This window comes from Pseudomonas sp. 57B-090624 (assembly GCF_003234055.1).
Taxonomy (GTDB): Bacteria; Pseudomonadota; Gammaproteobacteria; order Pseudomonadales; family Pseudomonadaceae; genus Metapseudomonas; species Metapseudomonas tohonis.
Window position 1 is genome coordinate 1 of record NZ_QKRU01000055.1, and the last position, 49,448, is coordinate 49,448.

Sequence of the window (49,448 nt, forward strand, 5' to 3'; positions counted from 1 at the left end):
GGGGCGGGCTGCAGGCTGGGTGCCGGGGCCGGGCTGGGTGCGATGGGCTCGGCACCCCGGGGAGCCAGCTCGAAGGGCGGCGCTTCGACGATCTCGGAGAGCAGGGGGATGCTGTCCGGGTCGACGGACTCGGTGAGCAGGGGCGGCTCGCTGCTGGTGTGTTCGTCGAGCAGGGCACGGATCGATTCGAGGTCGTCCAGCAGGTGTGCGGGCTTTTGCGGCGGTCTGGAGTTGTCCATGGGGCGTGCTTAGAGTTCGACTCGCTTTGGATCATAGCCGCGCTGGCGGTAGGTACGGAAATTCTCGCGGCAGGCGGCCAGCAGGGCCGGTTCCTGGTTGACGATCTCGATGATGCGGCTGAAGCGTTCGAGATGCGGCGAGAGGCTGGCGTCGAGGTTGATCAGCAGGCCTTGGGCGGCCTCGGGCTGCTCGTCGCCGCCGATCACCACCGGCGCCTGCGGGTCGTCTTCGTGCAGGCCGTGGGGGATGAAGGTCTCGGCCTTGAAGCGCCACAGCAGTTCGTCCAGCTCGGCGCCCTGGGCCTTGTCGGCGCAGCGCACGAACACCGGCAGGCCATGGCGCCAGGCCTTGCTCGCCAGCTGGCAGGCGGCGCGCAGGCGGTCCGCCGGACTGCTGGAGGAAAGGACGTAGAACTCGACGCGGGTCATGGCTGGGTGTTCCTGAGGTGGGGCGGGTGCCCGGCGGCCTGAGCCGCCGGGCGGTGCGGCAGTTTACACGCGGTCCAGCAGGTACTGGGTGAGCAGGGGCACCGGACGACCGGTGGCGCCCTTGTCCTTGCCGCCGCTGACCCAGGCGGTGCCGGCGATGTCGAGGTGGGCCCAGTGGAATTTCTTGGCGAAGCGCGACAGGAAGCAGCCGGCGGTGATGGTGCCGGCCTTGGGGCCGCCGATGTTGGCGATGTCGGCGAAGGGGCTGTCGAGCTGCTCCTGGTATTCGTCGAACAGCGGCAGTTGCCAGGCGCGGTCGTCGGCGTATTCGCCCGCCTTGAGGAGCTGCTTCACCAGGGCCTCGTTGTTGCCCATGAGGCCGGAGACGTTGCTGCCCAGGGCGACGATGCAGGCGCCGGTGAGGGTGGCGACGTCGATCACCGCCTGGGGCTTGAAGCGCTCGGCGTAGGTGAGGGTATCGCACAGCACCAGGCGGCCTTCGGCGTCGGTGTTGAGGATCTCGACGGTCTGGCCGCTCATGGTGGTGACGATGTCGCCGGGGCGGGTGGCGCCGCCGCTAGGCATGTTCTCGGCGCAGGCCAGCAGGCCGACGACGTTGATCGGCAGCTGCAGCTCGACCAGGGCGCGGAAGGTGCCGAGCACGCTAGCGGCACCGCACATGTCGTACTTCATCTCGTCCATGCCGGCGGCGGGCTTGATGCTGATGCCGCCGGTGTCGAAGGTGATGCCCTTGCCGACCAGGGCGAAGGGTTTGTCGTCCTTCTTGCCGCCCTGGTAGTGGAGCACGATCATCCGCGGTGGCTGGTCGCTGCCCTGGGCGACCGCGAGGAAGGCACCGGCGCCGAGCTCCTTGAGCTTCTTCTCGTCCAGTACTTCGACCTTGAGGTTCTTGTGGGCCTTGGCCAGGGCCTTGGCTTCCTCGGCGAGGAAACTGGGGTGGCAGAGGTTCGGCGGCAGGTTGCCGAGGTCCTTGGTGAAGGCCATGCCGGTGGCGATGGCCCGGGCATGGGCGCTGCCACGCTCGACATCGGCGAGCTCGGCCTTCTCGGCCAGCAGGGTGATCTTCTTCAGGGCCGGGGCATCGGCCTTGGTGCTCTTGAAGCGATCGAAACGGTAGGTGCCGTCGGCCAGGGTCTCCACCAGCAGGCGCGCCTTGCCGTAGGCGTCGCGGCCCTTCACGGCGAGTTCGCCCAGGGCCAGTACCGCATCGCTGCCGCCGAGGCCCTTGAGCACGCCGTTGACGGCGGCGACCACCTTGCGGAACTGGCGGTCGCCGAGTTCGCGCTCCTTGCCCACGCCCACCAGCAGCACGCGTTCGGCCTTGAGGTTGGGCAGGCTGTGCAGCAGCAGGGTCTGGCCGACCTTGCCGGCGATATCGCCACGCTTGAGCAGGGCGGCGATGGCGCCACCGGTGGCGCCATCCAGTGCGCTGGCGGCGGTGCCCAGTTTGCGGCCTTCGCTGACGGCGACGACCAGGGTGGCGGTTTTCAGGGTTTCCGGGCGAGCGCTTTTGACGAGGAATTCCATGACGTATGTCCCCAAGACAAAGAGTCGGGATTGCAGGATATAATGCCGGCCATTTTTCAGTGGTCCGCCGGTTCGGCGGGCTGGCCACAAAGCGGCTAGTTTGAGCGTAGCCGCCTGAGCCTGACAACCCTGGAGTGTCTGGTTTGATTGTCTTCCGTTATCTGTCCCGTGAAGTCCTGGTCACCCTCAGCGCCGTGAGTGCGGTGCTGCTGGTGATCATCATGAGTGGTCGCTTCATCAAGTACCTGGCCCAGGCCGCGCAAGGCGTCCTCGACCCGGGCGTGCTGTTCCTGATCATGGGCTTTCGCCTGCCGGGCTTCCTCGAGCTGATCCTGCCGCTGGGCCTGTTCCTCGGTTTCCTCCTGGCCTATGGCCGGCTCTACCTGGACAGCGAGATGACCGTGCTCGCCGCCACCGGCATGAGCCAGCAGCGCCTGATGGCCTACAGCCTGGCGCCGGCGACCCTGGTGGCGCTGCTGGTTGCCTGGCTGAGCCTGGGCCTGGCCCCGCAGGGCGTGGCGCAGGTGGCACGCATCCTCAATGAGCAGGACGCGCTGACCGAGTTCGACACGCTGGTGCCCGGCCGCTTTCAGACCATGAAGAACGGCACGCGGGTGACCTACACCGAGAGCCTCTCGGCTGATCGCGGCGAGCTGGGTGGAGTGTTCATCTCCGAGAAGCGCCTGTCGCAGGACAACAAGGAACGTGGCATCGGGGTGCTGGTGGCGGAGAAGGGCCGCCAGGTCATCCACGAGGATGGCAGCCGCTACCTGATCCTGGAGAACGGCTACCGCTACGACGGCAACCCGGGCAAGGCCGACTATCGCGCGATCAAGTACGAGACCTACGGCATCCTCCTGCCCAAGCCGGAGATCAGCAGCGAGATCGGCGAGCGCGAGGCGATCCCGACGTCCGAGCTGATCGGCAGCGACAACCCGCGTTACCAGGCGGAGCTGCAGTGGCGGATTTCCATCCCGCTGCTGGTGTTCGTGGTGACCCTGCTGGCGGTGCCGCTGTCGCGGGTCAATCCGCGCCAGGGCCGCTTCCTCAAGCTGCTGCCGGCGATCCTCCTTTATATGGCCTACCTGTCCCTGCTGATCGCTGCGCGCGGCCAGCTGGACAAGGGCAAGATCCCCATGGCGCTCGGCCTCTGGTGGGTGCACGGGATGTTCCTGGTGGTCGGCCTGTCATTGCTTTACTGGGAGCCGTTGCGGCTGAAGTGGGCAGCTCGTCGTGATGCCCGTGAGGTGGCCCATGGTTAGGTTGGATCGTTATATCGGCACCAGCGTGTTCTTCGGCATCCTCGCGGTGCTGGGGGTGATAGTCGGGCTGGCGCTGCTGTTCGCCTTCATCGATGAACTGGGCGACGTCGACGGCTCCTACGGCGTCATGGAAGCGGCCGTCTATGTACTCATGACCACGCCGCGGCGCATCTACGAGATGCTGCCGATGGCCGCGCTGATCGGCAGCCTGATCGGCCTCGGCGGCCTGGCCAGCAGCAGCGAGCTGACCATCATGCGGGCGGCGGGTGTGTCCATCGGGCGCATCGTCTGGGCGGTGATGAAGCCGCTGCTGGTGTTGATGCTGGTGGGCGTGCTGATCGGTGAATACGTCGCGCCCTGGAGCGAGAACCTGGCCCAGGGCAACCGTGCGCTTGCGCAGGGCGGTGGCGAGGCGCAGAGCGCGAAGCGCGGCCAGTGGCATCGCCAGGGCAACCAGTACGTGCACATCAACGCCGTGCAGCCCAATGGCGTGCTCTATGGCGTGACCCGCTACGACTTCGATGGCGAGCGACGCATGCAGTCGGCGAGCTTCGCCCGCCGTGCCATGTACCAGACCGATCACTGGCAGCTGGAAGACGTTTCCACGACCTACTTCCGTGGCGACCACACCGAAGTGATCGAGTCGCCGAACGAGCGCTGGGACATCGAGCTGAGCCCGCAACTGCTGGGCACCGTGGCGATGGAGCCCGAAGCGCTGTCGATCACCGGGCTGTGGCGCTACACCCACTACCTGGCGGACCAGGGGCTGAACAATGGCCGCTACTGGCTGGCGTTCTGGACCAAGGTGCTGCAGCCACTGGTCACCGGTGCGCTGGTGCTGATGGCGATTTCCTTCATCTTCGGTCCGCTGCGATCGGTGACGCTGGGGCAGCGCGTGTTCACCGGCGTGGTGATCGGCTTCGTGGTGCGCATCAGCCAGGACCTGCTCGGGCCATCCAGCCTGGTGTTCGGGTTCTCGCCGCTGCTGGCGGTGCTGATCCCGGCGGGAATCTGCGCGCTGGCTGGCGTGCTGCTGCTGAGGCGCGCGGGGTAGTTCTCCCGGGCAAAAAAAAGCCGGCTGCGAGCCGGCTTTTTCTTGGGTGCGATTCGGCGGCGCTACTTCTTGTGGATGTTCTTCGGCAGCTGCACCACCTGGCTGTCGGAGTACATGTCGTGCCAGCTGCGTTTCTGCTTGTCGAATATCATCCACAGGAAGCCGAGGCCGAAGCAGAGCCAGGAGCCGATGGCGACCACGAAGCGCAGCAGGGCCTGCCACAGGCTGATGGCCGAGCCGTCGCGGTTCTGGATGCGCACGCCCCAGACCTGCATGCCGAGGGTCTGGCCGCCGCGCATCCAGAACTTGCTGAAGAAGGCGAACAGGCTGAGGAACAGCAGGCTGGAGAGTATGGGGTCGCCGATCAGCGCACCTTGCTCGGCCATCTGCCGCAGGCGTTCGCCACCGAAGATCGCGCGCAGTATCACCTGCTGGTAGAAGAGGGTGACCACCATCATCAGGGCCACGCAGAGGAGGAAGTCATAGAAGATCGCGGCGAAGCGACGGATCGGCCCGGCGACGGGGAAGTCGCCTTCGGGGCGCAGTTTCGGGTTCGGCATGGAAAGCCCTTGCAAGCGTGGGGTTGCGACATTCTAAAGGCTGGGCCCTATGGAATCACGGGCATAAAAAAACCCCCGATGTTTCCATCGGGGGTTCTTTCAAGCAGGAGGCTTAGCCCAGGACTTGAACCTGGTCGGCCTGCATGCCTTTTTGACCTTGCACAGCGACGAAGCTGACTTTCTGGCCTTCTTTCAGGCTCTTGAAGCCGTTACCTTCGATTGCGCGGAAGTGCACGAACAGATCCGGACCGCTTTCGGGGGTGATGAAACCAAAACCCTTCTCGTCGTTGAACCACTTAACGGTGCCGTTTTGACGATTCGACATGTCTTATTTCCTTGAAACTAGAGTTGATGACAGCCTCTTGCTTTTCTTAAAGCATAGAGGGCTGGAACTGGTTGCAGAGAGTAAGAGAAGTCGAGCGGGATGTAGCGGATCTGTAGGATCTACTGCACCAGGTCACGATTCAACAGCGACCCATGCAAACACAGTGCGCACACTCTACGCTAACTTTCTTTGAATTGCCAACCCCCCGAAAGCTCAATGCTAGGCGGGGTTTGGGAAGATTTCCAATGCTGATGCACTGCATCTGGAAAAAGGACGCAATAGGAGGATGAAAAGCCGTTGCGGAGGGCTGCAAGTCCGTCGAGGACGAAGGCTTGCTGGAGTCGTGGTGCCCCGGGAGAGACTCGAACTCTCACTCTGTCGCCAGAAACGGATTTTGAATCCGCCGCGTCTACCGATTCCGCCACCGGGGCACGATGGCGGCGCAGTATAGGGAGGCGACCGAGGCGGGTCAATCCGCCTGCGTGGTCAGATTTCCGCATTTCCGTTAATATTCGCGCCCCTGCGAGACGACCCCACCATGCGCGTTGCCGACTTCCACTTCGAGCTCCCCGAGCACCTCATCGCCCGCCATCCCCTGAGCGAGCGCCGCGCCAGCCGCCTGCTGGTGCTGGACGGCCCCACCGGCGAACTGGCCCACAAGGGTTTCGCCGACCTGCTGGGCTACCTGCGCCCCGGAGACCTGATGGTGTTCAACAACACCCGGGTCATCCCGGCGCGCCTGTTCGGCCAGAAAGCCTCTGGCGGCAAGCTGGAAATCCTCGTGGAGCGCGTGCTGGACAGCCACCGCGTGCTCGCCCATGTGCGTTCGAGCAAGTCGCCCAAGCCGGGTTCGACCATCCTCATCGACGGTGGCGCCGAGGCGACCATGCTTGCGCGGCACGATGCGCTGTTCGAGCTGGGCTTCGCCGAAGAGGTGCTGCCCTTGCTTGATCGCCTCGGGCACATGCCATTGCCTCCTTATATAGACAGGCCGGACGAGGATGCCGATCGCGAGCGCTACCAGACTGTCTATGCACGCCATGCCGGTGCCGTCGCGGCGCCCACGGCCGGGCTGCATTTCGACGAGGCGCTGCTGGAATCCATCGCGGCCAAGGGCGTCGAGACGGCCTTCGTCACCCTGCACGTCGGGGCCGGCACCTTCCAGCCGGTTCGTGTCGAGCGTATCGAGGAGCACCACATGCACCGCGAGTGGCTCCAGGTCGACCAGGAGGTCGTGGATGCGGTCGCCGCCTGCCGTGCGCGAGGGGGGCGGGTGATCGCCGTAGGAACTACCAGCGTGCGTTCGCTGGAAAGCGCCGCGCGGGACGGTACGCTCAAGCCCTTCAGTGGCGATACCGACATCTTCATCTACCCGGGCAAGCCGTTCCATGTGGTGGATGCCCTGGTGACCAATTTCCATCTTCCCGAATCCACCCTGCTGATGCTGGTGTCGGCCTTCGCCGGCTACCCGGAGACCATGGCTGCCTATGCGGCGGCGGTCGAGCAGGGCTATCGCTTCTTCAGTTACGGTGATGCCATGTTCATCACCCGCAACCCCGCACCGCGCGGGCCCGAGGACCAAGCATGACACGCACCTGCCGCATGACCTTCGAACTGCTGGCCACCGAAGGCAAGGCCCGTCGTGGCCGCCTGACCTTCCCCCGTGGCGTGGTCGAGACGCCGGCCTTCATGCCGGTCGGCACCTATGGGACGGTGAAGGGCATGCTGCCGCGCGACATCGAGGCCATCGGCGCGCAGATCATCCTCGGCAACACCTTCCACCTCTGGCTGCGCCCGGGCATGGAAGTGATCAAGCGTCACGGCGACCTGCACGACTTCATGCAATGGCAGGGGCCGATCCTCACCGACTCGGGGGGCTTCCAGGTGTTCAGCCTGGGCGCGATGCGCAAGATCAAGGAGGAGGGCGTGACCTTCGCCTCCCCAGTCGACGGCGCCAAGGTATTCATGGGGCCCGAGGAGTCGATGCAGGTCCAGCGCGACCTCGGCTCGGACATCGTGATGATCTTCGACGAGTGCACGCCCTATCCGGCGGATTTCGACGTGGCCAGGCGCTCCATGGAGCTGTCGCTGCGTTGGGCCGGCCGTTCCAAGGCCGCCCACGGCGAAAGCACCGCTGCGCTGTTCGGCATCGTCCAGGGCGGCATGCATGAAGAGCTGCGCATGCGTTCGCTCGAAGGGCTGGACCGGATCGGCTTCGATGGTCTGGCCATCGGTGGGCTGTCGGTGGGGGAGCCCAAGGAAGAGATGATCCGCGTGCTCGACTACCTGCCGGCGCAGATGCCGGCCGACAAGCCGCGCTACCTGATGGGTGTCGGCAAGCCGGAGGATCTTGTGGAGGGCGTACGGCGCGGCGTCGATATGTTCGACTGCGTGATGCCCACCCGCAACGCGCGCAACGGCCACCTTTTCGTCGAGACCGGGGTGCTGAAGATCCGCAACTCGGTGCACAAGCACGATGATTCGCCGCTGGATCCGAGCTGCGACTGTTACACCTGCAAACATTTCTCCAGGGCCTATCTGCACCATCTGGACAAATGCGGCGAAATGCTCGGCAGCATGTTGAATACAATCCACAACTTGCGGCATTACCAGCGCCTTATGGCTGGTTTGCGCGAGGCAATCCAACAGGGTAAATTGGCCGCCTTTGTCGATGCCTTCTATGCCCGGCGCGGACTACCGACACCGCCCCTGGACTGATAACGCCGCATATATAGAGCTGAACATTCTTCGTATTTTCGCAACAGGAGTGCTACATGAGCTTTCTGATTCCCGCCGCCTATGCCGACGCCGCTGCCCCGGCAGCCGCCGCTGGTCCCGCCGGCACCGGCTTTGAGTGGGTTTTCCTGATCGGTTTCCTGGTCATCTTCTACCTGATGATCTGGCGTCCCCAGTCCAAGCGCGCCAAGGAACACAAGAACCTGCTGGGCAACCTGCAGAAGGGCGACGAAGTGGTCACCTCCGGCGGTATCGCTGGCAAGGTGGTCAAGGTTTCCGATGACTTCGTGGTCATCGAGGTTTCCGATACCGTCGAGCTTAAGATCCAGAAGGTCGCCATCGCGGCCACGCTGCCGAAAGGCACGCTGAAAGCCATCTAACGATTCGTTCTTCACCATTCACGGGGCGCCTAAGGCGCCCCGCGTCATAACGGGCGGTGTCATGCTCAACAAATACCCTCTGTGGAAATATCTGCTGATCCTGGCGGTTCTCGCCCTCGGCCTGGTTTATTCCGCTCCCAACCTCTACCCCGATGACCCGGCCATCCAGGTATCCGGCAACAGCACGGCGCTGAAGATCCAGCAGGGCGATCTCGATCGCTCCGTGGCGGCTCTCAAGCAGGCCGGGATCGAAGTGAAAAGTGCTAGCGTCAGCGAGCGCGGTGGCCTGCTGCGCCTGACGAAGCTGGGCGATCAGTTGCCGGCCAAGGATGTCGTGCGCAAGATCCTGGGGGACGACTACGTGGTCGCGCTCAACCTGGCACCGACCACTCCTGACTGGCTGCGCAGCGTGCATGCGACGCCGATGAAGCTCGGCCTCGACCTCTCCGGTGGCGTGCACTTCCTGCTGGAAGTGGACATGGAGAAAGCCGTATCCGCCCGCGTGAAGATCTACGAAGGCGAAGTCCGCACCCTGCTGCGCAAGGAGCGCGTGCGTTACCGCAGCCTGCCGGGCATCGACAATGGCTTCCAGCTCGGCTTCAGCGACCAGGAGTCGCTGGAAAAAGCCCAGTCGCTGATCCGCAAATCCTTCACCGACTTCGATCTGAAGACCGCCGAGCGTGGCGACCAGCAGGTGATGAGCCTGACCCTGACCCAGGCCAAGCTGACCGAGATCCGCGAATACTCGATCAAGCAGAACCTGACCACCGTCCGCAACCGTGTGAACGAGTTGGGCGTCTCCGAGCCGCTGGTGCAGCGCCAGGGCGCCAACCGCATCGTGGTCGAGCTGCCAGGCGTGCAGGACACCGCCGAAGCCAAGCGCATCCTGGGCAAGACCGCCAACCTCGAATTCCGCCTCGCCGCTGCACCCGATGCCAGCAAGGCCAGCACCGAATCCTTCGAATTCCGTGAGCCGGGGCGCCCGCCCGTGCCGCTGGAGCGCAGCCTGATCATCACCGGTGACCAGGTCACCGATGCCCAGGCCAGCTATGACGAGAACGGCCGCCCGCAGGTGAACATCCGTCTGGATGGCCACGGTGGCGAGCTGATGAACCGTGCCACCCGCAACAACGTCGGTCGCAGCATGGCGGTGATCTTCATCGAGCAGCGCCCGTTGACCCGCTACGTCAAGCAGGTGGTCGACGGCGTCGAGCAGGAAGTTGCGATCCAGAGCTTCAAGGAAGAGAAGAAGATCATCAGCCTGGCGACCATCCAGTCGCCGCTGGGCAGCCAGTTCCGCATCACCGGCCTGAACGGCCAGGGCGAGTCCTCCGAGCTGGCTCTGCTGCTGCGCGCCGGTGGCCTGGCCGCACCGATGTACTTCGCCGAGGAACGCACCATCGGTCCGAGCCTGGGTGCCGAGAACATTATCAAGGGCATCGAATCCACCGAGTGGGCGATGATCTTCGTGTCGCTGTTCATCATCGCCATCTACCGTTTCTTCGGTGTGCTGGCGACCGTTGCTCTGGCCTTCAACCTGGCGCTGCTGGTAGGGCTGATGTCCGCGATCGGTGCGACCCTCACCCTGCCGGGCATCGCGGGTATCGTGCTGACCCTGGGCATGGCGGTGGACGCCAACGTGCTGATCTTCTCGCGGATACGCGAGGAGCTGGCCAATGGCATGTCCGTGCAGCGTGCCATTCATGAAGGTTTCGACCGCGCCTATGCGGCGATCGTCGACTCCAACCTGACCACCCTGCTGGTGGGCGGCATTCTCTTCGCGCTGGGTACTGGCCCGATCAAGGGCTTCGCCGTCACCATGTCGCTGGGTATTGTCACCTCGATGTTCACTGCGATCATGTTCACCCGTGGTCTGGTCAACCTGATCTTCGGTGGCCGTAACTTCAAGAAACTGTGGATCTGAGGCAGCCATGATCAAGTCAACAATCCGCTTCATGGCGATCCGCAATTTCGCGTTCGCCGTCACCGTCGTCATCAGCCTGATCGGTATCGGTGCGCTGTTCATGAAGGGCCTTAACTTCGGCCTGGACTTCACCGGCGGCACCCTGATCGAGCTGGCGTACGAGAAGCCCGCCAACCTCGAGCTGATCAAGGAAGAGCTGGGCCAGGCCGGCTACCGCGATGCCGTTGTGCAGAGCTTCGGTGCCAGCACCGATGTGCTGGTACGCCTGGCGGGTGAAGACCCCCAGTTGGGTAACCAGGTTGCCGCGTCCCTGCGCAAGATCGACGCCGAGAGCAAGTTCGTGGTCAAGCGCGTCGAGTTCGTCGGTCCGCAGGTGGGCGAAGAGCTGCGTGACCAGGGTGGCCTCGCCATGCTGCTCGCGCTGGGCGGTGTCCTGCTGTATCTGGCATTCCGCTTCCAGTGGAAGTTCGGCGTCGGTGCGGTCGCTTCCCTGGTGCACGACGTGATCGTCACCCTCGGCATCCTCGCGTTCTTCCAGTTGCCGTTCGACCTGACCGTGCTGGCGGCTGTGCTGGCGATGATCGGTTATTCGCTGAACGACACCATCATCATCTTCGACCGTATCCGCGAGAACTTCCGCGTATTGCGCAAGGCCGACCTGATCGAGAACATCGACGTCTCGTGCACCCAGACCCTGTTGCGTACCATCGCCACCTCCACTTCCACCGCGCTGGCTCTGGTCGCGCTGCTGGTGTTCGGTGGCGACAGCCTGCACGGCTTCGCGGTCGCGCTGCTGGTGGGTGTGGTCGTGGGTACCTATTCCTCGATCTACATCAGCGCCCCGGTGCTGATCTGGCTGGGCCTGAGTTCGGAGGATCTGATTCCTCCGGCCGTGGCCACCGAGGTGGACGAGCGTCCCTGAGTTTGAGTGTGCTGCCAGAAGGGCCTGCATCTGCAGGCCCTTTTTGTTTGGGGCGGTGTTCATCTCGCAGGGGCGCGGTGTGATGGTTGTCCCAGTCGATGGCGTGGGATAGGTCCTACGGGAACTCGGGAAAAAAGCTGTACTCCAAGGCAGGGAGTAGGGCGCAGATGCGCCGGTTGATGAACCAGGAGGTCCATGTGAACAAGTCGATGCTCGTCGGCGCCGTTTTGGGTGCGGTCGGTGTAACCGCCGGTGGCGCTGTCGCTACCTACAGCCTTGTGGGTAATGGCCCCGAATATGCCGAGGTGCTCGCGGTGCAGCCGGTCAAGGAAACCTTCAAGACCCCGCGTGAGGTCTGCAAGGACGTCGCCGTGACCCGGCAGAAGCCTGTCCAGGACCAGCACCAGATCGCCGGTACCGTGCTGGGTGCGGTGGCGGGTGGTCTGCTGGGCAACCAGATCGGTGGTGGCAACGGCAAGAAGATCGCTACGGTCGCAGGCGCCGTGGGCGGTGGTTATGCCGGCAACAAGGTGCAGGAGCACATGCAGAACAGCGACACCTACACCACCACCGAAACCCGTTGCAACACCGTCCAGGAGACCAACGAGAAGGTCGTCGCCTACGACGTGCAATACCAGTTGGATGGCAAGGTGAACCAGGTGCGCATGGATCATGACCCGGGTGCGCAGATTCCGGTTACCAAGGAAGGTCGTCTGGTACTGACCCAGCGGCAGGCCGGCATCCAGCAGTGATTGCCGGATGAAATGAAGAAGGCGCCTCCGGGCGCCTTTTTCTTGGGCATGAAAAACCCGGCGCCAGGCCGGGTTCTTCGTAACGCGAGCGTATCAGCGCTTCAGCGACGGCGGCAGGTGCGGCTGGATGGCAGTTAGCACGGCCTTGAAGCACTTGGTGTTGCCCGCGACGATGTGGCCTTTCTCGAGGAAGTCGTGGGCACCGGTGAAGTCGCTCACCAGGCCGCCCGCTTCCTGTACCAGCAGGGCGCCAGCGGCCATGTCCCACTCGGACAGGCCGAATTCCCAGAAGGCATCGAAGCGGCCAGCGGCGACATAGGCCAGGTCCAGGCTGGCGGAGCCGGCGCGGCGGATGCCGGCGGTCTGGCCGACCAGGCTGCGGAACATGTTCAGGTAGTTGTCGAGGTTATCCAGCTGGCTGTCGCGGAAGGGGAAGCCGGTGCCCAGGAGGGCGCCTTCCAGGCTCTTGCGCGGGCTGACGCGCAGTCGGCGGCCGTTGAGAGCGGCGCCACGGCCGCGGCTGGCGGTGAACTCTTCCTGGCGGACCGGATCGAGTACCACGGCGTGTTCCAGGCGACCCTTGTATTTGCAGGCGATGCTCACCGCGAAGTGTGGTACGCCGCGGATGAAGTTGGTGGTGCCGTCCAGCGGGTCGATGATCCACTGGTAGTCGGCGCCTTCGCCGGTGCCGGCGATGGAGCCGCCTTCTTCGCCGAGGATGCTGTGGGTCGGGTAGGCCTTGCGCAGGGCCTGGACGATGGTTTCTTCGGCGGCGCGGTCGACCTCGGTGACGTAGTCCTTGGCGTCCTTCTCGTTCACCGAAATCACGTCCAGGCGCTCGATGGAGCGGAAGATCAATTCACCGGCGCTGCGAGCGGCGCGCAGGGCGATATTCAGCATAGGCTGCATGGGGGAGTCACCTGGGTCGTTAAAGAAAGCCGGACATACTAACAGAAAAGCGTCGCTCATGAAGTGCAGGCCGGCGGTTTCATGGCGTTTGACCGAGTGCTTCTGTAAGATTTCACGCCCTGAAGTCTAGGTTTGGAGCCAGCGCCTTGCTGCAAAACATTCGCGTGGTCCTGGTCGGCACCAGCCACCCCGGCAATATCGGTGGGGCGGCGCGTGCCATGAAGAACATGGGGTTGTCGCGCCTGGTACTGGTCGCGCCCGAGCAATTCCCGCATCAGGAAGCCTGGGCGCGCGCCTCCGGTGCCGACGACATCCTCGAATCCGCGCACGTCGTCGCGACCCTGGAAGAGGCGTTGATCGGCTGCAGCATGGTCTATGGCACCAGTGCGCGTGATCGTCATATCCCCTGGCCGTTGCTCGACCCCCGGGAGTGCGGGGTGAGCTGCGTCGAGCAGATCGAGGGCGGCTCCGAGGTGGCGCTGGTATTCGGTCGCGAATACGCCGGCCTGACCAACGAAGAGCTGCAGCGCTGCCAGTTCCATGTCCATATCCCCTCCGACCCCGCGTTCGGTTCGTTGAACCTGGCGGCTGCCGTCCAAGTGCTGACCTATGAGGCGCGCATGGCGTGGCTCGCCGTACAGGGCAAGCCGACCAAGATGGAGAAGGTCGAGCTGACCGCCGAGGAAAATCTCCAGCCGGTGACGGTGGATGAGCTGGAGTTGTTCTTCGGCCACCTCGAACGGACCCTGGTGGAAATCGGCTTTCTCGATCCTGAACGGCCGCGCCACCTGATGTCACGGCTGCGCCGCCTTTATGGGCGCAGTGCGATCAGCAAGCTCGAGATGAATATCCTGCGCGGCATTCTGACGGAAACCCAGAAAGCGGCGCGTGGAGAGATCCAGAAGCGGAGAGAGAAGTGATGTTCGAACGCATGCGAGAAGACATTCAGAGCGTATTCCACCGTGACCCGGCTGCGCGCAATGCCTTCGAGGTGCTCACCTGCTACCCCGGTCTGCATGCCATCTGGCTGCACCGTCTGGCCCATGCCCTGTGGCTGGCCGGCTGGAAGTGGCTGGCGCGACTGGTATCGAACTTCGGCCGCTGGATGACCGGCATCGAGATTCACCCGGGGGCGCGGATCGGCCGGCGCTTCTTCATCGACCACGGCATGGGCATCGTCATCGGCGAGACCGCCGAGATCGGCAACGACGTGACGCTCTATCAGGGGGTGACGCTGGGCGGCACCAGCTGGAATGCCGGCAAGCGCCATCCGACGCTGGAAGATGGCGTGGTGGTCGGGGCGGGGGCCAAGGTGCTCGGTCCGTTCACGGTCGGGGCCGGTGCCAAGATCGGTTCCAATGCCGTGGTGACCAAGGCGGTGCCTGCGGGGGCTACCGCAGTAGGGATTCCTGGGCGGATCATCGTCAAGGAGGATCCGGAGAAGACGGCGAAGCGCCAGGCGATTGCCGAGAAGTTCGGGTTCGATGCCTATGGCGTAGGCCAGGACATGCCAGACCCCGTGGCGCGGGCGATCGGTCAGTTGCTCGACCATGTCCAGGCGGTGGACGAACGTCTCGAGGGCATGTGCAGGGCGCTGACTGCGTTGGGGAGCGACTACTGCGCCAGCGCCTTGCCGGAGCTGCGCGACGAAGACTTCGAGGGTGTGAAGGATCAGGCGCGCCCGCCAGCGGCCTGATAGGCGTGGTGGTGCGTTTCTGATATCATGCGCGCCCCTGTATCTGCTAAATCCGACTATTTTGATAGGTCTTATAGTTGACTTGAATAGTCGGGAATAGCATACTCGCTGGCAAATCAGCGAACCGTGGAATCCCCATGCGCTTGACCACCAAAGGCCGCTACGCCGTCACAGCCATGCTCGACCTGGCTTTGCATTCGCAGCAAGGTCCGGTTTCTCTGGCTGATATTTCCGAGCGTCAGGGCATCTCCCTTTCCTATCTCGAACAGCTTTTCGCCAAGTTGCGCCGTGGCAACCTGGTCAGCAGCGTTCGTGGCCCGGGTGGCGGTTATCAGTTGTCCCGCGATGTGGGCAGCATCTACGTGGCCCAGGTCATCGATGCCGTCAACGAGTCGGTCGACGTCACGCGCTGCCAGGGGCAGGGCAATTGCGACTCCTCCGGAGGCGCCTGCCTGACCCACCACCTGTGGGATGACCTGAGCATGCAGATCCACGAGTTCCTCAGCAGCATCAGCCTGAGCGACATCGTCGCCCGCAACGAAGTCCAAGAGGTGGCCCAGCGCCAGAACGAGCGCCATGACCAGCGTCGCCTCGGTGGCAGGATGCCGCGTTCAGAAAAGATTGAAGTGTCCGCCATCGAATGAGCAGGGCGCCCGCCTGATAGGAGATAACCGATGAAATTGCCGATTTACCTGGACTACTCCGCCACGACGCCAGTGGACCCGCGGGTTGCGCAGAAGATGAGCGACTGCCTGTTGGTCGATGGCAACTTCGGCAACCCGGCCTCGCGTTCCCACGTGTTTGGCTGGCGGGCCGAGGAAGCGGTCGAGAACGCCCGTCGCCAGGTGGCCGAACTGGTCAATGCCGACCCGCGCGAAATCGTCTGGACCTCCGGTGCCACCGAGTCCGACAACCTGGCCATCAAGGGCGTGGCGCACTTCTACCACACCAAGGGCAAGCACATCGTCACCTCCAAGATCGAGCACAAGGCGGTCCTGGATACCACTCGCCAACTCGAGCGTGAAGGCTTCGAAGTCACCTACATCGAGCCGGGCGAAGATGGCCTGATCACTCCCGCCATGGTCGAAGCGGCCCTGCGCGAAGACACCATCCTGGTGTCGGTGATGCACGTGAACAACGAGATCGGCACCATCAACGACATCGCGGCCATCGGCGAGCTGACCCGTGCCCGCGGCATCCTGTTCCATGTCGATGCGGCCCAGTCCACCGGCAAGGTCGAGATCGACCTGGACAAGCTGAAAGTCGACCTGATGTCCTTCTCCGCCCACAAGACCTACGGTCCCAAGGGTATCGGTGCCCTCTACGTACGCCGCAAACCGCGCGTGCGCCTGGAGGCCCTGATGCACGGTGGTGGTCATGAGCGCGGTATGCGTTCCGGCACCCTCGCCACCCACCAGATCGTCGGCATGGGTGAAGCCTTCCACATCGCCAAGCAGGAAATGGCCTCCGAAAATCAGCGAATCAAGGCGCTGGCGGATCGCTTCTGGGCTGCCGTGGATGGCATGGAAGAGCTCTACCTCAACGGTAGCGCCACCTCCCGCGTGCCGCACAACCTGAATATCAGCTTCAACTACGTCGAAGGCGAGTCGCTGATCATGGCCCTCAAGGACCTCGCGGTCTCCTCGGGTTCGGCCTGCACCTCCGCCTCTCTCGAACCGTCCTACGTGCTGCGCGCGCTGGGTCGCAACGACGAGTTGGCGCACAGCTCCATTCGTTTCACCTTTGGCCGCTTCACCACCGAAGAAGAAGTGGATTACGCCGCCAGCAAGGTCCGTGAAGCCGTAGACAAGCTCCGTGAATTGTCCCCGCTGTGGGACATGTACAAAGAGGGCGTCGACCTCTCGACGGTCGAATGGCAGGCGCACTGACGCCACCCCTGATGAGTGAGGAATAAGCACCATGGCATACAGCGAAAAGGTCATCGACCACTACGAAAACCCGCGCAACGTCGGCAAGCTCGACGCTGAAGATCCCGATGTCGGTACCGGCATGGTCGGCGCTCCGGCGTGCGGCGACGTGATGCGGCTGCAGATCAAGGTCAACGAGCAGGGCGTCATCGAAGACGCCAAGTTCAAGACCTACGGCTGCGGTTCGGCCATCGCCTCCAGCTCCCTCGCCACCGAGTGGATGAAGGGCAAGACCCTGGACGAAGCCGCTGCGATCAAGAACACCACCATTGCCGAAGAACTGGCGCTGCCGCCGGTGAAGATCCACTGCTCGGTCCTGGCCGAGGACGCCATCAAGGCGGCTGTCCAGGATTACAAGCAGAAGAAGGGTCTGCTCTAACCGCTCGACTGAGTAAGGAGTCGCTATGGCCATCAGCATGACCGCTTCCGCCGCCGATCACGTGCGCCGCTCCCTCGAGGGGCGCGGCAAGGGTGAAGGTATCCGCCTGGGTGTCCGCACCACGGGTTGTTCCGGCCTGGCCTATGTCCTGGAGTTCGTCGATGAGTTGGCGGGCGAAGACATGGTCTTCGAAAGCTTCGGCGTGAAGGTGATCATCGACCCGAAGAGCCTGGCCTACCTCGACGGCACCGAGCTGGACTTCGTCCGCGAAGGCCTCAACGAGGGGTTCAAGTTCAACAACCCTAACGTTCGCGGCGAGTGTGGTTGCGGCGAGAGCTTCAACGTCTGAGGCGTTCCGTGGGTACCCCCTGTCATTTCGCATTGTTCGACCTGAAGCCCGGCTTCGACCTCGATCTCGACCAACTGGCGTCTCGCTATCGCGAGCTTGCGCGCAATGCTCACCCGGATCGCTTCGTCGATGCCCCCGAGCGTGAGCAGCGCCTGGCGGTGGAGCACGCGGCGCAATTGAACGAGGCCTACCAGACGCTGAAGAGTGCGCCCCGTCGGGCGCGCTACCTGCTGGCCGTCCGTGGGCACGAGCTGCCGCTGGAGGCTACCGTCAAGGACCCCGAGTTCCTGCTGCAGCAGATGCAGTGGCGGGAAGAGCTCGAGGAGCTGCAGGACAGTGCGGACCTGCCCGGTGTGGCGACCTTCAAGCGACGCCTCAAGATGGCCCAGGCCGATCTTGACCAGGCGTTCTCTGCCTGCTGGAGCGACGATGCCCGTCGCGAGGAAGCCGAGCGCCTGGTGCGCCGCATGCAGTTCCTCGACAAGCTGACTCACGAAGTGCGCCAACTGGAAGAGCGCCTCGACGACTAACCCGCGCATCGCCGCATGGACGGTGGTGTGCCTGAAAAACAGACAAGCATGGCCCTACTGCAGATCGCCGAACCCGGACAGAGCCCAAAACCGCACCAGCGCCGCCTGGCGGTGGGTATCGACCTGGGCACCACGAATTCCCTGGTAGCCGCCGTTCGCAGTGGCGTTTCCGCGCCGCTCGCCGATGCCGACGGTCAGGTCATCATGCCGTCCGCCGTGCGCTATCACGCCGATCGCGTCGAAGTCGGCCGCTCGGCCAAGGACGCTGCATCCGCCGATCCGCTCAATACCGTCCTGTCGGTCAAGCGCTTCATGGGGCGCGGCCTCGAGGATGTGAAGCAGCTGGGTGAGCAGCTCCCCTATCGCTTCACCACCGGCGAGTCGCACATGCCGTTCATCGAGACCGTGCAGGGTGCCAAGAGCCCTGTGGAGGTCTCTGCTGAAATCCTCCGTGCCTTGCGCCAGCGAGCCGAAGCCACCCTGGGTGGCGAGCTGGTCGGTGCAGTGATCACCGTTCCCGCCTATTTCGACGATGCCCAGCGCCAGGCCACCAAGGATGCTGCGCGCCTCGCCGGCCTGAACGTCCTGCGCCTGCTCAACGAGCCCACTGCCGCTGCCGTGGCGTACGGGCTGGACAAGCAGGCCGAAGGCGTCGTGGCCATCTATGACCTGGGTGGCGGTACCTTCGATATCTCCATCCTGCGTCTGACTCGCGGCGTCTTCGAAGTCATGGCCACTGGTGGCGACAGCGCCCTGGGCGGGGATGATTTCGACCATGCCCTGGCCGGCTGGATCGTCGAGCAGGCTGGTCTTTCCGCCGACCTGGATCCGGGCGCCCAGCGCAGCCTGCTGGAGGCCGCTTGCGCCGCCAAGGAAGCGCTGACCTCCGCCGATGCGGTCGAGGTGCACTATGCGCAGTGGTCGGGCCAACTGACCCGAGCCCGCTTCGATGAGCTCATCGAGCCCATGGTGGCTCGCAGCCTGAAGGCCTGTCGCCGCGCCGTGCGCGATGCCGGTATCGAGCTCGACGAGGTCGAGGCGGTGGTCATGGTGGGTGGTTCCACCCGTGTGCCACGGGTACGCGAGGCGGTCGGCGAGCTTTTTTCCCGTCAGCCCCTGACCGACATCGATCCCGACCAGGTCGTCGCCATTGGCGCTGCCGTCCAGGCGGACACCCTGGCGGGTAACAAGCGCGGCGAAGAACTGCTGCTGCTGGACGTGATCCCGTTGTCCCTGGGGCTCGAAACCATGGGTGGCCTGATGGAGAAGGTGATTCCGCGCAACACCACCATCCCCGTCGCCCGTGCCCAGGAGTTCACCACCTACAAGGACGGCCAGACCGCCATGATGATCCACGTGCTCCAGGGGGAGCGCGAGCTGATCAAGGACTGCCGGTCCCTGGCCCGTTTCGAATTGCGTGGCATCCCGCCGATGGTGGCTGGCGCCGCGAAGATCCGCGTGACCTTCCAGGTGGACGCCGATGGCCTGCTGGGCGTGACCGCCAGCGAGACTTCCTCCGGTGTCGAGGCGAGCATCCAGGTGAAGCCGTCCTACGGCCTGACCGATGGCGAAATCACCCGCATGCTGCAGGACTCCTTCCAGTACGCCGGTGACGACAAGGCCGCCCGCGTCCTGCGCGAGCAGCAGGTCGATGCCCAGCGCCTGATCGAGGCCGTGCAGGCGGCGCTGCAGGCCGATGGCGACGCGTTGCTCAGCGCCGAGGAGCGGATCGCCATCGACTACCAGCTGGAGCAGCTGCAGGGTCTGTTGACGGGGACCGACGGCGCTGCCATCGAACAGCAAACCAAGCGGCTGACCCAGGTGACCGACGCCTTCGCGGCCCGGCGCATGGACGCCAGCGTCAAGGCCGCCCTCGCGGGCCGCCGACTGAATGAAATCGAGGAATGACTGATGCCGCAGATCGTATTTCTGCCCAATGCCGAGCACTGCCCTGAAGGGATGGTGGTCGAGGCCCAGCCGGGCGAGACCATCATCGCTGCGGCCATGCGCAACGGCCTGGAGATCGAGCACGCCTGTGAGATGTCCTGCGCCTGCACCACCTGCCACGTCGTGGTGCGCGAAGGGTTCAACTCCCTCGAGGCGTCCGACGAGCTCGAGGACGACATGCTGGACAAGGCCTGGGGCCTGGAGGCCGAGTCGCGACTGTCCTGCCAGGCGGTCGTGGGGGAGGTCGATCTCGTCGTGGAGATTCCCAAGTACACTCTCAACCAGGTTTCTGAAAAGCACTGAGGAACGAGCATGAGTCTCAAATGGGTCGATGTTCTGGAGATCGCCATCCAGCTGGCCGAGAGCAAGCCCGAGGTTGACCCGCGCTACGTCAACTTCGTCGACCTGCACAACTGGGTCGTGAGCCTGCCGGAGTTCGATGACGACAGCCAGCGCGGCGGCGAGAAGGTCCTCGAAGCCATCCAGGCTGCCTGGATCGAAGAAGCCGACTGAGCCCGGTCTGCTGACCCTACGCATTTAACAGGAACCCGCGTATAATTCGCGGGTTTAATTTTTCGCTTTAATCCTGATTTCTGGAGTTTCACATGGCCGTTGAACGTACCCTGTCCATCATCAAGCCCGATGCCGTTGCCAAGAACGTGGTTGGCGAGATCGTCACCCGTTTCGAAAAAGCCGGCCTGAGCGTCGTCGCCGCCAAGATGGTCCAGCTCTCCGAGCGCGAAGCCGGTGGTTTCTACGCCGAGCACAAAGAGCGTCCCTTCTTCAAGGATCTGGTTTCCTTCATGACCTCCGGCCCGGTTGTCGTGCAGGTACTGGAAGGCGAAGGCGCCATTGCCAAGAACCGTGAACTGATGGGCGCTACCGACCCGAAGAAAGCCGATGCCGGCACCATCCGCGCCGACTTCGCCGTCTCCATCGACGAAAACGCCGTACACGGTTCCGACTCCGAGGCTTCCGCTGCTCGCGAGATCGCCTACTTCTTCGCCGCCACCGAGGTGTGCGCTCGTATTCGCTGATAGCGAAGGCACGAGGGTGAAGCCATGACTGAATCCACCGGTAAAGTTAACCTGCTGGGCCTGACCCAGCCGCAACTGGAGAGCTTCTTCGAATCCATCGGGGAGAAGCGTTTCCGTGCCGGACAGGTGATGAAATGGATTCACCACTTCGGCGTCGATGATTTCGACGCCATGAGCAATATCGGCAAGGCCTTGCGCGACAAGCTCAAGGCCTCTGCCGAGATTCGCGGTCCCGAGATCGTCAGCCAGGACATCTCCAGCGACGGCACCCGCAAGTGGGTGGTGCGCGTGGCGTCCGGCAGCTGCGTCGAGACCGTGTACATCCCGCAAGGCGGGCGCGGCACCCTCTGCGTCTCCTCCCAGGCGGGCTGCGCGCTGGATTGCAGCTTCTGCTCCACCGGCAAGCAGGGTTTCAACAGCGACCTCACCGCGGCCGAAGTCATCGGCCAGGTCTGGATCGCCAACAAGTCCTTCGGCACCGTCCCGGCCAAGATCGACCGCGCCATCACCAACGTGGTGATGATGGGCATGGGCGAGCCGCTGCTGAACTTCGACAACGTCGTCGCCGCCATGAACATCATGATGGACGACCTCGGCTACGGCATTTCCAAGCGCAAGGTGACCCTCTCCACCTCCGGCGTCGCGCCGATGATCGACAAGCTCGCCGAAGTCACCGACGTGTCCCTGGCACTGTCGCTGCACGCGCCGAACGACGAGTTGCGCAACCAACTGGTGCCGATCAACAAGAAGTACCCCCTGGCGGTGGTGCTCGAGGCCTGCAACCGCTACATCTCCCGCCTGGGCGAGAAGCGTTTCCTGACCATCGAATACACCCTGCTCAAGGATGTGAACGATCAGCCGGCCCACGCTGAGCAGATGATCGCACTCCTCAAGGATTTTCCTTGCAAGATCAACCTGATTCCGTTTAATCCCTTCCCTTTCTCGGGGTACGAGCGGCCGAGCAATAATGCCATTCGCCGCTTCCAGGACCTGCTCCACAAGGCCGGGCACAATGTCACCGTGCGCACCACGCGCGGCGATGACATCGATGCCGCCTGCGGCCAGTTGGTCGGCCAGGTCCAGGATCGTACCCGTCGCAGCGAGCGCTACATCGCCGTGCGCCAGCTCAATGGCGATGGCGACGCACCGCAGAACGCTGCCAACCGAAACTGAAGAGAGGACATCCATGACCTTGCGCCCCGCGCTGCTTCTCGTTTTCGCCAGCCTGGTGGGCTGCGTGTCCACTGGCTCCGTTGACCCGATGAAGACCGCGGAAGGCCGCGACAAGGCCCGCGATGCCTACATCCAGCTGGGCATCGGCTACCTGTCCCAGGGGGCCGCCGAGCGCGCCAAGGTGCCGCTGCGCAAGGCGCTGGAGCTCGACTCCTCCAGCGCCGATGCCAACGCCGCGCTGGCCCTGGTTTTCCAGACCGAAATGGAACCCAAGCTCGCCGACGAGCATTTCCGCAAGGCGCTGTCCTCGCGAACCGACTCGCGCATCCTCAACAACTACGGCGGCTTCCTCTATGAGCAGAAACGCTACGAGGAGGCCTACAAGCGTTTCGAACAGGCCGCCGAAGACAGCCTCTACCCCGAGCGCTCCCGCGTGTTCGAGAACCTCGGGCTGACCGCCCTGCGGATGAACCGCCCGGACCTGGCCAAGCAGCATTTCGACAAGTCCCTGCGACTCAACCGCCAGCAACCGGTGGCGCTGCTGGAGATGGCAGACCTGTCCTATGCCGAGAAGCAGTACGTCCCGGCCCGCGAATACTACGACCGCTACAGCAAGATCGCGCCCCAGACCGCCCGCAGCCTCCTGCTCGGTATCCGTCTGGCCACCGTGTTCGATGACCGCGACCAGGCGGCGAGCCTGGGCCTGCAACTCAAACGACTCTATCCCGGCACGCCGGAATACCAGCAATACCTGTCGGAGCAAAGATGAAAGCGTCGCAACCCGAAATTGCCGCGGCGACCCGTGCCAACCCAGGCGAGACCCTGCGTCAGGCGCGTGAAAGCAAGGACCTGAGCCTTGCCGAGGTCGCGCGACAGCTGAACCTGACCGAACAGGCCCTGCGCCAGCTCGAAGCGGGCTCTTTCGACCAGTTGCCCGGCCACACCTTCGCCCGTGGCTACATCCGTGCCTACGCCAAGCTGCTGGGCATGGACCAGGCGCGCCTGGTGACCGACTTCGACCTCTATACCGGCACCGACGCCACCGGCAGCAACGTCCACAGCCTGGGGCGCATCGAGGAGCCGGTGCGCTTGTCGCAGAGCGTCCTGCGCTTCGTCAGCTTCGCCATCCTGCTGGTCCTGGGCGTCATCGGCTTCCTCTGGTGGCAGGACCAGGCCGAGCGCCGCAGCGGTGAAACCGCCGACATCAGCATGGAGCACGTCGAGGTCGAGAGCGCCGACGGCACCACCCAGATCCACCCGCTGGACGAGCCCGAGGACCAGGCGGTCGTCGAGGCCCAGCAGGGCGAGGAGGGCGCCCCGGGCGAACTCTCCCCCGAGGTCGCCGCGCAGCCGGAAGGCACGCCCCCGTCCGCCGCCGCCGCCTCCGCGCCGGCCCAGGCCCTGCCTCTGCCCCAGTCCAGTGCGCCGGCCACCAGCGCCCCCGTTGCACCGAGCGCCGCCACGGCCACCACTCCGGCCGCTCCCGTCGTGCCTGCCGCGCCCACGGCTCCCGCCGCCACCGCGCCTGCCGCACCTGCACAGGCTCCGGTGGTCGCTGCCGCCGGCCAGGGCCTGGTGCGCATCCAGTTCGTCGCCAATTGCTGGACCCAGGTAACCGATGCCGATGGCAAGGTCCTGCTCAGTGCCCTGAAGCGCAGTGGCGAGTCCGTCGAGCTGGCCGGCAGGCCACCGTTCGAGCTGCGCCTGGGTTACGCCCGTGGCGCCCAGGTCAGCTACAACGGCCAGGCCGTCGATGTGGCGCCCTACACCCACGGTGAGACCGCTCGCCTGAAACTGGGGCAATAAGCCATGCATTGCGAATCCCCGATCAAACGCCGCCAGTCCCGCAAGATCTGGGTCGGCTCCGTGCCCGTGGGCGGTGACGCCCCGATCGCCGTCCAGAGCATGACCAACACCGATACCTGCGACGTCGCCGCCACTGTTGGCCAGATCCGCCGGCTGGAAGAGGCGGGCGCCGATATCGTCCGCGTCTCTGTGCCTGACATGGAGGCCGCCGAGGCCTTCGGCAAGATCAAGCAGCAGGTCCGCGTTCCCCTGGTCGCCGACATCCACTTCGACTACACCATCGCCCTGCGCGTGGCGGAACTGGGCGTCGACTGCCTGCGCATCAACCCGGGCAACATCGGCCGTGAAGACCGTGTGCGTGCCGTGGTCGATGCCGCCCGTGACCGTGGCATCCCGATCCGCATCGGCGTCAACGCCGGTTCGCTGGAAAAGGACCTGCAGAAGAAGTACGGCGAGCCCACCCCGCAAGCCCTGGTGGAGTCCGCGCTGCGCCATGTCGAGCACCTGGATCGCCTGGACTTCCAGGACTTCAAGGTCAGCGTCAAGGCGTCCGACGTGTTCATGGCGGTGGAAGCCTATCGCCTGCTGGCCACCCAGATCGTCCAGCCGCTGCACCTGGGCATCACCGAAGCCGGCGGCCTGCGCTCCGGCACCGTGAAGTCCGCCGTGGGCCTGGGCATGCTGCTCGCCGACGGGATTGGCGATACCATCCGCATCTCGCTGGCCGCCGATCCGGTGGAAGAGATCAAGGTCGGCTACGACATCCTCAAGTCCCTGCGCCTGCGTTCCCGTGGCATCAACTTCATCGCCTGCCCGAGCTGCTCGCGGCAGAACTTCGACGTGGTCAAGACCATGAACGAACTGGAAGGCCGCCTCGAGGACCTGCTGGTCCCGCTGGACGTCGCCGTGATCGGCTGCGTGGTGAACGGGCCCGGCGAAGCCAAGGAAGCCCATGTGGGGTTGACCGGCGGCACGCCGAACAACCTCATCTACATCGACGGCAAGCCGGCGCAGAAGCTGAACAATGACAACCTGGTGGACGAGCTGGAAAAGCTGATCCGCCGCAAAGCGGCCGAAAAGGTCGAAGCTGACGCGGCCGTCATCGCCCGCAGCTGATAAGGATTCCGAGTGAGCAAGACGCTGCAAGCCATCCGTGGCATGAACGACATCCTGCCGGAGCAGACCCCTGCCTGGCGTTACCTCGAACGTACCCTGGCAGACCTGCTGGACAGCTACGGCTACCGCGAGATCCGCCTGCCGATCCTCGAGTTCACCGAGCTCTTCGCCCGTGGCATCGGCGAAGGCACCGACGTGGTCGACAAGGAGATGTACACCTTCCTCGACCGCAACGAAGAGTCCCTGACCCTGCGCCCCGAAGGCACCGCCGGTTGCGTGCGTGCCGTGCTGGAGCACGGCATGACCGGCGGCGGCCAGGTGCAGAAGCTGTGGTACGCGGGCCCGATGTTCCGCTACGAGAAGCCGCAGAAGGGCCGCTACCGCCAGTTCCACCAGATCGGCGTGGAAGTCTTCAACCTGCCCGGTCCGGACATCGACGCCGAGCTGATCGTGCTCACCTGGCGCCTGTGGAAGAAGCTCGGCCTGGGTGATGCCGTGACCCTGCAGCTCAACAGCCTGGGCTCCAGCGAGGCCCGCGTCGCCTATCGCGAAGCCCTGGTGGCCTACCTGCAGGAGCGCTTCGACCGTCTCGACGAAGACAGCCAGCGGCGCATGACCACCAACCCGCTGCGCATCCTCGACAGCAAGGTGCCGGAAACCCAGGCCCTGCTGATCGACGCCCCGCGCCTGCACGACTACCTGGACGCCGAGTCCGTGGCCCACTTCGAGGGCCTCAAGGCGCGCCTCGACGCGGTCGGCATCCGCTACGAGATCAACCAGAAGCTGGTCCGTGGCCTGGACTACTACAGTCGCACCGCCTTCGAGTGGGTCACCGACAAGCTCGGCTCCCAGGGCACCGTCTGTGGCGGTGGCCGCTATGACGGCCTGATCACCCAGTTCGGCGGCAAGCCGACCCCGGGTGTCGGCTTCGCCATGGGCGTCGAGCGCCTGGTGCTGCTGCTGGAAACCCTGGACCTGGTCCCGGCCGAGCTCAACGCTCCCGCGCATGCCTTCATCTGCGCCTTCGGCGAGCCTGCCGAACTCGCTGCCCTGGCCCTGGCCGAGCGACTGCGCGATGCCGTTCCCGGCCTGCGCATGCTGGTCAATTCCGGTGCCGGCAGCTTCAAGAGCCAGTTCAAGAAAGCCGACAAGAGCGGCGCGCGCTTCGCCCTGATCCTGGGTGAGGACGAACTGGCCAACCGCGTGGTAGGTTTCAAACCCCTGCGCGACGACAGCGAACAACAGAACATCGCCTGGGACGCTCTCGCAGAGCGCCTGGCGGCCTGCATCGATCAGGCTTGAGCCTTTAGAACATAGGAGTATTGGGGTGAGCACGCGTACCGAAGATGAAGAGCTGGCGGCGATCAAGGATTGGTGGCAGCGCAATGGCAAGCCCCTGCTCACCGGCGGCGCCCTCGCGCTGGTGGTGGTCTTCGGTTGGCAGGCCTGGCAGAAGCACCAGACCAACCAGGCCCAGGGCGCGTCCCAGGTCTACCAGCAACTGCTGGAAACCGCGCTCAACCCGTCCGGCAAGCCCGATGCCGGCAAGGTCGCCGAGCTGGCCAACAAGCTGAAGACCGACTTCGGCGGCACCCACTACGCCCAGTACGGCAGTCTGTTCGTCGCCAAGGTGGCGGTGGAGTCCGGCAAGCTCGATGACGCTGCGGCCGAACTCAAGGCCGTGGTGGACAAGCCTGCCGACGCCACCCTCGGCGAGCTGGCGCGCCAGCGCCTGGCGCGTGTCCTGGCCGCCCAGGGCAAGGTCGACGACGCCCTGAAGCTGCTCGAAGGCGATGCCGGCAAGGCCTTCCTGGCCAGCCGTGAAGAACTGAAAGGCGACCTGCTGGTACAGCTGGGTCGCTCCGACGAGGCGCATGCCGCCTATGAGAAGGCCAAGGCCGCGCTGACGGAAGACGCAGCGGTCGGTGGCTTGCAGATGAAGCTCGACGACCTGGCCAAAGGGGATGCGTGACGTGATGCGCTGGAAATTTGCCGCACTGCTGGCCCTGGCCGTTCTGGCCGCGGGTTGCAGCAGCAATAGCAAGAAGGAACTGCCGCCTGCCGAACTGCCCGACATCACCGAGGAAGTTCAGCTCAAGGAAGTCTGGAGTCGCTCCATCGGCGAAGGCCAGGGCGAGTCCTACAACATGCTGGTGCCCGCCGTCGACGGCGACGTGATCTATGCCGGTGACGTCGAGGGCCTGGTGGTCGCCATCGACCGCATGAGCGGCGACAAATTGTGGGAGCAGGAGCTGGACCTCCCGGTATCCGGCGCGGTCGGCGCAGGCTACGGCCTGGTGCTGGTCGGCACCCTGAAAGGTGAAGTGATCGCCCTCGACGCCAGCAATGGCGAAGAAAAATGGCGCGCCCGGGTCAACGGCGAAGTCCTCGCCCCGCCGGCCACCAACGGTGACGTGGTGGTGGTGCAGACCCAGAACGACACCCTGTTCGGCTTCGATGCCGCGACCGGCAACCAGCGCTGGATCTACGAGAACACCCCCGCCGTGCTGACGCTGCGTGGCACGGGCGCGCCGATCGTGACCAACCGCCTGGCCGTGGCCGGCCTGTCCTCCGGCAAGGTCATCGCCGTCGACGTGCAGCGTGGCCTTCCGGTGTGGGAACAGCGTGTGGCCGTGCCGCAGGGCCGCTCCGAGCTGGATCGCGTGGTCGACATCGACGGTGGCCTGCTGCTGTCCGGCGGCACCCTGTACGTCGCCACCTATCAGGGCCGCGTCGCCGGCCTCGACCTGGACAGCGGTCGCGTGCTCTGGCAACGCGAGGCTTCCAGCTACGTGGGCGTCGCCCAGGGCTTCGGCAACGTCTACGTGAGCCAGGCCAGCGGCACCGTCGAAGGCATCGACGAGCGTTCGTCCTCGGCGCTGTGGAGCAACGACTCCCTGGCCCGTCGCCAGCTCTCGGCGCCGGAGGTCTTCTCCAGCTACGTGGCTGTCGGCGACTTCGAAGGCTACCTGCACCTGCTCAGCCAGGTGGATGGCCACTTCGTCGGCCGCGAGAAGATCGACGGTGATGGCCTGCGTGCGCGTCCGCTGGTGATCGGCGACATGCTGTACGCCTTCGGCAACGGCGGGAAGCTGGTCGCGCTGACCATCCGCTAAGCTGAAAAATAGTGTCCGGCCGCTGCCGTCCGACGGCAGCGGCCGTTGTGTTTTCTGAAATAACGAATAGTGGAGAGCCTCATGGTTCCCGTAATTGCCCTGGTGGGCCGCCCGAACGTCGGCAAGTCCACCCTGTTCAACCGCCTGACCAAGACCCGCGACGCCATCGTCGCGGAGTACGCCGGTCTGACCCGTGACCGCCAGTACGGCGAGGCGAAGTGGAACGGCCGCACCTTCATCGTCATCGATACCGGCGGTATCTCGGGTGACGAGCAGGGCATCGACGCGAAGATGGCCGAACAGTCCCTGCAGGCCATCGAAGAGGCCGATGCGGTGCTGTTCATGGTCGACTCCCGCGCCGGCATGAGCGCCGCCGACCAGTCGATCGCGGAGCACCTGCGCAAGCGCAACAAGAAGACCTACCTGGTGGCGAACAAGGTCGACACCATCGACCCGGACCTCGCCCGCGCCGAGTTCAGCCCGCTGGGCCTGGGCGACGCCCTGCCCATCGCCGCCGCCCACGGCCGCGGCATTAGCCAGATGCTGCAGGAAGCTTTGGGTGACTTCCCCCGCGACGATGCGGTCGAGGAAGACGCCGCCGCGCAGGCCGAGGACGTCGCCGAAGGCGAGGAGCAGAGCCGGATCCCCGGTCCGAGCGAGAAGGACGGCATCAAGATCGCCATCATCGGTCGCCCCAACGTCGGCAAGTCGACGCTGGTCAACCGCATGCTCGGCGAGGAGCGGGTCATCGTCTATGACCAGGCCGGCACCACGCGCGACAGCATCTACATTCCCTTCGAGCGCAACGAAGAGAAATACACCCTGATCGACACCGCCGGCGTGCGCCGTCGCGGCAAGATCTTCGAGGCCGTGGAGAAGTTCTCCGTGGTCAAGACGCTGCAGGCGATCCAGGACGCCAACGTGGTGATCTTCGTCATGGACGCCCGCGAAGGCGTGGTCGAGCACGACCTCAACCTGCTGGGCTTCGTGCTGGAGACCGGTCGTGCACTGGTCATCGCCCTGAACAAGTGGGACGGCATGGAGTCGGGCGAGCGCGACTACGTGAAGACCGAGCTGGAGCGCCGGCTGTTCTTCGTCGACTTCGCCGACATCCACTTCATCTCCGCGCTGCATGGCACCGGGGTCGGCAACCTGTACAAGTCGGTTCAGGCCTCCTTCAAGTCCGCCATCACCCGCTGGCCCACCAGCCGCCTGACCCAGATCCTCGAAGGCGCGGTGCAGGAGCACCAGCCGCCATTGGTCAACGGTCGCCGCATCAAGCTGCGCTATGCCCACCTCGGTGGCGCCAACCCGCCGCTGATCGTGATCCACGGCAACCAGGTCGAGTCGGTGCCCAAGTCCTACTCGCGCTACCTGGAAAACACCTACCGGCGCGTGCTGAAGCTGGTGGGTACGCCGATCCGCATCGAGTACAAGGGTGGCGACAACCCCTTCGAGGGCAAGAAGAACACCCTGACCGACCGCCAGGTGAACAAGAAGCGCCGCCTCATGTCGCACCACAAGAAGGCCGAGAAGAAGCGTCGCGACAAGCGCTGATTCCCGTGCAACCGCAAGAGGGCGCCCACGGACGCCCTTTTTCGTTCCGGGCGTTGGCCATCGGGGCGGCCGGCAGCACCTTGTCGCAACGCCTGCTTTCATCTTGGTCGTGAGCCCGACAGGCCTTAAGCTAGCCGCCACTTCCCAGTCGCCAGCAGCCTGAAGAAATGATCGCCAGCAAGTTGCCCAACGTCGGCACCACCATCTTCACCCGCATGTCCCAGCTCGCCGCCGAAACCGGCGCCATCAACCTGTCCCAGGGTTTCCCGGATTTCTCCGCGCCCGCCGCTCTGTGCGATGCGGTGGCCCGCCATATCGGTGCCGGCCACAACCAGTACGCCCCCATGACCGGCCTGCCCGCGCTGCGCCAGCAGGTGGCGGCCAAGGTCCAGGCCTTCTATGGCCGCCAGGTCGATATCGACAGCGAGGTCACGGTCACCCCCGGTGCTACCGAAGCGATCTTCTGCGCGATCCAGGCCGTGGTGCGCGCCGGTGACGAGGTCATCGTCCTCGACCCCTGCTACGACAGCTACGAGCCTTCGGTGGAACTGGCCGGCGGCCGCTGCGTGCATGTGCCCCTGGCCCTGCCGGGCTTCGCCATCGACTGGCAACGCATGGCCGATGCCCTCAGCGAGCGCACCCGGATGATCATCCTCAACAGTCCGCACAACCCCAGCGGCGCCCTGATCTCCCGGGCCGAACTGGACCAGTTGGCGGCGCTGATCCGGGGGCGCGACATCTACCTGGTCAGCGACGAGGTCTACGAGCACCTGGTGTTCGACGGCCAGTCCCATGTGAGCGTGCTGTCCCATGACGAGCTGTATGCCCGCGCCTTCGTGGTCAGCTCCTTCGGCAAGACCTACCACGTCACCGGCTGGAAGACCGGCTACGTGGTCGCGCCGCCGGCCCTCTCCGCCGAGCTGCGCAAGGTGCACCAGTACGTCAACTTCTGCGGCGTCACGCCGTTGCAGTGGGCACTGGCCGACTTCATGGCCGACCACCCCGAACACCTCACCGAGCTGCCCGGTTTCTACCAGGCCAAGCGCGACCTGTTCTGCGACCTGCTGGGTGGATCGCGGTTCAGTTTCACCCGCGCCGCCGGCACCTATTTCCAGCTGGTCGACTACAGCGCCATCCACCCCGAGCTGGATGATGTGGCCATGGCCGAATGGCTGACCCGCGAACACGGCGTGGCCGCCATTCCCGTGTCGGTGTTCTACCAGAGCGCCCCGCGTGACCTGCGCCTGGTGCGCTTCTGCTTCGCCAAACGAGAGGAGACGCTGCGCCAGGCAGCGGAGAAGCTATGCGCGATCTGAGTTCATTGCCCGACCTGCAGCTGGCCCTGGTGCAGACCACCCTGGCCTGGCACGACGCCGACGCCAACCACAGGCACTTCGAGGTCCTGCTGGAGCAGGCCCGTGGCGCCGACCTGATCGTGCTGCCGGAGATGTTCACCACCGGCTTCTCCATGGAGTCGGCCGTCCTCGCCGAAGAGGAGGAGGGCCCGACCTACGCCTGGCTGCGCGAGCAGGCCCGTCATCTCGATGCGGTGGTCACCGGTAGCGTGATCATCCGCGCCGCCGACGGCAGCCACCGCAACCGCCTGCTCTGGGCGCGCCCCGACGGCGAGATGCTGCACTACGACAAGCGCCACCTGTTCCGCATGGCCGGTGAGCACAAGCACTACACGCCGGGCGAGACCCAGGCGCTGTTCGAGATCAAGGGCTGGCGGGTGCGCCCGCTGGTCTGTTACGACCTGCGCTTCCCGGTCTGGAGCCGTGATCCCCACGACACCGACCTGCTGCTCTACACCGCCAACTGGCCCGCCGCGCGTCGTCATCACTGGAACCGCCTGCTGCCGGCACGGGCCATCGAGAACCTCTGCTACGTGGCGGCGGTGAACCGGGTCGGAGAAGACGGCAAGGGCCACCCCTACAGCGGTGACAGCCAGGCCCTGGACTTCCAGGGCGAGACGCTGCTCGATGCCGGCGCGGGGGACGGTGTGTTCCAGGTTTCCCTCGCTGCCGGCGCCCTGGCCGGTTACCGCGAGCGTTTCCCCGCGCACCTGGATGCAGATGGGTTCGCATTGACCCCCTGATCCCCGCTTGCCCGGAACCCGGAGGTGCCGGGTTCCGGGCACGCATCCCTGGCGACGCGCAACACTGCCGGCTCATTACCCGGGGCTTAAGACGCGTCCGAATTCCGATCCGTTTTTTCCCTTCCCCGTGCCTTGCCCCTAGCATGGCCGTGCCGGCAATAACTCGTTCCCTCGATCCCTTGGCTCGCTGCACTGTGAAGCACTCGCAGGGGCTTGCTGCTGACCAGGATTTTTCCATGCCGACGTTCCGCTTGAATCCACTCAGTCGTTCTACTCGCACCTGGGTCGCCAGCCTTGGCCTGGCCGCGCTTCTCCCCCTGGGCGTCCAGGCCCACTCGGCCCATTCCCCGAACGGCTCTTTGCCTTCCCAGGTACTGGATACCCAGACGGGGCGTTTCATCGAGCTCTCCAGTCTCCTCTCCGCCCGGAGCTTGAGCGCCGACGTGCCCAGCGGCACCGAGCAGCTGCGCAGCGCCACCGGGCTCAATCTCTCGGGGCTGGCCCTGGATAGCGCGGAGAGGTTCGGCGATCTCAAGGTCTACACCGGCGGGGCGTTTTCCGGCGTGGGTGCGCGCGCCTTGCAGGCCGTCGATGACGTCATCGTGGTCGCCCGTCGGGATGGCAGCTTCATCGCCTTGCTGCCCGAATCCAATATCGTCATTCGCGGCGAAGCATCGGGACTGCAGACCCTCACGCGCTACGACGCAAGCCACACCCACCCTCCCGCCTCGCGTGACTATGTAGAAGCTCCGCAAGCCGATCTGCCCCATGAGGTGCAGTCCTTCTCGGGAGCTCGCAGCTTCCTGGTCGACCGTAATGCCGAAGGGGAGGTCGTCGTCGACGTCCTGGCCGGGTTCTCGCGCAATGCGGTCGAGTACATCGGCGACCACGAGGCCTATGCACTGGCGCAGATCGCCTCGGTCAACCTGGCGCTGAAGAACTCCAGGGTCGAAGGCGTGCGCCTCCGCCTCGTGGGCACCCAGGTGATCGACAGCGAACATGCCATCACCCGGGAAACGCTCCACAAGCTGAACGTGCTGTTCGCCGACGGCATGCGCCAGTACGGGCCTGACCTGGTCACCGGCTTCTTCAGAGGCATCACGGGCGAGGACACCATGCTGGGCTGGGGCAACATCCGTGGCCGCTACTCCATCAACGTGATCACCTCGCCCACCACCTTCCGCCACGAGGTCGGGCACAACATCGGTGCCAACCACTGTCCGGAAGGCGACGGCTACCGCTACGGCTACCACAACGGTCGTGTCGGGACCATCATGTGCGGCAACCAGGTCAACTACTTCTCCAACCCCGATCTGAGGGATCGACAGGGCGTGCCCCTGGGGCATCCGGAAATGGCCGACGTAGCCCGTCTCTGGCGCGAGAACAGCGCACGCATGTCCGCCTACAGCCCCTCCGTGGTGCCGCTGGAAACCGAGCGTGCCACCCGGTTCCTGGAAGAGCGCGTCACGCTGGATCGAAACGAGTGGCGGTACTTCCCCATCGACGTACCGTCAGGTACCGAGCGCCTGGCGTTCACCGCGAACCATGGCGCGGGCCACGAGATCCACGGACGCATCCAGCTCTACCTGCGCTATGGCCAGCAGCCGACCGCCACCCAGTTCGACGAGCGTTCGATCATGGCGGCCGGCGTGGCCCTGGGGGTCAAGGACCCGAGGCCCGGGCGCTGGTACCTGGCCATGCGGGTGCAGGACAACCGTACGGCGACCGACCAGGTGCTCGAGGGCCATGCGTTCGCCAGGCAGCAGGACACGGTCGAGGCGCGTTACCTCCGCCTGGTCGCCAAGTCGGCGATCGAAGGGGGCAACGCCGCCAGCATCTCCGAGCTCCACCTGGCCGGGGCCGATGGACGCTCGTTGCCCCGTGATCAATGGCGGGTCATCTCGTCCAAGGGCTACAAGCCCGAGAACGCCATCGATGGCGGGACCGGTACCTACTGGTATTCCTCGTCCAAGGAGCGCTATCCGTACGACTTCGTCATCGACCTGGGAGCACGCGAGCGCTTTTCCCAGCTGCACTACCTGCCGCGTCAGAGCAGCGGCCTTTTCGGCAACCTCAAGGACTACGAAGTGCATGCCAGCGACCGGCCCGATGGTGACTGGACCCTGTTGGCCGAGGGCCAGTTCAGCGCCGACAACCTGGTCAAGCTCGCCAGCCTGAAGCCGGTCGGCGCCATCCTGCCGCCGGTAGCCCAGATCGCCGGCCCAGCCTCCGCCAGCGCCGGTGACACGGTCCGGCTGGACGCCTCCGCCTCCAGCGACCCGCAAGGCAGCGTGCTCAGCTACACCTGGTCGGCCTCGCCCAGGCTGGACTTCAGCTACGACGGCCCCCGGGTTTCCTTCAAGGCGCCGGCGCTCGACAGGGACACCCGCTACACCTTCGAGCTGGCCGTGAGCAACGGCACGCACACGGTGCGCAAGACCCACCCGGTACTGGTGAAGGCCGGCATCGCGGGTTCACCGACCTGCCATCCCGCGTGGAGCGCGACATCCGACTACGTGTCGGGCAGCAAGGTGCAGAGGAAGGGGCGCACCTACGAGGCGCGCTGGTGGACCCGGGGTAACGAGCCGGGTGACCCGGCGTTTACCGGGCTGGATGGCAGCGGCAAGGTCTGGCGCGACCTGGGCGCTTGCGGTGGCGCCAGCACCGAGACACCGGAGAACCCACCCGTAGTCCTGCCGCCTGTGGCGCACATTTCCGGTCCTTCCACGGCCATCGCCGGCGGCGAGGTCCGCCTGAGTGCCGCCGCCTCGACCGATCCGGGCGGTCTGCCGTTGACCTACCGCTGGGGGGCAAGCCCGCAGGTTCCGTTCAAGGCCAGTGGCGCCAACCTGACGTTCGTGGCCCCGCCCCAGGAAAGGGAGGTGGCTTACCGCTTCACCCTGACCTTGAGCAATGGGCAGAAAGAGGCCACGCGCACCCACGAAGTGAAGGTCGGCGCCCAGGTCCCCGAGCAGCCGGGTACGGGCGGCTGCGCCAAGCCCTGGAGCGCCGATGAGGCTTATTGGGAAGGTGGCCAGGCGACCCACAAGGGCCGTCTCTATACCGCACGCTGGTGGAACCGTGGCTCCGAGCCGGGCAAGCCGGAGTTCACCGGCGCGGACGGTAGCGGCAAGGTCTGGCGCGACGAGGGCACCTGTAACTGACGGGCGTGGCGGCCAGCTGCCGCCGGCCGTCAATCATGCGGGGTCGCCCGTTGCCGGGCGGCTCCGTATCATGGCGGTCCTGCATCCCTCTTCTGCGTTGCCTCAAGGAGCCTGACATGAGCACGGAAGCCGAAAATCCCTTCCAGACCCCCTCCGCCGAACTGCTCGTACCGGCGACCGGCACCGAGCACCTGCGCCTTTACAGCATCCCTGGCGTCGGCCTGGCCACCTTCTTCGGCACGCCACTGGCCGGGGCCTATGTCACCGCCGCCAATCTCAAGGCCATGGGCCGGGGTGGCGAGACCGGGAAGCTGTGGGCCGTCTCGATCGGCTTCTTCATCGCGATAATCATCGCGGGTGCCCTGTTGCCGGAGAACGTCCCCGCCATCGTCTTCGGCGTGGTCCAGGTGATGGCGATGAATGCCTATGCGCGGCAGTTGTTCGGCACGCAACTGGACCGGCACAAGGCTGCCAATGGCGCGTTCTTCTCGTTGTGGCGGGGCGTAGGGGTCGGGCTGCTGTTCATGCTGGCGTTCATCGTCGCCATGGTGCCGATCCTGCTGCTGTTCGGGCTCGTCTGAGCCGCTGCCATGAAATACGCCGGGCGATGCCCGGCGTTTTCGTTTCTGCGCCTGTCAACCCAGGGTCGGGTAGTCGGTGTAGCCGGCTTCGGCGCCACCGTAGAAGGTGTTGGCGTCCGGCTGGTTGAGAGGGGCGCCCTGGCGCAAGCGCTCGACCAGGTCGGGGTTGGCGATGTAGGGCCGGCCAAAGGCCACGGCATCGGCGAGGCCGCTGGCCAGGGCCTGCTCGGCGCTGCCGCTGTCCAGGCCGCCGGCGAGGATGATCCTGCCCTGGTAGCGGTCGCGCAGTTCGCGCAGCAGGTCGTCGAAGCCCTCGAAGGTGCCGCCCAGCCAGTCCGGCTTGTTGATGTGCAGGTAGGCGAGGTTGCGGCTGTTCAGTTGCTCCACCAAGTAGCCGAAGGTTTCGCGCGGGTTGGCGTCGCTGATGTCGCCGAAGGTGCCCATCGGCGAGATGCGCACGCCCACGCGGCCGCTGTCGCCGGTGGTGGCGATCACGGCGTCGATCACTTGCAGTACCAGGCGCGCGCGGTTGGCCGCCGAGCCGCCGTAGGCGTCGGTGCGCTGGTTGCTGCCGGAGCAGAGGAACTGGTCCAGCAGGTAGCCGTTGGCCGCGTGCACTTCGACGCCGTCGAAACCGGCACGCAGGGCGTTGGCCGCACCCTGTGCGTAGGCGGCGACCACGCCGGGGATTTCATCGAGCGCCAGGGCGCGGGGCTTGGCGGTGGGTTCGCGATGGTGGCTGCCATCGGCTTCCTGCACGTAGCAGTCGGCCTTGGCCTGGATGGCGGACGGGGCGACGGGATCGACGCCGCCCGGCTGCAGCAGCGGGTGGGAGATGCGCCCCACGTGCCAGAGCTGCAGGACGATGCGACCGCCCTTGTCGTGCACCGCCCGGGTGACCTTCTTCCAGCCCTCGACCTGCTCGGCGCTGTGGATGCCGGGAGTCCAGGCGTAGCCCTGGCCTTCGGGGCAGACCTGGGTGGCCTCGCTGATGATCAGGCCGGCGCTGGCACGCTGGGCGTAATAGGTGGCGTTGAGTTCGCTGGGGATGTTGCCGGGTTGCAGGCTGCGCTGGCGGGTGAGGGGGGCCATCACCACCGCGTTGGGAAGCTGGAGGCTACCCAGTTGGGTGGGCTGGAACAGGTTGCGTGTGGTCATCGGTGCGATCTCCATCGGCTGCATTCGGCATGAATGTGGCGGTCGATTATGCCGGTGGCAATCTCGCTGACAAGTACGTACGATTCTGGCAGTCACTTACTGATGGGTAAGCAATATGAGCGAGCACGAGCCGATCACCACCGAAACCAAGCGCCTGGTTTCGGGCGACAAGGTCTACAACACGCCGGTGGAGGTGACGCTGGACGTGATCGGCGGCAAGTGGAAGTCACTGCTGGTGTATCACCTGATGAAGGAGGCGCTGCGTTTCTCCGAGCTCAAGCGCCGCGTGCCGGGCATCACCGAGAAGATGCTGACCCAGCAGCTGCGCGAGCTGGAGCATGACGGCGTGCTCTCGCGCACCGTGTTCGCCGAGGTGCCGCCGCGAGTGGAGTACCGCCTCACCGAGCACGGCGCGAGCCTGCAGCCGGTGCTGGAGGCGATGTGCGCCTGGGGCCGCTGCCACTGGCAGCAGCAGGGGTAGCCGACATTCGTCCTGCCACAAAGGAAAAACCCCGCCGAGGCGGGGTTTTCTTTTTCGTAGCGAACCTCAGGCCGCTTCGGCTTCGGTCTGGCTCAGGGCGCGGTTGAGGGCACTGAACAGGGCGCGGAAGCTGGCGGTGGTAATGTTCTCGTCGATGCCGATGCCGTGCAGCGCGCGGCCTCCTTCCAGGCGCAGCTCGATATAGGCGGCCGCCCTGGCGTTGGCGCCGCCACCGATGGCGTGCTCGGAGTAGTCCATGATCTCGACCTTCACCGGCAGGCTGGCCACCAGGGCTTCCAGCGGGCCCTTGCCCATGCCGCGCAGGTGCTGGGTCTCGCCCTTGACCTGGACTTCGATGTCCACCGCGCTGGTGCCGTTCTCTTCCTGCAGGCGATGGCCTTTCAGGGTGTAGGGCGTGGTGGCCTGCAGGTACTCGCTGTCGAGCAGCTTGTAGATCTGCTCGGCGGTCATTTCGAGGCCGAGGCGATCGGTCTCGCGCTGCACCACCTGGCTGAACTCGATCTGCATGCGGCGTGGCAGGCTGATGCCGTATTCCTGCTCCAGCAGGAAGGTGATGCCGCCCTTGCCCGACTGGCTGTTGACGCGGATCACCGCCTCGTAGCTGCGGCCGATGTCGGCCGGGTCGATCGGCAGGTAGGGCACTTCCCAGACACCGTCTTCCTTCTGCTGGGCGAAGCCCTTGCGGATGGCGTCCTGGTGGGAGCCGGAGAAGGCGGTGTGCACCAGGTCGCCCACATAGGGGTGGCGCGGGTGGACCGGCAGCTGGTTGCACTCCTCGACCACCTTGCGCACGGCGTCGATGTCGGAGAAGTCCAGTTGCGGGTGCAGGCCCTGGGTGTACATGTTCAGCGCCAGGGTCACCAGGTCGACGTTGCCGGTGCGCTCGCCGTTGCCGAACAGGCAGCCTTCGACGCGGTCGGCACCGGCCATCAGGCCCAGTTCGGTGGCGGCCACGCCGGTGCCACGGTCGTTGTGGGTGTGCAGGCTGATGATCACGCTGTCGCGCTTGTTGATGTGGCGACCGAACCATTCGATCTGGTCGGCGTAGACGTTCGGCGTGGCGCACTCAACGGTGGCGGGCAGGTTGAGGATGATCTTGTTGGTCGGGGTCGGTTCCCAGACGTCGATCACCGCGTTGCACACCGCCAGGGAGAAGTCCTGCTCGGTGGAGCTGAAGATTTCCGGCGAGTACTGGAAGGTCCACTGGGTTTCCGGCTGCCTGGCGGCCAGCTGCTTGATCAGGCGCGCGGCGCCGGTGGCGATGTCGATCACGCCCTGGCGGTCCTGGTTGAAGACGATGCGGCGGAAGGACGGCGCGGTGGCGTTATAGACGTGGACGATGGCCTTCTTCGCGCCCTTGAGGGATTCGAAGGTGCGGGTGATCAGGTCTTCGCGGGCCTGGGTCAGCACCTGGATGGTCACGTCATCGGGAATATGGCCGTTCTCGATCAGCTCGCGGACGAAGTCGAAGTCGGTCTGCGAGGCGGAGGGGAAGGCCACCTCGATTTCCTTCAGGCCGACCTGCACCAGCGTCTTGAAGAAGCGCATCTTCTTCTGCGCGTCCATCGGCTCGATCAGCGACTGGTTGCCGTCGCGCAGGTCGGAGCTGCACCAGATCGGCACCTCGGTGATGGTCTTCGATGGCCAGGTGCGGTCGGGCAGGTCGATGGCGGGGAAGGCGCGGTATTTGCGAGACGGGTCGTTGAGCATGCTCATGGGGCAATCCTTGTTCTGATGGGCCTGATGACGGCGGCCGGCCAAATGAAATGCGGGGTGGAGCGGGGCGTCGCGATTCAGCTACGCAGTCGTGGGCTGACCAGGCGTAGGCAGGCGTGTTGACGCAGGAGGATGAGGGTGTGAGCGGTTTTCATGCCGACAACCCTATTGGCTTGGGTTGAATATGGCAAGGCTTGTCGAGAAATTGATGATTTCGTGCGCTGGATGCTCCTGGGCGATGGTTTTTTGCTCGACTGGCGGCGAAATGTGGCGGGAATTGCGCGTCAGCCCAGGAGCGAGAGCACGGCCTGTGGCTGCTGGTTGGCCTGCACCAGCATGCTCTGCGCCGCCTGCCGGAGGATCTGCTTGGAGGCGAGGGTGGCCGACTCGGCGGCGAAGTCGGCGTCGGTGATGCGCGAGCGGCTGGCGCTGGCGTTCTCGGCGATGTTCTGCAGGTTGCTGACCGTGTTGTCCAGGCGGTTCTGGATGGCGCCCATGTACGCGCGCTGGCGGTCCACGTAGGCGAGCGCGTCGTCGATGTCCATCACCGCGAGGCCCGGGGTCTTGATCAGGTTGACGTTGTTCAGCGCCATCGCCCCGGTGTTGAAGGAGGCAAGGCCGACGTCGATGGTTTCCCAGGCGTTGGCGCCGACCTGCAGCGAGGTCTGCACGCCTCCACCGGTGGCATTGGCATCGAACAGCTTGGGCTCTTCCAGCTTGAAGCCCAGGGAACCGGGTGTGCCGGTGCCGCGGTTGGGCAACACGTCCTCGGCAGTGAACACATCGCCGCCGTCGGCATCGAAGCCGCCGATGGCGCCGGTGTCCTCGTTGGTCAGGTCCATCCCGGCGATGAAGGCCGCGCCATTGGCGGAGAACTGGGTGCCGAAGTCGGCGGCGCTGGCAAAGGCGCCACGGCTGGCATTGGCCAGGGCGTCGTCGAGGGTGGAGTTGGCGTGGCCGGCCAGGTACTGCATCACGTCCCTGATGCCGTTGCCGCCGGCGGCCTTGATCTCCGCGTGCATGTAGCGCACGGCGGCATAGGAGGCAGAGTAGCCGGCGCTGCTGCCGATGCCGCCGAAGGCACCGACCACTGCGCCGATGCTGCTGGCGGCGATGTCGCCGCGCAGGCGCTCGTCGGCACCCTGCACCGCCTCCGCCGTGCCTTCCTTGAACCAGCCGGGCAGGGCGTTGAAGTTCATCGCCCGGCCCATCACCGCGTGGGTCATCTCGTGGGCGAGGACGCGGTCGGTGTACTGGCCGGGGTTGCTGCCGCCGTTGGGCAGGCTCGACCCATCGAAGTAGGCCATGTTCACGTCGAGCACCTGGTTGTAGTACTTGCCACCGGCGCCGGGGGTGCCGGCGACCGAGGCCAGTGTGGTGCTGGACGGGTCGTTGCTCAGGGTTATCTTCAGCGTGGCGCCGTCGGCCTTGATCCCGTAGGCGTCGAAGACGCGCTGCTCGCCCTCGCTGATCCAGAAGCCCTTGAGCGAATTGAGCACCGCGCGTTCGTCGAGCTTGCCCAGCTGCGAGCCGCTGTCCTGGCTGAAGATCTTGCGGCCGCCGAAGGTGGTGGTCTCGTTGACCCGGTTGATCTCCTCCAGGAGTTTCTGGGCCTCCTGGTTCAGTGCGGCGCGGTCGGTCTCGGAGTTGGAGCCGTTCATGGCCTGCAGGCCGAGCGTGCGGATGCGCTGCAGCGCGGAAGTCACGCTTTGCAGCGCACCTTCTCCCACCTGCAGCATCGACATGCCGTCATTCGCGTTCCGCGTGGCGACGTTGAGCCCGCGCACCTGGGATGTCAGGGCATTGGAGATCTGCAGGCCGGCGGCATCGTCCTTGGCGCTGTTGATGCGCTGGCCGGTCGACAGGCGCTGCAAGGTCTTGCCCAGTGCATTGTCCGTGGTGCTCAACTGTCTTCGCGTGAACGAGGAGGCGATGTTGGTGTTGACCGTCAGCATCCTGTCTCTCGCTCGCACTACCGGAAATTCCGGTATCGACACTGCATCGGCGGGCGTACTGGCTTCTTGATGCCGCTCCGGTTTCAGCCCGACGAGTGGTCCAGGGCTGCGGCGGGCGTGGCCTGTGGCGGTTGCGCGGGCAGCCGCAGCTCGCGCATGTCGGCTCCGCTCGGGTGCTGGAACACGCGCAGGCCGAACTCCGGGAGGATCGCCAGCAGGTGGTCGAAGATGTCCGACTGGATGGCCTCGTAGCGCGCCCAGGCGGTGGTGGCGGTGAAGCAGTAGAGCTCCAGCGGCAGGCCGTCGGCGGTGGGCGCCATCTGCCGCACCAGCAGGGTCATGTCCTGGCGGATGTCGCCGCTGTGGCGCAGGTAGTTCTCCACGTAGGCGCGGAAGGTGCCGATGTTGGTCAACTGACGGCTGTTGATCGGCAGACGGCTGGATTCGTCCAGTTGCGCGTTCCAGCTGAGCAGCTCGCTCTCCTTGGCCTTGAGGTAGCCGTCGAGCAGGCGGAAGCGGTGCAGCCGGGCCAGGTCGTCGGCATCGAGGAAATGCACGCTGTTCTGGTCCAGGAACAGGCTGCGCTTGATGCGTCGGCCGCCGGATTCCTGCATGCCGCGCCAGTTCTTGAACGAGTCGGTGATGAAGCGCTTGGTGGGGATGGTGGTGATGGTCTTGTCCCAGTTCTGCACCTTCACCGTGTGCAGGGCGATGTCGATCACGTCACCGTCGGCGTTGAGCTGGGGCATCTCCACCCAGTCGCCGACGCGGATGATGTCGTTGGAGGTGATCTGCACGCTGGCCACCAGCGACAGCAGGGTGTCCTGGAAGATCAGCATCAGCACCGCGGCCATGGCGCCGAGGCCGGAGAGCAGGATCAGCGGCGAGCGGTCGATCAGGCTGGCCACCATGAGGATGGCGGCGATGGCGAACACGGCGATCTTCAGCACCTGCAGGTAGCCCTTGATCGGCCGCAGGTGGGCGTCGGGGCGGCGCTGGTAGAGGCCGTTGACGATATCCAGCACCGCGCTCAGGGCCAGCGCGAGGGTGAGGATGATGAAGGCGGCGCAGACATTGGTGACCACCGTCACCAGGGACGTCGGCAGGCCCGGGATGACCTTGACCCCGCTGGCCAGCACCAGGGCCGGTACCACGTTGGCCAGGCGCTTGATCAGGCCGTGGTCCTGCAGCTTGGCACCGCCGTTGAGGCCGGTGGCGACCAGGCGATAGAGCCCGCGCACGAGGATGCGCTTGACCATCCAGTTGGCCAGCCAGGCACCGAGCACCAGCAGGGTGGATGCGCAGAGGGTGAGGAGTTCGGGGTGGCCCTTCAGCCAGTCCATCCAGGTTGCCAGCTCGTGGGGCATATGCGGCTCCATGTCAGCGGTGGGATCGGGCCGGCCGTTGCGGCGGGCCTCCGAAGCTGGCGGACCTTAGCAAAAATGCGCCGCACGGCCCAGGCGACGTCTGTAAGGGGAGTTGTACGGCGGCGCCGGACTCGGGCGACCCCGTGCCCGTCGTCAGGGCTTGAAGGCGCCGATGAAGATGGCCGGGTCGACGCGCGTGTCGTTGAGGCTGACGTTCCAGTGCATGTGCGGCCCGGTGGCCCGGCCGGTGGCGCCGACACGCCCGACCACGGCGCCGCGCGGCAGCTGCTGGCCGAGTTTCACGTCCACCTTCGACATGTGGCAGAACATGCTGATCAGCCCCTGGCCATGGTCGACGAACACCGTCTTGCCGTTGAAGAAATAGTCGCCGATGAGCACCACCTTGCCCGCCGCCGGGGCCTTGATCGGCGTGCCGGCACCCACGGCGAAGTCCAGGCCCGAATGCGGGTTGCGCTCCTCGCCGTTGAAGAACCGGCGCAGGCCGAAGGGGCTGGATAACGGCCCGTTCACCGGCTTGTCGAACAGCAGGTTGCTCGGCGTGCCCGGGGTGAAGCTGCGGTAGGCGCGGGTCTGCTCGGCCAGTTCGCGGTCGATGCGCTTGAGGTCCTCGGGCAGCGGGTTCACCTGGCGGGTGTTCTTCAGGGTGATGCGCTGTTCCTTGTAATGCTTCTTGCCGACGCTGAAGGCCAGGCTGCGGCCATCGCTCACCTGCACCTGCTGGGTGCCGGCGGGGGTACCGAGGGGGATGCCGACGATGGCGATCCAGTCGCGGCCTTCCTCCTTGACCACCAGCACCGGCTTGTCCTGGAAGCGCACCGTCGGTGCCTGGGCGCCCTGGCCCAGCTGCACCACGGCGACGCCGCCGGGCACCGGTTTGTGCAGCAGGCGGCTGATGAAGCCTTCGGCCTGGGCGGGGAGGGTGACGGCGAGGAGCAGGGCGAGCAGCAGGCGCATCTGTCAATCCAGCAGGGAAAGGGTGACCGGGGTGAGGTGGTTGTCTTCGACCCGCACGTCGAGCTCGCCCTCGCCCAGGCGGGCCTTGAGGCGCTGGCCGGGGCGGGTCTGGGCGGCGTTGCGGATGGCCTGGCCGCGCTCGTCGAGGAGGATGCTGTAGCCCCGGCCGAGCGTCGCCAGCGGGCTGACGACATTGAGCGTCTGCACCTGGCTCTGCAATTGCAGGCGGCGCTCCTTGAGGCCTTCCTGCATGGCCCGGGGCAGCCGCGCGGCGAGGCTGTCCAGGCGCTGGCGCAGCAGGCTCAGGGCCCGGCCCGGATGTTGCGCGGCCAGGCGGGTTTCCAGGCGCGCGAAGCGTTCCCGGCGGGTGCTCAGCTGGCGATCGAGGGCGCGTTGCAGGCGCATCTCCAGGTCGTCGAGGCGCTGGGCCTGCTGGCGCAGCCGTTCACCGGGGTGGCGCAGGCGGCGGGTCAGGCCCTCGACGCGCAGGTGGTGATGGGCGATCTGCTGCTGCATGCGCAGCACCAGGCGCCGCTGCAGGCTGTCCAGGCGCTGGCGCAGGCTGCTGGAATCCGGGGCCAGGAGTTCGGCGGCGGCGGAGGGCGTGGGCGCGCGGACGTCGGCGACGAAGTCGGCGATGGACACGTCCGTCTCATGGCCCACGGCGCTGACGATGGGCGTCTGGCAGGCCGCCACGGCGCGGGCCACGGCTTCCTCGTTGAAGCACCAGAGGTCTTCCAGCGAGCCGCCGCCCCGGGCCAGGATCAGCGCGTCGAAGCCCTGGGCATCGGCCCGCTCGATGGCACGGACGATCTGCGCGGTGGCCTCGCGGCCCTGCACGGCGGTGGGCACCAGGGTCAGTTCCACCTGCGGGGCGCGGCGGCGGAACACGCTGATGATGTCGCGGATCACAGCGCCCGTGGGCGAGCTGACGATGCCGATGCGCTGCGGGTGGGCAGGCAGCGGGCGCTTGGAACCGGCGTCGAACAGGCCTTCGGCGGCGAGCTTTTCCTTCAATGCCTCGAAGGCCAGGCGCAGGGCGCCGTCGCCGGCGGGCTCCACGGCGTCGGCGATCAACTGGTAGTCGCCACGGCCCTCGAACAGCGAGACCTTGCCGCGCACCTTCACCGCGAGGCCGTCACGCAGCGCCTGGCGCACCTTGGCGGCGTTCTGCCGGAACAGCGCGCAGCGCACCTGGGCCTGGCTGTCCTTGAGGGTGAAGTAGAGGTGGCCGGAAGCGGGCTTGGCCAGGTTGGAGATCTCGCCCTCCACCCAGACCTGGGGGAACACGTCCTCCAGCAGATGGCGGGCACGCTGGTTGAGCTGGCTGACGGTCAGCACCTCGCGGTCGAGGCCGAGCCGTTGGAAGGGGTCTTTGAACATGGACGGCATGATACGGGCGGCGAAGGTCCGCGCTCAATGCGCGCGGTTCAGTCTTCCACCCGCACCACGCGCACGGGGTAGCCGAGGCGATCGGCGAAGGCGGCGAGGAAGGCGCGATCGAAGCCGGCCTCGGTGCAGCCGTTGAAGATGAACGCCAGGTTGGAGAAGCCACAGGGCTGGAGGAAGAGGAAGCCGTTGATGTCGTCCTCGAAGCCGCATTCTGGGCAGGTGAAGTTGTCGGTCTCGCCCGGCCACCAGTTCTCCAGGCTCTCGAACAGCGGCTCGCCGATCTCGCGGCGGCAGTCCGGGCAGCCGGCCTCGCCGAGAAAGCCGCGTGCGGGGGTATAGATGCAGCGCTTGTCGACGATCTCCAGGCCGGTGCGCGGCTGGCCCAGCGGCACATGCGCGGGGTGTTCGGCGACCTTGCGGGCCCCCGGCGCGAGGGCGTGGACCATGCGGTTGCCGCCGCGGGCGAAGGCACTGGGCAGGGCCTCGACCACGTCCTGGCGGACCAGCCAGCGCAGCATGCGGCCTGCCAGGGCGTGATGGCCGGGCACGCTGGAGATCTGCGGGACGAGGATCAGTTGACGGGTTTCCACACGGGGCTCCGGGGGATCAGGGGCGCGCAGCTTAACCGCCAGTCGGCGGGCGTCAACCGCGAGGCGACGGAGTCGGTTCCGTATGGCGGCAGCTTTCGTAGGATGGCGTAGAGCGAAGCGAAACCCATGCGGTGGAGGTGGCACAGGTCCATAAATGCCCGGAAGCCACCTTACTTAAGCGTTTGCTTTAGAACCCCAACAGCGACGCAGACAAAGCCGCGGGGTCAGCCTGCGCCCAGTTGCTGGCAGAAGTGCTCCACCAGGCCCTGGCTCAGGGGCGTGCCATCGTGGCGCCAGGCCAGGGCGACCTGGCTGTCGCAGTCGGCATCGGCCAGCGCCAGGAAGCGCACCCCGGCAGGCGCGATGGCGCGCATCGAGGCCGGCACCAGGGCGACGCCGATACCGGCTTCGATCAGCTGCAGCTGGCTGGTCTTGCGCGACACGGCGCGGGCCGCACGGGGAAAGAAGCCCTGGCGCAGGCACAGCTCGGCGGCGCGGTAGCTCAGGCCGCCGCGCTGCATGTGCGGCACCGAGACGAAGGGTTCGTCCGCCAGGCGGGCGAGGGCGACCGGTCGTTCCTCGGCGGCCAGCGGGTGGTCGGCGGCGACGGCGAGCAGCAGGGCTTCACGGTATAGCGGCTGCAGGGCGAGCCCGGGGTACTGGCGCAGCACCGGCAGGCGCAGCAGGCACACATCCAGGCGGCCTTCCTGCAGGTCGGCCAGCTGTTGCTCGGAGGATTGCTGGACGATGTCCAGGTTCACCCCCGGGTGCAGGTCCAGGTAGCTGCGCAGGGGCGCCTGCAGCGGCGCGGCCAGGGGCACCGAGCTGGAATGGCTGAGGCGCAGGGTGCCGTGCTGGCCCTGGCCGACCTGGCGGGCCAGGTCGGCGGCGGCTTCCAGGTCCTGCAGCAGCCGTTGCGCCATTGGGTGGAAGGCGCGCCCTGCCGGTGTCAGCTCGACCTGGCGGGGGCCGCGCTCTAGCAGGGGGGTGGCCAGGTGGGTCTCCAGCTCGCGCATCTGCCGGCTGAGGGCCGACTGGGCGATGAACAGGCGTTCTGCGGCACGGCTGAAGCTGCCGCTCTCGACGATCGCGATGAAGGTGCGCAGTTGTCGTAATGAGATCACGGGGGCTCCTGCCATGCTTTTTGGAGATGGGATGAGGGCGTGGATTGTATTGGTCCCGTGCCCGCCGCGCTCGCTAGATTGGAGGCCTTCCCCTGCCGAGCGCCGTTCCATGAGTGTCGAAAGCCTGTTCGCCCTGCTGTCGTTTTCGCCCACCGACTGGTTGCTCATCGCCGGCGCCATCGCCCTGGCCTATGTGGTGTTCGGCATCGCCGGCTTCGGCACGGCACTGGTGGCCGGGCCGTTGCTGGTGAGCAGCCTGCCCATGGCGCGGATCATTGCGCTGCTGGTGCTGCTGGATTTCGTCGCATCCGCCGGCAGCTGGTTTACGGCGCGCCAGGCGGTGGCTGGGAGCGAGCTGCGCCGGCTGTTGCCCTGCATGGCGCTGGGCTGCGCCGTCGGTGCCTACGGGCTGGTGAACCTGGATGCCGAACTGCTGATGCTGCTGTTCGGCCTGTTCGTCTGCGCCTATGCCATCTGGTCGCTGTTCCTGCAGCCGGTGCGCCAGGCACCGATGAAGCCCCTCTGGGGGGTGCCCTTCGGTGTCTTCGGCGGCACCCTCGGGGCGCTGTTCGGTAGCGGCGGCTTCCTCTATGCGCTGTACCTCAGCGGCCGTCTGCCCGAGAAGGAGCAGATCCGCGCCACCCAGAGCGCGTTGATCGGCTGCAGCACCCTGGTGCGCCTGGGGCTGTTCGTCCTGGCCGGGCTCTACGCCGACTGGCAGATCCTGCTGCTCGCCCTGAGCCTGCTGCCGGCCATGGCGCTGGGGCTGTGGACAGGCCGGCGCCTGACCTTGCGCCTCTCCCGCGAGGCCTTCGTGCGGCTGGTCACCTGGCTGGTGCTGTGCAGCGGCGTGGCGCTGGTGGCGCGCTACCTGGCGCTGCAGCCTTGAGGTGCGCACCGCCCGCTGCGCCACTGAAGCGGGCGGCGCGGGACTAGAACAGCTCCAGCGGGTATTGGATGCGCAGGCGCGTCTGGTCGATGGAGGCGTCCGCGTAGGCGCGGTTGCTGCGGTGCCAGATCTGCGTGGCGCGCAGGTGCAGGTTCTTCAGCGGGCCACGGGAGAAGGTGTAGCCGAGGTCCAGGTCCAGCTCGTGGTGCTTGCCGTCGCGACCGTAGAGCCCGTGGTAGATGCTGTGGCCGGGGGCATGGCTGCCGTCTGCGCCCCAACCCCGCTGGTAGCGCAGGGCCAGGTTCAGCTCGGGCAGGCCCAGCCAGTTCAGGCGCTGGTCATAGCGAAGCTGCCAGGAGCGCTCGCGAGGGCCGTTGAAGTCCGAATACGCGGCGGCGTTGGCCAGGACGATCGACTGGCTGCTCTGCCCATCACCGAAGCCGATGTAGTCGAAGGGCGTGTCCGAGACGTTGCGCTGGTAGGCCAGGGTCAGGCGCTGCGGGCCCTGGCGGTAGGCGATGGCGTGGGAGCCGATCAGGTTGTCGATGGGGCCGAACAGCGAGTCGCCACTGTCGCGGGTGCGGTAGAGGTCGAAGCTGTTGCTCAGGGTGCCTGCGCCCAGCGCCCGTTCATGGCCCAGGTGCAGGTAGTGCTGGGTCCAGACGTCCTCCAGCTGCGCCAGGTAGTAGGAGAGGCTCCAGGGCCCGCCTCGATGACTGGCGCCCAGGTAGCTGGCGCCGTGGATATCGATGCCGTGCCGCTCCGGCCGCCCGTACACCGTTGAGATGGCACCACGGCTCTTGCTCTCGGTGGGGCCGGACAGCGCGGTGAAGCGCGCCGCCTCCAGTTTCAGCCCGGCCCAGTCACCCTGCAGGTGCAGGCCGTGGGCCATGCCGGGAATGATCCGGCTGTTGTCCGCCGCCAGCACGGGCGCCTGGGTGCTGAAGTTGCCGTACCTGAGCTGCGCATCGGCGATTTTCAGCTTGAAGGCGCCGCCGGCCTTGCCGTGGCTGTCTCGCGGGTGGCCCTGGCCGTCCACTGCCAGGGTGCCCGTGCCGGTGCGCCCGCCGCCGCTGTCGAGCTTGAACGCGGCCATGGCGAAGGCATCGACACCCACGCCGATGAGACCGGGCGTGAAGCCCGAGTGGTAATGCAGTTGTACGGATTGCCCCCATTCCTGGCGGTAGCCGTTGCGTTCGTCGCGGGGTTTGTAGCGGTTGCGCCCGGCGTTGTTCGGGCCGTCGCGAAAGTCGCGGGCAAAGTACTGGTTGTCGAAGAACAGGCGGGCGTCGCCCTGGGCGAGGACGTCGCTCCAGGAGGTCTCCTGCGCCTGGTTGTGGCAGGCGAGGGCAGTCAACAGTGGCAGGCAGAGGGGGAGGGCGAGGCGATTCACGAACATGGTGTCGCTCCTTCTTACCGAGGCTACGGCTCCCTGCGTCGGGTGGTGCCTTCCATGGCGGGCCGCGGCGTCACCCTCCGCGGCCCGGGTGGGCGTCACTCCAGGGCGAGGTTGCTTCTCACCTCGCGCCGGGCGTGCTCGAAGTCACGCAGGGCGCCGGGGTTCTTCAGCAGTTCGTTGGCGAGTACCGCCGCGGATATGCGCCCGCCTTCCAGGTCGGTGGGGTAGTGCACGCCCGCCACCACGCGGCTTTGCGCGGCGGCTGCGGCCCGGGCGAAGAGTTCGGCGCGGTGCTCCGGCACCATCTTGGCCAGCAGGATGGCGGTGAGGTAGGCGTCCATGGTGTGGCCGCTGGGGTAGGACTCGCCCATGGGGGGCGGCAGTATCGGCTTCACCTCCTGGCTGAGTTCGTAGGGGCGGGGGCGGGCGAAGTGGTGCTTGGCGGGCATCAGCGTCTGCTCCAGGTCCACCAGCACGCGGCGGAAGAAGTGCGCGGTCTGCGGGTGCCGCTCGACGGTGAACGCCGCCCCGAGGATGCCCTGGGCGAAGGGGAAGGCCGCGTCGTCGAGGTGGTCGTCGCGCTTGGCCTGCTCCACCTGCTGCGGGGTGCGCTCGCGCTGGACGAGCAGCACGGTATCGAGGTCGAGCCGGTCGTCGGCGGTGCCGGCGGGTGGCGGCGGTGGCAGATACTCCGCGAGCTCCAGTGTCCGTTGCGGCAGGTAGGGCATGAGTTCCGGCTGCGTGGCCTGGGTGGTCGGACTCAGGATCAGCAGCAGGGTGGCGAAAAGGGGCAAGGGGGAACGGGTCATGGCGATGTCCTTTCCTCGGGGCGAACGGGGGTCGCCGCTTGATGGGCGGTGGTGG

General features: G+C 65.8%; 48 protein-coding genes, 1 tRNA gene and 1 pseudogene. 33 read left to right on the forward strand and 17 right to left on the reverse strand.

What is annotated here, in order from left to right:
• The 3 genes and pseudogenes from DMX10_RS33280 to DMX10_RS22950 form a co-directional block, all read right to left on the reverse strand.
• Positions 1-239, reverse strand: a pseudogene (locus tag DMX10_RS33280) (DNA polymerase III subunit chi); the annotation flags it as partial.
• Positions 240-248: 9 nt separating this feature from the next.
• Positions 249-668: a DNA polymerase III subunit chi gene (locus tag DMX10_RS22945; protein ID WP_111263252.1), complete on the reverse strand. Its 420-nt coding sequence runs from the start codon at positions 666-668 to the stop codon at positions 249-251.
• Positions 669-731: 63 nt separating this feature from the next.
• Positions 732-2,216, reverse strand: coding sequence for a leucyl aminopeptidase (locus DMX10_RS22950; protein ID WP_111263253.1), 1,485 nt, complete (start codon positions 2,214-2,216; stop codon positions 732-734).
• 143 nt (positions 2,217-2,359) lie between these two features.
• On the opposite strand from DMX10_RS22950, the gene lptF reads away from it, so the two are divergent.
• Both lptF and lptG read left to right on the forward strand, forming a co-directional pair.
• A complete protein-coding gene (gene lptF, locus DMX10_RS22955; RefSeq protein ID WP_111263254.1) occupies positions 2,360-3,478 on the forward strand; it encodes an LPS export ABC transporter permease LptF in 1,119 nt (372 codons plus the stop codon).
• Positions 3,471-4,532 carry an LPS export ABC transporter permease LptG gene (gene lptG, locus DMX10_RS22960; RefSeq protein ID WP_111263255.1) on the forward strand — a complete coding sequence of 354 codons (1,062 nt, stop codon included), beginning with the start codon at positions 3,471-3,473 and terminating at the stop codon, positions 4,530-4,532. The genes lptF and lptG overlap by 8 nt, the downstream gene beginning before the upstream one ends.
• 62 nt (positions 4,533-4,594) lie before the next feature.
• Here the strand turns inward: lptG and DMX10_RS22965 are convergent, their stop codons facing one another.
• From DMX10_RS22965 to DMX10_RS22975, 3 genes are all read right to left on the reverse strand, one after another.
• Positions 4,595-5,092, reverse strand: a complete 498-nt coding sequence (locus tag DMX10_RS22965; protein WP_111263256.1) for an RDD family protein — start codon at positions 5,090-5,092, stop codon at positions 4,595-4,597.
• Between the two features lie 112 nt (positions 5,093-5,204).
• Entirely contained in the window at positions 5,205-5,417 is a 213-nt protein-coding gene (locus DMX10_RS22970; protein ID WP_003459665.1) for a cold-shock protein, read from the reverse strand.
• A 344-nt stretch (positions 5,418-5,761) separates the two neighbouring features.
• Positions 5,762-5,848 (reverse strand) — tRNA-Leu (locus DMX10_RS22975).
• A 107-nt stretch (positions 5,849-5,955) separates the two neighbouring features.
• Between DMX10_RS22975 and queA the strand changes: the two genes are divergently transcribed.
• From queA to DMX10_RS23005, 6 genes are all read left to right on the forward strand, one after another.
• Positions 5,956-7,005 carry a tRNA preQ1(34) S-adenosylmethionine ribosyltransferase-isomerase QueA gene (queA, locus tag DMX10_RS22980; protein ID WP_111263257.1) on the forward strand — a complete coding sequence of 350 codons (1,050 nt, stop codon included), beginning with the start codon at positions 5,956-5,958 and terminating at the stop codon, positions 7,003-7,005.
• A gap of 14 nt (positions 7,006-7,019) precedes the next feature.
• On the forward strand, positions 7,020-8,135 hold the full coding sequence (tgt, locus tag DMX10_RS22985) for a tRNA guanosine(34) transglycosylase Tgt (RefSeq protein WP_173173118.1): 1,116 nt from the start codon (positions 7,020-7,022) through the stop codon (positions 8,133-8,135).
• Positions 8,136-8,191: 56 nt separating this feature from the next.
• A complete protein-coding gene (yajC, locus tag DMX10_RS22990; protein WP_111263259.1) occupies positions 8,192-8,533 on the forward strand; it encodes a preprotein translocase subunit YajC in 342 nt (113 codons plus the stop codon).
• Between the two features lie 61 nt (positions 8,534-8,594).
• Positions 8,595-10,457, forward strand: a complete 1,863-nt coding sequence (gene secD, locus DMX10_RS22995; protein ID WP_111263260.1) for a protein translocase subunit SecD — start codon at positions 8,595-8,597, stop codon at positions 10,455-10,457.
• A gap of 7 nt (positions 10,458-10,464) precedes the next feature.
• Positions 10,465-11,379 (forward strand): protein translocase subunit SecF, encoded by a 915-nt coding sequence (gene secF / locus DMX10_RS23000; protein WP_111263261.1) that lies wholly within the window; start codon positions 10,465-10,467, stop codon positions 11,377-11,379.
• A 197-nt stretch (positions 11,380-11,576) separates the two neighbouring features.
• Positions 11,577-12,131 (forward strand): glycine zipper 2TM domain-containing protein, encoded by a 555-nt coding sequence (locus DMX10_RS23005; RefSeq protein ID WP_111263297.1) that lies wholly within the window; start codon positions 11,577-11,579, stop codon positions 12,129-12,131.
• 93 nt (positions 12,132-12,224) lie between these two features.
• Here the strand turns inward: DMX10_RS23005 and suhB are convergent, their stop codons facing one another.
• The gene (gene suhB, locus DMX10_RS23010) at positions 12,225-13,040 is read right to left on the reverse strand and encodes an inositol-phosphate phosphatase (protein ID WP_111263262.1); all 816 of its coding nucleotides are present in this window, start codon (positions 13,038-13,040) and stop codon (positions 12,225-12,227) included.
• 146 nt (positions 13,041-13,186) lie between these two features.
• On the opposite strand from suhB, the gene trmJ reads away from it, so the two are divergent.
• The 23 genes from trmJ to DMX10_RS23125 all read left to right on the forward strand — a co-directional run bounded on the left by trmJ (position 13,187) and on the right by DMX10_RS23125 (position 35,517).
• Positions 13,187-13,960, forward strand: coding sequence for a tRNA (cytosine(32)/uridine(32)-2'-O)-methyltransferase TrmJ (trmJ, locus tag DMX10_RS23015; RefSeq protein WP_111263263.1), 774 nt, complete (start codon positions 13,187-13,189; stop codon positions 13,958-13,960).
• Positions 13,960-14,736 carry a serine O-acetyltransferase gene (cysE, locus tag DMX10_RS23020; protein ID WP_111263264.1) on the forward strand — a complete coding sequence of 259 codons (777 nt, stop codon included), beginning with the start codon at positions 13,960-13,962 and terminating at the stop codon, positions 14,734-14,736. Before trmJ ends, cysE begins: the two co-directional genes overlap by 1 nt.
• Before the next feature lie 137 nt (positions 14,737-14,873).
• Entirely contained in the window at positions 14,874-15,380 is a 507-nt protein-coding gene (gene iscR / locus DMX10_RS23025; RefSeq protein WP_111263265.1) for a Fe-S cluster assembly transcriptional regulator IscR, read from the forward strand.
• 30 nt (positions 15,381-15,410) lie between these two features.
• A complete protein-coding gene (locus tag DMX10_RS23030; protein ID WP_111263266.1) occupies positions 15,411-16,625 on the forward strand; it encodes an IscS subfamily cysteine desulfurase in 1,215 nt (404 codons plus the stop codon).
• A gap of 31 nt (positions 16,626-16,656) precedes the next feature.
• Positions 16,657-17,043, forward strand: a complete 387-nt coding sequence (gene iscU, locus DMX10_RS23035; RefSeq protein WP_021220845.1) for a Fe-S cluster assembly scaffold IscU — start codon at positions 16,657-16,659, stop codon at positions 17,041-17,043.
• Positions 17,044-17,068: 25 nt separating this feature from the next.
• Positions 17,069-17,392 carry an iron-sulfur cluster assembly protein IscA gene (gene iscA, locus DMX10_RS23040; RefSeq protein WP_111263267.1) on the forward strand — a complete coding sequence of 108 codons (324 nt, stop codon included), beginning with the start codon at positions 17,069-17,071 and terminating at the stop codon, positions 17,390-17,392.
• Between the two features lie 8 nt (positions 17,393-17,400).
• The gene (hscB, locus tag DMX10_RS23045) at positions 17,401-17,922 is read left to right on the forward strand and encodes a co-chaperone HscB (protein ID WP_111263268.1); all 522 of its coding nucleotides are present in this window, start codon (positions 17,401-17,403) and stop codon (positions 17,920-17,922) included.
• Between the two features lie 48 nt (positions 17,923-17,970).
• Positions 17,971-19,830: a Fe-S protein assembly chaperone HscA gene (gene hscA, locus DMX10_RS23050; RefSeq protein WP_111263269.1), complete on the forward strand. Its 1,860-nt coding sequence runs from the start codon at positions 17,971-17,973 to the stop codon at positions 19,828-19,830.
• Between the two features lie 3 nt (positions 19,831-19,833).
• Positions 19,834-20,172, forward strand: a complete 339-nt coding sequence (gene fdx / locus DMX10_RS23055) for an ISC system 2Fe-2S type ferredoxin (RefSeq protein WP_111263270.1) — start codon at positions 19,834-19,836, stop codon at positions 20,170-20,172.
• 9 nt (positions 20,173-20,181) lie between these two features.
• A complete protein-coding gene (gene iscX / locus DMX10_RS23060) occupies positions 20,182-20,382 on the forward strand; it encodes a Fe-S cluster assembly protein IscX (protein WP_111263271.1) in 201 nt (66 codons plus the stop codon).
• Positions 20,383-20,474: 92 nt separating this feature from the next.
• Complete coding sequence (ndk, locus tag DMX10_RS23065; RefSeq protein ID WP_111263272.1) at positions 20,475-20,906, forward strand: nucleoside-diphosphate kinase; 432 nt, start codon at positions 20,475-20,477, stop codon at positions 20,904-20,906.
• Between the two features lie 24 nt (positions 20,907-20,930).
• Complete coding sequence (gene rlmN / locus DMX10_RS23070) at positions 20,931-22,079, forward strand: 23S rRNA (adenine(2503)-C(2))-methyltransferase RlmN (RefSeq protein ID WP_111263273.1); 1,149 nt, start codon at positions 20,931-20,933, stop codon at positions 22,077-22,079.
• 13 nt (positions 22,080-22,092) lie between these two features.
• The gene (gene pilW, locus DMX10_RS23075) at positions 22,093-22,848 is read left to right on the forward strand and encodes a type IV pilus biogenesis/stability protein PilW (RefSeq protein WP_111263274.1); all 756 of its coding nucleotides are present in this window, start codon (positions 22,093-22,095) and stop codon (positions 22,846-22,848) included.
• Positions 22,845-23,885 carry a RodZ family helix-turn-helix domain-containing protein gene (locus DMX10_RS23080; protein ID WP_111263275.1) on the forward strand — a complete coding sequence of 347 codons (1,041 nt, stop codon included), beginning with the start codon at positions 22,845-22,847 and terminating at the stop codon, positions 23,883-23,885. The genes pilW and DMX10_RS23080 overlap by 4 nt, the downstream gene beginning before the upstream one ends.
• 3 nt (positions 23,886-23,888) lie before the next feature.
• Complete coding sequence (gene ispG / locus DMX10_RS23085) at positions 23,889-25,001, forward strand: flavodoxin-dependent (E)-4-hydroxy-3-methylbut-2-enyl-diphosphate synthase (RefSeq protein WP_111263276.1); 1,113 nt, start codon at positions 23,889-23,891, stop codon at positions 24,999-25,001.
• A gap of 12 nt (positions 25,002-25,013) precedes the next feature.
• Positions 25,014-26,303, forward strand: coding sequence for a histidine--tRNA ligase (hisS, locus tag DMX10_RS23090; protein WP_111263277.1), 1,290 nt, complete (start codon positions 25,014-25,016; stop codon positions 26,301-26,303).
• Positions 26,304-26,328: 25 nt separating this feature from the next.
• On the forward strand, positions 26,329-26,973 hold the full coding sequence (locus tag DMX10_RS23095) for a YfgM family protein (protein ID WP_111263278.1): 645 nt from the start codon (positions 26,329-26,331) through the stop codon (positions 26,971-26,973).
• On the forward strand, positions 26,966-28,117 hold the full coding sequence (gene bamB / locus DMX10_RS23100; RefSeq protein WP_111263279.1) for an outer membrane protein assembly factor BamB: 1,152 nt from the start codon (positions 26,966-26,968) through the stop codon (positions 28,115-28,117). The genes DMX10_RS23095 and bamB overlap by 8 nt, the downstream gene beginning before the upstream one ends.
• Before the next feature lie 81 nt (positions 28,118-28,198).
• Positions 28,199-29,674: a ribosome biogenesis GTPase Der gene (gene der / locus DMX10_RS23105; protein ID WP_111263280.1), complete on the forward strand. Its 1,476-nt coding sequence runs from the start codon at positions 28,199-28,201 to the stop codon at positions 29,672-29,674.
• 167 nt (positions 29,675-29,841) lie between these two features.
• Positions 29,842-30,990: a pyridoxal phosphate-dependent aminotransferase gene (locus DMX10_RS23110; protein ID WP_111263281.1), complete on the forward strand. Its 1,149-nt coding sequence runs from the start codon at positions 29,842-29,844 to the stop codon at positions 30,988-30,990.
• The gene (locus DMX10_RS23115; RefSeq protein WP_111263282.1) at positions 30,978-31,772 is read left to right on the forward strand and encodes an amidohydrolase; all 795 of its coding nucleotides are present in this window, start codon (positions 30,978-30,980) and stop codon (positions 31,770-31,772) included. The genes DMX10_RS23110 and DMX10_RS23115 overlap by 13 nt, the downstream gene beginning before the upstream one ends.
• Positions 31,773-32,008: 236 nt before the next feature.
• Entirely contained in the window at positions 32,009-34,936 is a 2,928-nt protein-coding gene (locus DMX10_RS23120) for a discoidin domain-containing protein (protein WP_111263283.1), read from the forward strand.
• A 116-nt stretch (positions 34,937-35,052) separates the two neighbouring features.
• Positions 35,053-35,517 (forward strand): hypothetical protein, encoded by a 465-nt coding sequence (locus tag DMX10_RS23125; protein ID WP_111263284.1) that lies wholly within the window; start codon positions 35,053-35,055, stop codon positions 35,515-35,517.
• Positions 35,518-35,571: 54 nt separating this feature from the next.
• Here the strand turns inward: DMX10_RS23125 and DMX10_RS23130 are convergent, their stop codons facing one another.
• Entirely contained in the window at positions 35,572-36,675 is a 1,104-nt protein-coding gene (locus DMX10_RS23130; protein ID WP_111263285.1) for an alkene reductase, read from the reverse strand.
• 115 nt (positions 36,676-36,790) lie between these two features.
• Here DMX10_RS23130 and DMX10_RS23135 point away from each other — a divergent pair, with 115 nt between their 5' ends.
• Positions 36,791-37,156: a helix-turn-helix domain-containing protein gene (locus tag DMX10_RS23135; RefSeq protein WP_111263286.1), complete on the forward strand. Its 366-nt coding sequence runs from the start codon at positions 36,791-36,793 to the stop codon at positions 37,154-37,156.
• Positions 37,157-37,222: 66 nt separating this feature from the next.
• On the opposite strand, the gene leuA is transcribed toward DMX10_RS23135, so the two are convergent.
• The 7 genes from leuA to DMX10_RS23170 form a co-directional block, all read right to left on the reverse strand.
• Complete coding sequence (gene leuA / locus DMX10_RS23140) at positions 37,223-38,893, reverse strand: 2-isopropylmalate synthase (protein WP_111263287.1); 1,671 nt, start codon at positions 38,891-38,893, stop codon at positions 37,223-37,225.
• A gap of 284 nt (positions 38,894-39,177) precedes the next feature.
• A complete protein-coding gene (locus DMX10_RS23145) occupies positions 39,178-40,848 on the reverse strand; it encodes a flagellinolysin (protein ID WP_111263288.1) in 1,671 nt (556 codons plus the stop codon).
• Positions 40,849-40,931: 83 nt separating this feature from the next.
• A complete protein-coding gene (locus DMX10_RS23150; RefSeq protein ID WP_111263289.1) occupies positions 40,932-42,215 on the reverse strand; it encodes a mechanosensitive ion channel family protein in 1,284 nt (427 codons plus the stop codon).
• A gap of 153 nt (positions 42,216-42,368) precedes the next feature.
• Positions 42,369-43,190, reverse strand: a complete 822-nt coding sequence (locus DMX10_RS23155; RefSeq protein WP_111263290.1) for a peptidoglycan DD-metalloendopeptidase family protein — start codon at positions 43,188-43,190, stop codon at positions 42,369-42,371.
• Positions 43,191-43,193: 3 nt separating this feature from the next.
• Positions 43,194-44,573, reverse strand: coding sequence for an exodeoxyribonuclease VII large subunit (xseA, locus tag DMX10_RS23160; RefSeq protein ID WP_111263291.1), 1,380 nt, complete (start codon positions 44,571-44,573; stop codon positions 43,194-43,196).
• A gap of 47 nt (positions 44,574-44,620) precedes the next feature.
• The gene (locus DMX10_RS23165) at positions 44,621-45,172 is read right to left on the reverse strand and encodes a sugar ABC transporter ATPase (RefSeq protein WP_111263292.1); all 552 of its coding nucleotides are present in this window, start codon (positions 45,170-45,172) and stop codon (positions 44,621-44,623) included.
• 224 nt (positions 45,173-45,396) lie between these two features.
• Positions 45,397-46,296: a LysR family transcriptional regulator gene (locus DMX10_RS23170; RefSeq protein WP_111263293.1), complete on the reverse strand. Its 900-nt coding sequence runs from the start codon at positions 46,294-46,296 to the stop codon at positions 45,397-45,399.
• Positions 46,297-46,405: 109 nt separating this feature from the next.
• Here DMX10_RS23170 and DMX10_RS23175 point away from each other — a divergent pair, with 109 nt between their 5' ends.
• On the forward strand, positions 46,406-47,185 hold the full coding sequence (locus DMX10_RS23175; protein ID WP_111263294.1) for a sulfite exporter TauE/SafE family protein: 780 nt from the start codon (positions 46,406-46,408) through the stop codon (positions 47,183-47,185).
• A 43-nt stretch (positions 47,186-47,228) separates the two neighbouring features.
• Here the strand turns inward: DMX10_RS23175 and DMX10_RS23180 are convergent, their stop codons facing one another.
• Both DMX10_RS23180 and DMX10_RS23185 read right to left on the reverse strand, forming a co-directional pair.
• Positions 47,229-48,584 (reverse strand): OprD family outer membrane porin, encoded by a 1,356-nt coding sequence (locus tag DMX10_RS23180; protein WP_111263295.1) that lies wholly within the window; start codon positions 48,582-48,584, stop codon positions 47,229-47,231.
• A gap of 95 nt (positions 48,585-48,679) precedes the next feature.
• A complete protein-coding gene (locus DMX10_RS23185; protein WP_111263296.1) occupies positions 48,680-49,393 on the reverse strand; it encodes a phosphatase PAP2 family protein in 714 nt (237 codons plus the stop codon).
• Positions 49,394-49,448: the final 55 nt, after the last annotated feature.

Excerpts from the sequence above, each read along its gene's own strand:
- iscU (WP_021220845.1), top strand. The coding sequence starts at position 16,657 with ATGGCATACAGCGAAAAGGTCATCGACCACTACGAAAACCCGCGCAAC.
- tgt (WP_173173118.1), top strand. The coding sequence starts at position 7,020 with ATGACCTTCGAACTGCTGGCCACCGAAGGCAAGGCCCGTCGTGGCCGC.
- secD (WP_111263260.1), top strand. The coding sequence starts at position 8,595 with ATGCTCAACAAATACCCTCTGTGGAAATATCTGCTGATCCTGGCGGTT.
- iscR (WP_111263265.1), top strand. The coding sequence starts at position 14,874 with ATGCGCTTGACCACCAAAGGCCGCTACGCCGTCACAGCCATGCTCGAC.
- der (WP_111263280.1), top strand. The coding sequence starts at position 28,199 with ATGGTTCCCGTAATTGCCCTGGTGGGCCGCCCGAACGTCGGCAAGTCC.
- DMX10_RS23155 (WP_111263290.1), bottom strand. The coding sequence starts at position 43,190 with ATGCGCCTGCTGCTCGCCCTGCTCCTCGCCGTCACCCTCCCCGCCCAG.
- DMX10_RS23135 (WP_111263286.1), top strand. The coding sequence starts at position 36,791 with ATGAGCGAGCACGAGCCGATCACCACCGAAACCAAGCGCCTGGTTTCG.
- suhB (WP_111263262.1), bottom strand. The coding sequence starts at position 13,040 with ATGCAGCCTATGCTGAATATCGCCCTGCGCGCCGCTCGCAGCGCCGGT.
- DMX10_RS23125 (WP_111263284.1), top strand. The coding sequence starts at position 35,053 with ATGAGCACGGAAGCCGAAAATCCCTTCCAGACCCCCTCCGCCGAACTG.
- queA (WP_111263257.1), top strand. The coding sequence starts at position 5,956 with ATGCGCGTTGCCGACTTCCACTTCGAGCTCCCCGAGCACCTCATCGCC.
- DMX10_RS22950 (WP_111263253.1), bottom strand. The coding sequence starts at position 2,216 with ATGGAATTCCTCGTCAAAAGCGCTCGCCCGGAAACCCTGAAAACCGCC.
- hscA (WP_111263269.1), top strand. The coding sequence starts at position 17,971 with ATGGCCCTACTGCAGATCGCCGAACCCGGACAGAGCCCAAAACCGCAC.
- ispG (WP_111263276.1), top strand. The coding sequence starts at position 23,889 with ATGCATTGCGAATCCCCGATCAAACGCCGCCAGTCCCGCAAGATCTGG.
- DMX10_RS23145 (WP_111263288.1), bottom strand. The coding sequence starts at position 40,848 with ATGCTGACGGTCAACACCAACATCGCCTCCTCGTTCACGCGAAGACAG.
- iscX (WP_111263271.1), top strand. The coding sequence starts at position 20,182 with ATGAGTCTCAAATGGGTCGATGTTCTGGAGATCGCCATCCAGCTGGCC.
- iscA (WP_111263267.1), top strand. The coding sequence starts at position 17,069 with ATGGCCATCAGCATGACCGCTTCCGCCGCCGATCACGTGCGCCGCTCC.
- pilW (WP_111263274.1), top strand. The coding sequence starts at position 22,093 with ATGACCTTGCGCCCCGCGCTGCTTCTCGTTTTCGCCAGCCTGGTGGGC.
- DMX10_RS23180 (WP_111263295.1), bottom strand. The coding sequence starts at position 48,584 with ATGTTCGTGAATCGCCTCGCCCTCCCCCTCTGCCTGCCACTGTTGACT.
- leuA (WP_111263287.1), bottom strand. The coding sequence starts at position 38,893 with ATGAGCATGCTCAACGACCCGTCTCGCAAATACCGCGCCTTCCCCGCC.
- secF (WP_111263261.1), top strand. The coding sequence starts at position 10,465 with ATGATCAAGTCAACAATCCGCTTCATGGCGATCCGCAATTTCGCGTTC.
- ndk (WP_111263272.1), top strand. The coding sequence starts at position 20,475 with ATGGCCGTTGAACGTACCCTGTCCATCATCAAGCCCGATGCCGTTGCC.
- DMX10_RS23030 (WP_111263266.1), top strand. The coding sequence starts at position 15,411 with ATGAAATTGCCGATTTACCTGGACTACTCCGCCACGACGCCAGTGGAC.
- DMX10_RS23080 (WP_111263275.1), top strand. The coding sequence starts at position 22,845 with ATGAAAGCGTCGCAACCCGAAATTGCCGCGGCGACCCGTGCCAACCCA.
- DMX10_RS22945 (WP_111263252.1), bottom strand. The coding sequence starts at position 668 with ATGACCCGCGTCGAGTTCTACGTCCTTTCCTCCAGCAGTCCGGCGGAC.
- fdx (WP_111263270.1), top strand. The coding sequence starts at position 19,834 with ATGCCGCAGATCGTATTTCTGCCCAATGCCGAGCACTGCCCTGAAGGG.
- DMX10_RS23120 (WP_111263283.1), top strand. The coding sequence starts at position 32,009 with ATGCCGACGTTCCGCTTGAATCCACTCAGTCGTTCTACTCGCACCTGG.
- DMX10_RS23150 (WP_111263289.1), bottom strand. The coding sequence starts at position 42,215 with ATGCCCCACGAGCTGGCAACCTGGATGGACTGGCTGAAGGGCCACCCC.
- DMX10_RS23110 (WP_111263281.1), top strand. The coding sequence starts at position 29,842 with ATGATCGCCAGCAAGTTGCCCAACGTCGGCACCACCATCTTCACCCGC.
- bamB (WP_111263279.1), top strand. The coding sequence starts at position 26,966 with ATGCGTGACGTGATGCGCTGGAAATTTGCCGCACTGCTGGCCCTGGCC.
- xseA (WP_111263291.1), bottom strand. The coding sequence starts at position 44,573 with ATGTTCAAAGACCCCTTCCAACGGCTCGGCCTCGACCGCGAGGTGCTG.
- DMX10_RS22970 (WP_003459665.1), bottom strand. The coding sequence starts at position 5,417 with ATGTCGAATCGTCAAAACGGCACCGTTAAGTGGTTCAACGACGAGAAG.
- DMX10_RS23185 (WP_111263296.1), bottom strand. The coding sequence starts at position 49,393 with ATGACCCGTTCCCCCTTGCCCCTTTTCGCCACCCTGCTGCTGATCCTG.
- DMX10_RS23115 (WP_111263282.1), top strand. The coding sequence starts at position 30,978 with ATGCGCGATCTGAGTTCATTGCCCGACCTGCAGCTGGCCCTGGTGCAG.
- lptG (WP_111263255.1), top strand. The coding sequence starts at position 3,471 with ATGGTTAGGTTGGATCGTTATATCGGCACCAGCGTGTTCTTCGGCATC.
- rlmN (WP_111263273.1), top strand. The coding sequence starts at position 20,931 with ATGACTGAATCCACCGGTAAAGTTAACCTGCTGGGCCTGACCCAGCCG.
- DMX10_RS22965 (WP_111263256.1), bottom strand. The coding sequence starts at position 5,092 with ATGCCGAACCCGAAACTGCGCCCCGAAGGCGACTTCCCCGTCGCCGGG.
- DMX10_RS23175 (WP_111263294.1), top strand. The coding sequence starts at position 46,406 with ATGAGTGTCGAAAGCCTGTTCGCCCTGCTGTCGTTTTCGCCCACCGAC.
- yajC (WP_111263259.1), top strand. The coding sequence starts at position 8,192 with ATGAGCTTTCTGATTCCCGCCGCCTATGCCGACGCCGCTGCCCCGGCA.
- DMX10_RS23130 (WP_111263285.1), bottom strand. The coding sequence starts at position 36,675 with ATGACCACACGCAACCTGTTCCAGCCCACCCAACTGGGTAGCCTCCAG.
- cysE (WP_111263264.1), top strand. The coding sequence starts at position 13,960 with ATGTTCGAACGCATGCGAGAAGACATTCAGAGCGTATTCCACCGTGAC.